Raw genomic sequence first — 56,683 nt, forward strand, 5'->3', positions numbered from 1 at the left:
GCGGACCGCTTGGGCCTCGTCCTTCTCGATCGCGATCGTCGCGGCGCCCAGGCGGGCGCATTCCACGGCCACCGAACCGGACCCCGCGCCGACGTCCCAGACCAGCGTTCCGGGCCGCGGGGCGAGCTTGGACAGCGCCACCGCGCGCACCTCGGCCTTGGTGATCATGCCGTCGCGGTGCGAGAACTCGTCCTCGGACAGCGCCCAGCCGGTCGCGGGTGGAACCGGCTCGCCACCGGCCATCCAGCCGCGCTCGGGCACCTCGTCGACCTCGGCGAGGCACAGCACCACGTTCGGTTCGAACCAGGTGCGCTTGGCCGCGTCGGCCGGGTCGATGGTCACCACCGACTCGTTCGGCCCGCCCAGGTCCTCGGCAACGATCATGGTGCGCCGCCAGCCCGCGAGCCCGGAAGCGATCTGCGCAGGCCCCGCCTTCGGCGCGGTCAGCACCGCAACGGCCGGTCGCGCCCGGCAGACGTTGATCGCGGCGCTCAGGTCGCGCCCGTGCGCGCTGACCACCGAGACGTCGTCCCAGGACCGCCCGGCCCGCGCCATCAGCCGCTGCACGCTCGACGTCGCGGGCAGCACGGTGCAGCGAATGCCGCGTTCCCGCAGCGCGCGCACCGCGCCGAAGAAGCCGGGATCTCCCGAGGCGAGCACCACCCCGTGCTCGTCCCCGGACAGCGCGCCCAGCGCGTTGAGCGCGGGTTCGAGCGGGCCGAGCTCGACGCGACGGGAGCTGTCCGGCGCGTAGGCGTCGAGGTGGCGTCTGCCTCCCACGACGAGCCGCGCCTGCTCCAGCGCCTCGGCACCGCCCGGCGCCAAGGGACCTCCGTCGACCCCGATCACTGTGACTGCCACGTCACCCACCTCGCCTCGGTGGCCGCGACCACGTGTTCGCCCTCGAAATCGACCATCGCGACCCGAACACGCAGCCTGCGGCCGCATTCCTCGCTGAACCGCTCCAATACTGCGGCCACCAGCTCGCACAGCCGGTGCGCACACGCCGAGAACACGCCACTGCGTTGCCACACCTCGTAGGCGCGCCGCGCGGTGGCGGCCTGCTCGACCTCGGCGACGTCGTCGGCGTTGCCGCCGAATTCGGCGGTGAGCCTGCCGAGCAGCTCGGTGTCCACCTTCGACCTGGTGTAGTGCGTCATCACCACGCCGGACGCGAGCTTGGTCAGCTTGCCGATCATGCCCACGAAGACCATCTCGTCGAGCCCGTGGTCGACGGCCTGGCGCACTGCGGCACCGGTGAAGTCACCGACCTCGATGAAGGCCACCTCGGGCTCGTCGGGCAACAGCCGCATCGCGACCCGCTCGGTGCGGCCGCCGGTGGACAGCACGGCCACGCTCCCCCGCTGCGCCGACAGCACTGAGACCGCCTGCTCCACGCTGGAGCGCCAAGAGGCCGTGGAGAACGGGCGCACGATGCCGGTGGTGCCGAGCACGGAGATGCCACCGAAGATGCCCAGCCTGCGGTTGGTGGTCTTGCGGGCCATCTTCTCGCCGCCGGGCACGGTGATCGTCACGTCCGCGCCCCGGTCGCCGAGGACCTCGCGCACCGCCGCGGTGATCATCTGACGGGGCACCGGGTTGATCGCCGGTCCGCCCACTTCCAGGCCGAGGCCCGGTTTGGTGACGCGACCGACGCCCTCGCCGCCGTGCAGCACGACCTCCCCGTCCTCGCGCGGGGCGATGCTGACGGTCATCCGGGCGCCGTGCGTGACGTCCGGATCGTCGCCCGCGTCCTTGACCACCACCGCCGTGGGCGGCTCGGCGCTACCGGAGTCCACCGGGAACCGCCGGTCCTTGCCGTCCGGGAACCCGATGTCCACCGTGGCCGGCAGTTCGCCGGTGAGCATCAGCTCCGCGGCCGCCCTCGCGGCGGCAGCCGAGCAGGCGCCGGTGGTGAAGCCGGTGCGCAGCGCCTTGGGCCGGACCTTCGCGGTGCGCGGAAGGTCCGGCTCGCGCAGCGGCGGATCAGTCGGACTGCTCATCCGGCTTCGCCGCGGACTTGCGGTCGGTGGTGCTCTTGCTCTTGGCCGTCGAGGCCGACTTCGCCGGGGCCTTGCGCTTGTTCGACGACGACTTCGCGGACGTCGACGACTTGCGCTGGGCACTGGTCTTCGACCGATTCGGCGCGGGCTTCGTTGCCGCGGTCGAGGATTCGTCGCCCTGTCCGGAATCCGATTGCGCCGCCTCAGCGGGGGCCTCGGCAGGGATCTCGGCCGGGGTCTCGGTGCGCTCCGCCTCCGGGCTCGCCGGTTCCGCGGCGGTCTGCACCGCTTCGACGCACTGCTCGCCGAAGAGCTCGGTCTGCGACTCGTCCTGCTCAATCGGAATGGTGCGGCTGGCCCCGAAACGCGCCGCGCCGCGGGCGGTTTCCTGCCAGTCGCGCACGGCCCACCAGGCGGCGTCGGACTCCTTGGGCTTGCGGGGCTCGCCCTCCTCGGAGTCGGACTTCTCCGCGCTCTGCGCCTTTTCCGCGCGCTCCGCGCGCAGCGCACGACGGGCCGTCTTGTCCGCCTTGCGGAAGGTGTGGAAGTGACCCGCGTGGTACAGGTGCGAACGAGTGCCGCCCGCGGTGAGGGCCTTGCCGATGATGAACAGCGTGTGGCGCCACAGCTTGTGCTTCTTCACGTCGGCTTCGAGATCGCCGAGCGTGGTGCGCACCATCAGCTCGTCCGGCCAGGTCACCTTGTAGGACACCAGCACCGGGGTGTCGTCCTCGTACCCACCGGCGCGCAGCTCCTCGACCAGCTGGCCGGTCCGCGCGGCGGAGAGGAACAACGCCATCGTGGTGCCGTGCTTGGCGAACTCGCGCACCTTCTCGCCGTCGGGCATCGGCGTCTTGCCGCCCTCCAGGCGGGTCAGCACCAACGACTGCGCGACCTCGGGCACGGTCAGCTCGCGACCGACCGCGGCCGCGGCGGCCGAGAAGGCGGCCACCCCGGGCACGATCTCGACCTCGACGTTGAGCTTGACGCAGGAGTCGTACTGCTCCTGCACCGCGCCCCACAGCGACGGGTCACCGGAATGCACCCGCGCGACGTTGAGCTTGTCCCGCTCGGCGCGGCGATAGATCTCCAGTGCCTGCTCGTGGGTGAGCCGGGAGGAGTCGACGAGCTCGGCGTCCGCGCGCGCGTGCTCGGTCACGCATTCCGGCGTGACCAGACTCGCGGCCCAGACCACGATGTCGGCTTCGGCGATTCGCTTGGCACCGCGGACCGTGATCAGGTCGGCTGCGCCGGGTCCGGCGCCGATGAACGAGATCCGGCCAGTCACCATTGCTCTCCTCTTCCGCCTCGTGGTGGCAGCACTACCACTGTCGACAAATACGGGGCATCATCCACATCGGACACTTCAGCAAGCGGTAGTACCCGCGCGTCCGGCGTGCCCAGGTGCTCGGCGTAGACCGAGCGTTCGAGCGCTCCGCAGTCGCTGATCGCGTCACGCAGCTCGCCCAGGCGTCGTCCGCCTTTGTAGGCAACGACCGTACCGTGCGTGCGCAATGCTTCCCGAAGCGCGTTCACGTCGCGCAACAACGGGATTACCGTGAGTGGCTCGGAGCCCTCGGTGAGCGCGATCCCCGCCTGCTGCGCGGTGGCCTGCATCGCGGTGATGCCGGGCACCGTGGCCAGCTCGACCTCCGGCAACAGCTCCGCGACGGTGGCCGCGAGGTAGCTGAACGTCGAGTAGACCGCGGGGTCGCCGAGAGTGGCGAAGGCCACCGTGCCGCCCTGGTCACGAAGCCTGTTCGCGACCTCCTCGGCAGCGGTGTCCCAGTGCCTCTTGCGCCGCTCCTGCGAGCCGTCGACCGGATCGGCCAGGGCGAACACGAGCCGACGCACCCTGCTGTCGGCACCGAGGTGTTCGCGCACGATCGCTTCGGCGCGGCCTTGCTCGTCCGGCGCCAGCACCGGAACGTAAACGGTGTCGGCCGAACGGATCTCGCGCAGGGCCGCCAGGGTCAGCATTTCCGGGTCGCCGGGGCCGACTCCGACTCCGACCAGTCTCATCGCAGGCACCTCGCTACGAATCGGGCCACCGCGGCGGGATTCCCGGCCGGGTGGGTGTGCAGGTAGGAGGCGTGCACGCCGCCGTGCAGGAAGCCCTCGCGATGCACGCCGTGCGCGTCGCGCCAGAACCACGCCGGAACATCGCCGTGCGCGGGTTCGGTTGCGGTGCGGTGGAATTCGTGTCCGCTGACGCGCGTTCCCTCGGCGAAGAGCGGTGATTCACCAGCCGCCACGGCATCGCGATAGCCGAGCTTCAGCCGTGGAGCCATCGACGCGCGGGCGGGGAGCACGCCGCACATCGGATGATCGTCGAGTTCGCGTCCGAGGTAGAGCAGCCCACCGCACTCGGCGTGCACCGGCGCTCCCGTCTCGGCGAAGGTCTTGATCTCCCGGCGCAGCGCGGTGTTCGCGGACAGCGGTTCGGCGTGCTGCTCCGGGAACCCGCCGGGCAGCACCAGCCCCGAAGTCCCCTCCGGCAGGCGTTCGTCGCGCAGCGGGTCGACCAGCGCCACCCGCGCGCCCGCGGCCTCCAGCAGCTCGGCGTGCTCCGCGTAGCCGAAGCTGAACGCCGGACCACCGGCGACCGCGACCACCGGTGCGCGCGCCGCCTCGGCTTGGGGTTCGACCTCCTCGGCCGGATCCCAGGCCGGCCCGGGCAACTGCCCGGCCGTGCGGGCGAGACCGGCCAGCGCGTTGAGGTCCACCGAGGACTCGACGACGTCGGTCATCGACTCGACCGCCCGGACGGCTTCGGCGCCGTGCTCGACGGCCGTGACCAGGCCCAGGTGCCGGGACGGGACCTCCAGGTCCGCGGTGCGCGGGATCGCCCCCAGCACGGGCAGGCCCACGTCGTCGGCGGCGGCGCGCAGCACCTGTTCGTGACGGTCCGAGCCGACGCGATTGAGGAGCACGCCCGCCAGCCGGATCTGCGGGCGGTAGGCGCGGAAGCCGTGCAGCAGCGCGGCGAGGCTGTGGCTCTGCCCCTTGGCGTCGACGACCAGCACCACCGGTGCGTCCAGCAGCTGCGCGACGTGCGCGGTGGAACCCAAGGCGATCTCCTCGCCCCCGCCGATGCGGCCGTCGAACAGCCCCATCACGCCCTCCACCACGGACAGGTCCGCCTCGGCAGCCCCGTGGTGGAACAGCGGCGCGACGCGATCGGGCCCGACCAGCACCGGATCGAGGTTGCGCGCGATCCGGTCCGCGGCGAGCCGGTGGTATCCGGGGTCGATGTAGTCCGGACCGACCTTGAACGGCGCCACCCGATCACCGCGGCGGCGCAGCGCACCGAGCAGACCGGTGGCCGCGGTGGTCTTGCCCTGTCCCGAACCGGGGGCCGCGAGGACGACCCGGGCGGGCGAGGTCACCACTCGATGCCCTTCTGGCCCTTCTGCCCGGCATCCATCGGGTGCTTGACCTTGGAGGTCTCCATCACCAGGTCGGCGGCGTCGATGAGCGCCTGCGGCGCGTACCGGCCGGTGATCAGCACGTGCTGGTGGCCGGTGCGGTTGCGCAGCGTCTCCACGACGTCCTCGACGTCGACCCAGCCCCAGTGCAGCGGGTAGGTGAACTCGTCGAGGACGTACAGGCCGTGGCGCTCGTCGCGCAGCCGGCGCGCGATCTCCTGCCAGCCCTCGAGCGCGGCGGCTGCGTGGTCTTCATCGGTCCCCTTCTTGCGGGTCCACGACCAGCCCTCGCCCATCTTGTGCCACTCGACCGGACCGCCCTCGCCGGTCTCCTCGTGCAGCCTGCCGAGGGCGCGGAACGCGGACTCCTCGCCGACGCGCCACTTGGCGGACTTGACGAACTGGAACACCCCGATCGGCCAGCCCTGGTTCCAACCGCGCAGCGCGAGGCCGAAGGCGGCGGTCGACTTGCCCTTCATCTCACCGGTGTGCACCACCACCAGTGGCCGGTTGCGCCGCTGGCGCGTCGTCAGACCGTCGTCGGGCACGTTCGAAGGTTGTCCCTGAGGCATGACAAGACCCTAACCAAGACCAACTTCACCATCCGGGCCCGCACCGGCGCGGAGTGGCAATGCTCGCTATTACGACTGTTGACTTTCGGCGCCCCCTCCGGTCGTCACCAGGAGGTGGTCAACTTCACCGCCCCGAAAGTCGTTCGAGAGGCGAACATTATGAGCGTCGCGAACGAGGGAGCCGCCCATGCCGACCAGGCCACCGGCCGTGCTGTCCACAGCCGCGTTCATCAGCAGTTTCGACCGCTTCGCGGTCACCCCGATGCTGGTGCTGATCGCGGTGAGCATGCACGTCCCGCTCGCCTCGGCGGTGACCGTGGCCAGCGGCTACTTCCTGGCCTACGGATTGTCCCAACCCGTGTGGGGCGTGCTGTCGGACCGGTTCGGCCGAATCCCGGTGATGCGCACCGCGCTGGCGGCCGCCGCCGCGACCGGGCTGATCTCCACGTTCGCACCGCACATCGCGGTGCTGCTGCTCGCCCGGGTGCTGGCGGGCGCGTTCATGGGCGCGGTGGTGCCGACGACCCTGACCTACCTCGGCGACACGGTCTCCGCGCAGCACCGACAGAGCGCGCTGTCGGATCTGATGGCCGCGCAAGCGGTCGGCACGGCCGCTGCCACCGCGATCGCCGGAGTGCTGGCGCACTGGCTGGACTGGCGCGTCGTGTTCGCGCTGCCCGCGATCTTCGCCGCAGTCTGCGCCGTGCTGCTGGGCGGCCTGCCGGAGCCGGACCGCGCCGAGGTCAGCGGCATCCGCGCGCACCTCGGTTCGGTGCTGACCAACCGCTGGGCGCTGCTGGTGTTCGCGCTGGTCTTCGTGGAGGGCGCGGTGCTGCTCGGCGTCCTGACGTTCCTGGCCTCGGCGCTGGTCGACGAGGGCCTGGACGTGGCCGTGGCCGGTCTGGCCACCGGCGCCTACGGCATCGGCGTGCTGGTGTTCTCCCGCCTGGTCAAGGCGATCAACTCGACGCTGGCCGTCTGGTGGCTGATCGCCATCGGCGGCACGGCGATGGCCGCCGGTTACGCGGTCGTCGCGGTGGAGACCAACGTCCTCACGGTGATCACCACCGCGCTGCTGCTGGGCGGTGGCTGGTCGTTCATGCACTCATCGCTGCAGGCGTGGGCGACCTCGGTGGCCCCGGAGGCCCGCGGAACCGCGGTGGCGCTGTTCGCCAGCGCGCTGTTCCTCGGCAGCGCCGTGGCCTCCGCCGCGGCGGGCCCGCTGGCCGACCACGGCCGCTACGCGGAGCTGTTCACCATCGCGGGAGCCACCGCGATCCCCCTGGTCATCACGGCCACCTACGCCCGCCGCCGATACCGGAGGACGATGGCCCCGGCCTGACGACCACCGAGGGCGAGCGGCGGTGCCGCTTCCCCGGCGACCGGTACCGCCCGCGGCTGCTGAGCGGCTACGTGGCGAGGACGGTCAGGACGCCGGGCAGGTAGTTGCATCAGGAGTGGTGCTCGCCACCCGCACCGCCGAGCAGGACGACCCGAGAACGACAAGAAAGAGCCCCGCGCTCAACCGGCCTGGGGGTCGCTGGGAGCGCGGGGCACTTTAGAGGTCCACCCCTGGGGGTCAGGTGGACGTGCGCCACCGTACCAATCCGACCGACGCGTGAGTACTCGTCAGGTTGAATCTCGTAATCGAACCGAGATCAAGCGGCCAAACCGCTGTCGCCGCTGGCGGCGCGGACCACGCCGGCCACGTGCTCGGCGGACAGCTCCTCCAGCCGCAGGCAGGGACCGCCGAGCGCGGCCGCCACCCGCGGCGCGAGGCCGAGCTTGACCGGCCCGCTCTCGCAGTCCACGACCACCGAGGCGGCGCCGACACCGGCGAGCGTGCCCGCTGCGCGCAACGCGTCGTCGACGGCCTGCTGCGAGCGCTTGGTCCCGGTTTGACCGGTTTGCGCTGGCACCGTGGCCTTTCCATCGGTGAGCAGCACCACCAGCGCGCGGCGCTGCGGATCGCGGGTGCGCTCGGTCTGCACGACCTTGCGGGCGCGCAGCAGACCGTCGGCCAGCGGCGTCCGGCCACCAGTGCGCATCCGTCGCAACCGCGCGGCCGCGACGTCCACCGAGGACGTCGGCGGCAACGTCAGCTCCGCCGCGTCGCCGCGGAAGGTGATCACGCCGACCTTGTCGCGCCGCTGGTAGGCGTCCCGCAGCAACGACATCACGGCACCGCTGACCGCCGACATGCGCTCCTTGGCGGCCATCGAACCCGAGGCGTCCACCGCGAACAGCACGAGGTTGCCCTCGCGTCCTTCCCGGACCGCCTTGCGCACGTCCTCGGAGCGCAGCACCAGTCCCGGACCGGAGCGGCCGCGGGCCACCTGGTGCGGCGCGGCGGCCGCCAGCGTCGCGGTCAGGTGCATCCCGTGCCCGTCCGCAGTGGACGCGCGCGTGGTCTTGCCGGTGCGCGAGCGCGCGCGGGATCGGCGCCCGGGGGCTCCCTCTCCCACTCCGGGCACCTCCAGCAGGCGCGCCTGGAACGACGGCGCGGGTGCGGCGGGGGCCTTGTCGGACTGCCCGGACCCGCCGGAGGGCTCCTCATCTGAGTCCGGCTGCGCCGCGCCGCCCGAGGGCCCGTCGGTGGGCTCGTCATGCGGCTGACCACCACCGGGACCGCCGTCGGGCCCACCATCCGGATCGTCGTCGGGGTCGTTGTCCGGGTCCGGGTCGTTGTCCGGTCCGGACTCGGATTCGGCCTGCTCGGCGGCGTCCTGCATGGCCTGCTGCAGCTGGTCCTCGGCCATGCCCGGTTCGTCGAAGGGGTCGCGGCGGCGCCGGTGCGGCAGAGCCAGCCGGGCGCCGGCCTCCACGTCCTCCTCGGTGACGGCCTCGGCGCCGCGCCAGGCGGCGTGCGCGATCGCGGTGCGCGCCAGCACCAGGTCCGCGCGCATCCCGTCGACGTCGAACGACGCGCACAGCGCGGAGATCCGACGCACCTCGGAGGCGGGCAGCACGACCGACTCGACGCGCTCGCGAGCCGCGACGATCCGCTTGGCGAGCTCGGCGTCGGCGTCCGCGTACTGGGCGGCGAACCCGGCCGGATCGGCCTCGAAGGCCAGCCTGCGGCGCACCACCTCGGTGCGGGTCTCGACCTCGCGGGAGGCGGCCACCTGCACGGTCAGGCCGAACCGGTCGAGCAGCTGCGGACGCAGCTCGCCCTCCTCCGGGTTCATCGTCCCGACCAGCAGGAACGACGCGGCGTGCGAAACGGAGACGCCGTCGCGCTCGATGTGCGCGCGCCCCATCGCGGCGGCGTCGAGCAGCAGGTCGACCAGGTGGTCGTGCAGCAGGTTGGCCTCGTCGACGTAGAGCACGCCGCGGTGCGCCCCGGCCAGCAAGCCAGGCTGGAACGCCTTCACGCCCTCGGTCAGCGCGCGTTCGAGGTCCAGCGAGCCGATCAACCGGTCCTCGGTGGCGCCCACCGGCAGCTCGACCAGCTGCGCGGGGCGCTGCGTGGCGGTCTGTCCGTGCGGGGCGTCCGGGCAGTCCGGGTCGGGTTCACGCGGGTCGCAGCCGAAGCGGCAGCCGTCGACGACGTCCAGCGCGGGCAGCAGCGAAGCGAGCGCGCGCACGACGGTCGACTTGGCGGTGCCCTTCTCGCCGCGCACGAGAACACCGCCGATGCGCGGGTGCACCGCGTTGAGCAGCAACGCCAGCTGCAGGTCGTCTTGGCCGACCACGGCGGAGAAGGGGAAGCGAGGGGCAGACATGTGTTCCTTCCTCGGGGTGCGGACGCCCCGGCGGCGGGAACAAGGGGCCGCAGTGTCCTGACTCCCGGATCGCCGCGGCGCACTCCGGCCTTCCCAGGTCATCCCCGGTGGCTCGTCGTGGAGTGCCGCTTCCCGGTCACAGTGGCGCCGACCGTGCCGGACTCCCACCGGCTTCCTGGCACGCCCCTTGCATTCGGATCAACGCATATCGTTCCAGACGCGGATCACGTCCCCAACCTCCAGGGACGTGAGATCACCGACTCATTCGGCCGGGGCAGGAGTCCTCGGGGGCACGCCGTCAGCGCGCGACGGCGTGGGCGCGGCGGGGTTCGCGGCGCATGCCGATGTGCGGGATGCCGTCCTCGAGGTACTCCTCGCCTTCCTCGACGAACCCGAAGGAGGCGTAGAAGTCCTTGGCGTAGGTCTGGGCGGAGAGCGTGGCCGGGAAGTTCTGCACCTCGGCGACCGCGGCGCGCATCAGCTTGCGACCGAGTCCCATGCGGCGCGCGCTCTTGGCGGTGCAGACCCGGCCGATGCGGTAGGCGCCGTCCGGGTCCTCCAGCAGGCGCAGGTAGCCGAGGACGTAGCCGTCGGCGCTGTCGATCCAGAAGTGCCGGGTCGAGTCCTCGAGATCGCGCCCGTCCAACTCGGAATAGGCGCACTCCTGCTCGACCACGAAGACGTCCACGCGGAGGCGCAACATGCGGTAGAAGTCCGCGGCATCGAGGTCCGCGGTGTAGGCGCGGTGGACGGCGGCTGCGAGCGGCTGGAGGGTCACCCTTACCTGGATATCACAGCCGCTGCGCTAGGTCGGCATTAGCGGGCGGCCGGAGTTGTCTGCGCCACTACACCCGTTCGGTGCGGCGCGGCCGCTGTCATGGCAGGTCGTTGGCCAGCGGCACGTAGTTGGCCAGCCTGGTGTAGACGCCCGGCGTACCGGGTCGGCCGCATCCGGTCCCGTAGGACACCACGCCGATGAGCTTGCCGTCGGCCACGATGGGACCGCCGGAGTCGCCCGCGCAGGCGTCCTTGCCGCCCTCGGGATAACCGGCGCAGAACATGCTGCGCTCGTCGTAGTTGGCGTAGGCGGACTTGCAGGAGTCGTCGGCGTTGATCGGCACGTCCACCGAGCGCAGCGTGTCCGAGGACGGACCGTTCTCGCTGGTGCGACCCCAGCCGTAGACCCGGGCCGTGGTGCCCGGCGCGTAGGCCTCGGTGTCACCGGGTTCGACCATCGGCAGCGGCCGCTGCGGCATCGGCTCGGACAGGCTCAGCACGGCGAGGTCGTCCCCGCTGGTGATGTCGCGGTACTCGGGGTGCACCCACACGTCCTGCACCGATCCGACCGTGCCCTGCGTGGAGCGGAGGTCGGTGCGTCCGGCGACGACCTGGATGTCCTCCGCCGAGCGCTGCGCACCGGTGAGCGGGTCGACGGCGCAGTGCGCGGCGGTGACCACCTCACCGGCGGAGACCAGGGTTCCGCCGCAGAAGTGGTTGCCGTAGGTGTCGGTCAGCGCCACCGCCCATGGCGCGGCATCGGTGCTGGAGGAGGTACCGCCGAGGACGCGGGGCTGGGCCTGCTCGGACGGTTCCGCGTTGGCCAGCGGGTTGGTGCTCGCCAGTGCGGTGACCGCTCCGGCCACGGCCATTCGCCGCAGCGAGCGGGCCGCCTTGCTGCCTCCGGTGTGCCGCCCCACATCGACCTCCAGTCATCGCCGATCTTGCCGAGCGCACACCGTAGTCACCCGCACACCGAAACATCACGAGGCGCAACTCACAGCCTGTCAGGAAATCTTTTCGTTAAAATCGACTTCCGAACGAAATTTTTCCGACCTGGCCGCGCGACGCGGCCGCTCATCCGCCCCGCATCGACGCGGGCCCGATCTGCGTAGATCGCGTGATCCGCAGATCTCCACCAGCCGGATGAAGATCTTCACCCGCTCTAGCGACGCGTTGACGCGCGTCGCAGCGAAGGAGGAAACCGCTGTGCTCCTGGACCCGACCACGTTGCCCGCCTTCCTGGTGGCGAGTGCGGTCGTCATCGTCACGCCGGGAGTCGACGCGTTCCTCCTGCTGCGCACCTCGTTGAACGCGGGGCGCCGAGCGGGGCTGCTGGCGCTGGTCGGCATCCACAGCGCGAGCGCGTTGCAGGTCACCGCGGTGATCTGCGGGCTCGGCGCGCTGCTGTCGAGCACCCCGCAGGTGATGGAGGTGCTCAAGTGGATCGGCGCCGGGTACCTGATCTACCTGGCCGGGATGATCCTGCGCGGGTTGTGGCTGACCAGGAAGGAATCCGGAACGCTCAACACGCCGCCCGCGGACTCCGCGAACCCGTTCGTGCGCGGGCTGCTGAGCAACCTGACGAACCCGAAGATGCTGCTGTTCAGCCTCGCGTTCCTGCCGCAGTTCGTCGGCATCGCGACGAACCCGACGCTGCAGCTGGTCTTCCTGGGCATCGTGTTCCTGGCGCTGGCCGCGGTCTGGGAGGTCACCATCGTGCTGACCGCCGCCAAGATCGCCGACCGGCTACAGCACCCCCGAGTCGCGCAGTCGCTGGACGCGCTCAGCGCGACGGCGTTCCTGACCATCTCCGTGGGACTGCTCGCGAGCTAGCAGCGTCAGCAGGGCCAGCCCGGCCAGCACCAGCAGCACGGTCGGCGCGGACACCACCCCCGATAGCAGGCTGATCACGAACGGCGTGAAGAAGCCCAGGTAGGCGAGCACCCACATCACCGCGGTCAGCCCGGCCAGCTCGGCCGGACCGGCGATGCGGCCGACCATGGTCAAGCAGTAGGTCGAGGTGAAGCCGTAGGAGACGCCGAGCAGGAACGCGGCGAGCAGTCCCACCCACGGCGAGACCAGCCAACCGGCGACCGCCGCGAGCGCCATCCCGGCGGCGCAGCTCGTCATCCCGATCACCGCCGTGACGCGCGCCCCCCGCCGAGCGAGCCGCCGGGCCAGCGGCTGCACCAGCGCGCCCAGTCCGGGCGCGAACAACGTGACCACGCCCGCGTAGATCACCTGGAATCCCGGGGCGTGCGCGGTGACCAGGCCGGGCAGCACGGCGAACGCCACCGGCGGGGTGGCGAACACCCACGGCGCCACCGGCGCGACGGCGCGCCGGAACCTCGGATCCCGGATAGCGCGCCCGCGCTGCGCGGGTCCCTCCGGGCGCACCCGAGTCTCCGGGCAGCACAGCGCCGGTGGCAGCGTCACCGCGCACAGCAGCAGGTGCGGCAGATAGGCGCTGACCAGTGGTACCGGGCCCAACGTCGCGATCAGCGCGGAGACGAAGGCGCTGATGCTGAACCCGGCCGCCAGCAGCGCCCCGGCCCGGCGCGCACCGGCCCCGTCCTCGCTCGCGGCGCCGAACGGCGGATGCGAGAGCTCGCGCACCCAGGCGGCACCCGCGGCCAGCACAGCACCCGTGCTCAGCCCCACCAGCACCCGGCCGACGGCCAGCCAGGGCACCTGGTGCGCGCCGAGCATCAGCGCCGCGGTCGCCACCGCGTTGAGCACGATCGCCCAGCACACCACGGGCTTGCGACCCCGGCGGTCGGCGAGCGGCCCGCCGAACAGCAGGCCCGGCACCAGACCGACGACGTAGACCGCCAGCAGGCCGGTCGTCACCGACGCGCTCAACCCGAGCTCGCGCTGGTACGCGCCGAGCAGCGGCGAGAACTGATTCGCGCCCCACCCGGCGGCGGCCATCAACAGCGCAGCGGGAACCCAGATCTTTCGCACAGCTCAGGTTCTACTGCTCGCGGCGGTACGCGCGGCAGGCCTCGTTCGGATTTCCCGAACGCGGGAGGTGATCTCCACCTCGCCGTGATCGTTTCACCGCGCGCTGCCGGATGGAGCACATCTCTTTCGCTGGCCACGGGGCCTGCGCGGTCGTACGTTGCGGGCATGGACCTGCGGCGATTGGAGACGCTGCTCGCGGTGGCCGACGAGGAGCACTTCGGACGCGCCGCCGAACGGACGTTCCTGTCCAAGGCGACGGTCACCGAGCACATCAAGCACCTGGAGCGCGAGCTCGGGGTGACCCTGCTGGAGCGCGCCCCGGTGCGGCTCACCCCGGCAGGCCACCGGCTCGTCCGGCACGCGCGGTCGCTGCTGACCGCGGCCGAGGCCGCCCGTGCCGACGTCACCGACGCCGTCCGCGCCGCCCCCGGGACGCTGCGCGTCGGAGTGATGGGGCACGGTTCGGCCGAACTCACCCCGGCAGCCGTGCAGGCGTTCCGCAGGGCGCATCCCGAGATCGATCTCCGGCTCGTCGCGCTGGACTTCACCGAGCACGTCTCCGCGCTGCTCGAGCACCGCGTCGACATCGCCTTCGTGCGACCGGCACCGCACGACGAGCGGGTCGAGGTCGATGTGCTGACCACCGAGCGCCGCATCGTCGTGGTGCCCGCCCGCTGGGAAGTCGCCGACGCCCCGCAGCTGCACCTGGCCGATGTACTCGACCTGCCGTTCATCCGGCTTCCCGAACACACCCCGCGCCCGTTCACCGACTACCTGTACTTCACCGCGGCGCGAGACGGAGAGGCGCCGCGCTGCAGCGAGGACGCCGCCGTCAGCCCGCAGCAGGTGCTGGCCACCGCGGCGGCCGGACGAGGCGCCGGTTCCGCCCTGGAGTCGTTCCAGCGCTTCTACCCGTGGCCCGGAACCCGGTGCGTCCCGGTGGCCGACGCGCCGTGGGAGCACAGCGTGCTGGCCAGCCGCGCGCACGAGCGCGACCCTGCGGTGCGGGCCTTCCGCGCACTCGCCACCGGGATCGCCCGGGAACTCGGCCCCGGCCTGCGGTTGACGCCCGCCTGATCAGGCCCGGTCGTTCAGCTCGGCCAGGACCTCGGGTTCGTAGCTGGACACCCGCGTGTAGATGCCCGGGCTGCCCGGCCGGGCGCATCCGTTGCCGGTGGAGACGATGCCGATCAGCTTGCCGTCGGCGACGAGTGGTCCACCGGAGTCGCCCTGGCAGCTGTCCACACCGCCCAGCGGGTAACCGGCGCAGACCATCGCCGCCGGGTCGTACTGCCCGTAGGCCGCGCTGCAGTCCGCGTCCGAGGTCAGCGGAACGCTCGCCCGCTGCAACGTGTCCGAGGACGTGCCGCCTTCGGAGGTCGTTCCCCAGCCGAAGACCTCGGCGCGGCGCCCTGGCTGGTAGGCCGCCGTGTCGGCGGCGGTGGCCAGTGGCAGGGCTGGTTGTGGCAGCTCCCGGTCCAAGGTCAGCACGGCGACGTCGTCGCCCTGGATCGCGGACTCGTAGTCGGGATGCACCCACACGTCGCGCACACCCGCGACGGTGCCCTCGCCGGAGGTCTTGTCCTCCCGCCCGGCGACCACTCGCAGCTCCGTCGGCTGCATGCCCTCCGCGCAGTGCGCGGCGGTGACGATCTTGTCGGCCGCGCCGATCGTGCCCCCGCAGAACTGGTTGCCCTGCGCGTCGCTCAGGTACACCACCCACGGGTGCTGCTCGATCTGAGCGGGTTCTCCCCCGACGATGGGCGGCGCTGCGGCGGTGGCCGCTCCCCGCTCCACCGCGTTCGCCCCGGTCGCGAACATCGTCCCGGTCAACGCGACCGCGGCGAGAACGCCGGCCGCCGTCCGAATGCGACCCCTCGTGTGCGCCATGCTCAGCTCCTCACCCGAACCCGGCGATGCGTCGTTCGACGATCGCCGCCGCTCGTTCAAAGTGTCCTTGAATAGGAGGAACCAAACCCGCCGCCAGATACACCGCTTGCGGCAGTACAACACGATCGAGTGGAGATTTCGGCGGCTCACCACCTGATCGATCGACCCGATGAGTCCACTGAGGACAATCCGGGGTCGGCCGCTCGGCCGACCCCGGAGCTCGGTCACTCCTCGAGTTCGCCTTCCAGCTCCAGGTACACCGAACGCAGGTCGTCGAGCACCTGCTCGTCCGGCTCCGCCCACAGACCGCGATCAGCGGCCTCGATCAGCCGCTCGGTCATGCCGCGCAGCGCCCACGGGTTGGAGTTCCGCAGGAACTGCTGGACCTCGTCGTCGAAGACGTAGGACTCCGCGAGCTTGGTGTACATCCAGTCGTCGACCACACCCGCGGTGGCATCGAATCCGAACAGGTAGTCCACAGTGGCCGCGAGCTCGAAGGCCCCCTTGTAGCCGTGCCGCTGCATGGCCGAGATCCACTTCGGGTTGACCACGCGGGCGCGGAACACCCGCTTGGTCTCCTCGCCGAGGCTGCGGGTCTTGACCGCGTGCGGCACCGCGGAATCGCCCACGTAGGCCGCCGGGTCCTTCCCGGACAGCGAGCGCACCATGGCGACCATGCCGCCGTGGTACTGGAAGTAGTCGTCCGAGTCGGCGATGTCGTGCTCGCGGGTGTCGACGTTCTTGGCCGCCACCTGGATGCGCTTGAACGCCGTCTCCATGTCCCCGCGCGCCTCGCGGCCGTCCAGACCGCGGCCGTAGGCGAAACCGCCCCACGTCGCGTAGACCTCGGCCAGGTCGTCGTCGGTGCGCCAGTTCCGGGCGTCGATCAGCGGCAGCAGCCCCGCGCCGTAGGCACCGGGCTTGGAACCGAAGATGCGGGTCGACGCGCGCCTGCCGTCGCCGTGTTCGCCCAGGTCAGCGCGGTAGTGCGCGGCGACGTAGTTGTCCTCGTCCGGCTCGTCGAGCTTGGCCACGGTCTGCACCGCGTCGTCGATGAGCGTGACCACGTGCGGGAAGGCGTCGCGGAAGAACCCGGAGATGCGCACCACCACGTCGATGCGCGGACGCTCCAGCTCAGCCACCGGCACGACCTCGAAACCCGTGACGCGGCGCGAGGCGTCGTCCCAGGTCGGACGGCAACCCAGCAGCCAGAGGATCTCGCCGAGATCGTCGCCCTGCGTGCGCATCGCCGAGGTGCCCCACACCGTCAGGCCGACCGAGGTCGGGTACTCCCCGGTGTCGGCGACGTGGCGGGTGATCAGCGAGTCGGCCAGCGACGCACCGACGTCGAAGGCGTTGCGCGAGGGGATCGCCTTGGGATCCACCGAGTAGAAGTTGCGTCCCGTCGGCAGCACCGAGATCAGCCCGCGGGTCGGCGAACCGGACGGTCCGGCCGGGATGAACCCGCCGTCGAGCGCGTGCACGACGTGCGTGACCTCGTCGGTGGTGCGCGCCAGCCGGGGCACCACCTCCTCGCAGGCAAACCGCAGCACCTTGACCACCGAATCGACGCCCGTGCCCAGGACGTTCGTCACCACCGACTCGGCCCGGTCGAGGGCCCAGCCGGTCTCGGCAGCGGACTCGATGAGCTTGCGGGCCAGCTTCTCCACCAGGTCCACCGCGTCGGAGGCCGAGGCCGAGGGGCCGTCGACCAGCTCGGTCAGCGACGCCGGAACGTCGGCGCGGGCGCCCGGTTCGGCCAGCAGCGCCTGCTCGTCGAGACCGAAGTGCTCGGACAGCGCCGAGCGCAGCCCGGGCAGCGCGCCGATGGTGCCGCCGAAGACCTGCCGCGCCCGCAGGATCGCCAGCACATCGTTGACCAGCTCTTCCTCGCGCGGGGCGCGGCCGAGGATGTGCAGGCCGTCGCGGATCTGCACGTCCTTGATCTCGCAGAGGTAGCCGTCGATGTGCATCACGAAGTCATCGAACGAGTCCTCGTCGGGCTGGTCGTCCTGCTGCAGGTCGTGGTGCAGTTCGGCGGAGGTGACCAGTTCCCAGATCTGGTTGCGCAGCGCCGGCTTCTTCTCCGGGTCCATGTCGGAGACCAGCGCGTACTCGTCGAGCAGCTGCTCGAGCTTGGCGATCTCGCCGTAGGAGTCGGCGCGATCCATCGGCGGGATCATGTGGTCCACGACCACCGAGTGCCCGCGCCGCTTGGCCTGGGTGCCCTCGCCGGGGTCGTTGACGATGAACGGGTAGATCAGCGGCAGATCGCCGAGCACCGCGTCGGGGGCGCAGTCGGCGGCCAGACCGAGGCCCTTGCCCGGCAGCCACTCCAGGGTGCCGTGCTTGCCCAGGTGGATGACCGCGTGCGCGCCGAAGTCCTCGGCCAGCCAGCGGTAGGCCGCGAGGTACTGGTGCGACGGCGGCAGGTCCGGGTCGTGGTAGATCGCGATCGGGTTCTCGCCGAACCCGCGCGGCGGCTGGATGAGCAGCACGACGTTGCCGAAGCGCAGTGCCGCGACGTAGATCGAGCCCTCGTCGTCGACGTAGAGGCTGCCGGGTGGCGGTCCCCAGTGCTCGGTCATCGAGGAGCGCAGCTCCTCGGGCAGGGCGTCGAACCACTCGCGGTAGCGGGTGGCGGGAACGCGGATGGCCGCGTCGGCCATCTGGTCCTCGGTCAACCACTCGACGTCGTGACCGCCTGCGGCGATGAGCCGGTGGATCAGCGTGTCGCCGTCGAGGCCGGAGACGTCCAGGCCGCCGAGGTCGTAGCCCGCTTCGGTCAGCGCGTCGAGCAGGACCACCGCCGAGGCCGGGGTGTCCAGGCCGACCGCGTTGCCGACGCGGGAGTGCTTGGTCGGGTACGACGAGAGCACCACGCCGAGGCGCTTCTGCCCGTTGTCGACGTGCCGCAGCCTCGCCAGCGAAACCGCCGTGCCCGCGACGCGGGCAGCGCGCTCCGGGTCGGCGACGTAGACCGGGATGCCGTCGGACCCCTCCTCCTTGAAGGAGAACGGCACGCTGATCAACCGGCCGTCGAACTCCGGAACCGCGACCTGCATCGCGGCGTCCATCGGCGAGACGGTGTCGCTCTCGGCCCACACCGCGCGGCTGGTGGTCAGGCACAGTCCCTGCAGCACCGGAACGTCGAGCTCGGCGAGCGCGCCGGCGTCCCAGGAGTCCTCGTCGCCGCCCGCGCTGGCATCTGCCGCCACGGCGCCACCGGCGGCGAGCACGGTGGCCACCAGTGAATCGCAGCCGGCCAGCAGCTCCCGCAGTCCCGCGGCGTCGGACAGGCTGCGCAGCGATCCGCAGAACACCGGCACCGCGTTCGCCCCGGTCGCCTCGATCTGGTCGGCGAGGGTGTCGACGAAGGCGGTGTTGCCCGCCAGGTAGTGCGCCCGGTAGAAGATGACGCCCACGGTCGGCTTCGACGGGTCGTGCGCGCGCTTGCCGTGCAGGCCGAACTCCGGTGTGGACTGCGGCGGCTCGAAGCCGGTTCCGGTGAGCAGCACCGTGTCGGACAGGAAGTTGGCCAGCTGGGTGAGGTTCGCCGGGCCGCCCTCGACGAGGTAGGTCAGCGTCTCGGTGGCCACGCCCGCGGGCACAGTGGACAGCGCCATCAGCTCGGCGTCCGGAGTGGCCTCACCACCCAGGGCGATGGTGGGCAGACCGGCGGCCAGGACCGCGTCCAGCCCTTCCTCCCAGGCGCGACGCCCGCCCAGCAGCCGGACCACCACCACGTCGACGTCGCGCAGCAGCTCGGGCACGTCCTCGGCCGCGACCCGCGACGGGTTGGCCACGCGGTAGTCGGCCTCGGCGGCGCGGGCCGCCAGCAGGTCGGTGTCCGCAGTGGACAGCAGCAGAACTCGGGTTTCGCGGGCAGGCTCGCTCACGCGGAATCCTCTCTCGGGGTGCGCGCCCCGGCGGGGTCATGGCGGTGAGGGAGTCTCCTGACTCCCGGATCGTCGCGGCGCTTCCCGCCTTCCCACCCGCCCGCGCGGGGCCGGGCCGTGGCTGGTTGGGGTCCGCTCCCCGGTCACAGTGGCGCGACCGCCCCGGATTCCCACCGGGTTCCTCCACGTCACCGCCGAATCGGCTTTCCGGATGATCCTATCGGTCCTGCGATCTCCGACCACCCGCACAGCGATTCCGGGACGAACCCCACAGCAAGGCGACAGTTTTGCCTAGAACTGCAAGACTTCGATGTCCGTTTTGTCCGGACAGTTTTAGGCAGAACTGTCACCACCACGCGCGCCGGGCGAAACCTCTCCTAGAGCTTTCGGCTGGTCAGTAGCCCGCTGTGGGGTCGATCGGGGCCAGGAGCGGTTCGCCCGCGATGTGGCGGCGGACGTTCTCCTGGACGCGCCGCGCCAGGGCGGGCAGCAGCAGCGACTGCGGGTTGGCCGTGTGCGGGGAGATGAGGGCGCGCGGGTGCGAGAACAGCGGGTGCCCGTCCGGCAGCGGCTCGGGGTCGGTGACGTCCAGGGCCGCGCCGCCGATCTCCTCCTCTTCGAGGGCCCTGACCAGGGCTTCGGTGTCGACCAGCGAACCTCGGGCGATGTTGACCAGCCAGGCGTCGGACTTCATCGCCGACAGCACGTCGGCGTCGATGAGCTTGCTCGTCCGGGTGGTCGCGGGAGCCGCCACCACCACGAAGTCGGACTCGGTCAGCACCTGGCGCATCCCGTCGGCGTCCTCGGACGGCCAGGTCCGCTCGGCGCCGTCGACCGGCTTGCCGGAGCGGTTGACCGCCAGCACCGTCACCCCGAACGGCCGCAGCATCTCGATCAGCGCCCGTCCGATGCCGCCCGCACCAATGATGCCGACGGTCGAGCCGGTCAGGCTGCGCATCCGGTCCGGCCGCTGCCAGCTTTCCGCGCGCGCCATCGCGGGCAGCTGCCGCGCCCCTGCCAGCATCAAGCCGAGGGCGTGCTCGGCGACAGTCTGCGCGTAGGTCCCCGCCGCCGAGGTGAACCGGACGCCTTCGCGCAGCACTCCGGAGGCCAGCCAGGACTCGATGCCCGCCGAGGGCAGCTGCACCCACTCCAGGTCAGGATGATCGAGCTCGGGGAAGCGGCTCGGCTCGGCGCCGAACCACACCAGGGCAGCGGCTTCCTCGGCGGGGGCGAGCTCGCCGCCCCCGGCCACCACGGCCGCTTCCAGCTCGGGCGGCGCGGCAGGACCAACGTGGACCTTCAACGACTTCTCCATCTCTGCTGCTCAGGGCCTGCTCATTCGACTACCGGCGGACGGGCGCCTAGGAGATCAACTCGGCCAGCGCGGGCAACTGCGCGTCATCGGCCAGCGCGGAACCGACCGCCACCACATCGGCACCCGCGGCCAGGAATTCCGGCGCGTTGTGCGCGGTCATCCCGCCGGTGGCCACCACGCGCAACCCCGGGAACGGGCCGCGCATCGCCTTGAACCAGGAACTGCCCAGCTCGGCGGCGGGGAACGCCTTGACCCAGCGCAGCCCGAGCCGCATCGCGCGCTGGATCTCGGTGGGCGTGGACACACCGGGCAGGTGCGGGAGCTCGAGCTCGGCGCTCAACCGCACGATCTCGGGATCCAGGCCGGGCGCGACGGTGAACGCCGCACCGGCCGACCGCACCGCGCGCAACTGCTCGGGGTCGATGACGGTGCCCGCGCCGACCGGACGCCCGCGCTCGGCACCCGCGGCCACCGCCGCCCGCAGGGACGGCTCCGCCCGCGAGCTCTCGACGGGAACCTCGATGGCGTCGATGCCCAGGTCCCAGGCTCGTTCGGCGAGTTCGACGGTCCGCTGCGGTTCGAACCCGCGCAGGATCGCCAGCACCCGACCGGTGAACAGCTCGTCGAAGTAGCCCATCACCGGCCCCCGAAGCGCAGCTCGTTCCACTGCTGCTCGTCGCAGCCGAGCCAGCGGGCCAGCGATTCGGCGTCCGGCGGGGTGGTGTGGTCCTCGGTGCTGCGCAGGCTGTGCGCGGCCAGCACGTGCCCCAGCCGCAGGCAGCGCACGTCGTCCTCGCCGCGCAGCACGCCGGACAGGAAACCGGCCGCGAAGGCGTCCCCGGCACCGACCGGTTCGACGACCTCCACCTCGGGCGCGGGCACCACGACCCGGCTCCGCCCGAGCGCGTAGGCGGCCTCGGCGCCGTCCTTGACCACCACCGTGTCCGGCCCGTCGAGCAGGTCGCGCACCTCGTCCGCATTCTTCACGCCCCACAGCACGGCCGCCTCGTCGAGACCGACGAACACGATGTCGGCGAGCTGGGCGAGCTCCCGCAGCACCGGGCCGGCCTCCTCCGCGCTCCACAACGCGGGGCGGTGGTTGACGTCGAAGGAGATGCGCGCCCCGCGCTCGCGGGTGAGCAGATGCCGGACCATCCGGTCGCAGCCCTCGGACAGCGCCGGGGTGATACCGCTGATGTGCAGCAGCTGCGGCGCGTCCAGCTCGCCGCCGGGCAGGAAGTCCTCGTCCATCGTGGACGCCGCCGACCCGGCCCGGTAGTAGTGCACCCGCGTGCCCTCGGGGCCCGGGTCCTTGAAGTACACCGCGGTCGGCGCGTGCGGGTACACCTCGACCAGGTCCGTATCCACCCCGGCCGCGGCGATCGTGCCGAGCACGCGCTTGCCCAGCGGGTCGTCACCGAGGCGGCTGGCCCAGCGCACCCGGTGACCGAGCGCGGCCAGGTGGATGGCCACGTTGGACTCCGCGCCACCGGCGGAGAGCGTGAAGGTCGGGGCCTGCTCAAGAGGGACCGGGCTGGCCGGAGCGACCAGCGACATCGTTTCGCCCAGGCACAACACCTCGGCCGGCTGCACCAACATTGCCTCCTCGCGATCACTGCTTCGGAGGACAGGCTATCGGCACGAACGCTGCGAAATACACACCTCCGTTGCATCCTGTGCAATGCGAACCGGAACCGGCTGGAACCACGCCGTTCTCCTAGGCTGAGGCCAGTGATCGACGATCACCCCGAAAACCACAGGTAAGAAGGAGGGCTCGCATGAGTCTGGAGCGGCCGATCGATCCTGATCCGTACTCGTTCCTGCCGGCGGTACCCGAGTTCACCGTCACATCCGCGGACGTGAACGACGGCCAGGCGATGACCAAGGCCCTGGCCTACGACGGCATGGGCGCCGGCGGCGAGAACATCTCGCCGCAGCTGAGCTGGTCGGGCTTCCCGGAGAGCACCAAGAGCTTCGTGGTGACCTGCTTCGATCCGGACGCGCCGATTCCCGGCGGCTTCTGGCACTGGGTCCTGGTCGACATCCCCGCGAACGTCACCGAGCTGGCCACCGACGCGGGCAACCGCAACGGCCAGAACGTGCCCGCCGGTGCGTTCCACGTGGCCAACGACATGAGCGAGAAGGCCTTCGGCGGCGCGGCCCCGCCGCCCGGTGACCGCCCGCACCGCTACTACTTCGTGGTGCACGCGGTCGACACCGAAGAGCTCGGCGTGGACGACAGCGTCTCCCCCGCCGTGGTCAGCTTCATGCTGGCCTTCCACACCGTCGGCCGGGCGGTCATCACCCCGACCTACCAGCACTGATCCCGGTCGTGCCGATCGCGCCCGCTCCCGGTTCCGGGGCGGGCGCGACGTGTTTCGCCCGATCGGGCTGAATCACCAGCGGCCTTTCGCGCCTCTTTACTGGAGGGAGGTGCGAGATGAACCTGCTGCCGGCTTCCATCGCCGCGGTGCTGGCGACCGCGCTCGCCGCGCTGCTGTTCCCGTCCTTCGTCGCGGACGAGTACCGCAGACGCGGCGGGCTGCGCGCGGACGTGGCGCTGCGGCGCTTCGCGGTGCTGCTCTACGCGATCGCGCTGGGGTGCTACGTGCTGCTGCCCGCGCGCGCTGGGTGCTTCGCCGCGCAGCTGCGCCCGCTGGCCGGTCTGACCAGCGCAACGACCCTCACCCAGTTCGCGTGCAACATCGCGTTGTTCGTCCCGCTCGGCGTCCTGCTGCGAGGCGGCGCGCGCCGCGCGGCGGCCGCGGGGTTCGCGGTGTCGGTGCTGGTCGAGGTCACCCAGCTGACCGGGCTGTGGTTCGCCTTCCCCTGCGCCTACCGGGTCTTCGACGTCGACGACGTCATCGCCAACACGCTCGGAGCGCTGGTCGGCGGCCTCGTTCCCCGCCCGCCGGTGCCGCGCGAGCAGGACCCGGTCGGGCCGCGCTCGATCACCGCCGGGCGGCGATTGCTGGGGATGTGCTGCGACGGGCTGGTGCTGTGCTGGCTGGTCGTGATCTGCGGCGGGCTCGGACAATTCGGCTGGCTGCCGGCCGCGCTGGCGCTGCTGGTCGCGACCCTGCCGACCGGCACCACGCTCGGTCAGCAGCTGGTGCTGTTGCGCGCGCGCTCACCCACCCCGGCCACGGCGTCGCTGCGCTGGGCCTGCGGTACCGGCGGCCTGGCCGTCGCGCTCGGCTGCGGCCCGCTGGTTGGCGTCCCCGGTCCGGTGCTGGCGGCCCTGTGGTGCGGCGCGCACGCGACCGGTGTGATCTGCGACCGAGATCGACGCGGAATCACCGGGCGTCTCACCAGGTTGAAACTTGAGGACATGCGCGCACCGACGCCGGTGCGTTCCCGTGAGGCAGGATGGGATCCGTGCGGCACTTCGATCTAGTCATCATCGGCTCCGGTTCCGGCAACTCGATCCTCGACGATCGGTTCGACGGCTGGAACGTGGCCATCGTGGAAAAGGGCATCGGCCCGAACGACGCCTTCGGCGGCACCTGCCTCAACGTCGGCTGCATCCCGACGAAGATGTTCGTGCACACCGCCGACACGGCCAGCGCCCCGGGCACCGGCACCAAGCTCGGCGTGGACCTGCAGCTGGAGTCGGTGCGCTGGAGCGACATCCGGGACCGCATCTTCGGCCGGATCGACAGCATCTCCTCCGGTGGCGAGAAGTTCCGCGCCGAGGGCAAGGACAACATCACGCTCCTGCAGGGCAACGCGCACTTCACCGGCGTCAAGCAGCTCACCGTGCACACCGACGAGGGCGAGGAGACGATCACCGCCGACCGCTTCGTGGTCGCGGCCGGAGGTCGCCCGACGATCCCGGACATCCCGGGACTCGACCAGGTCCGGGTGCACACCAGCGACGACGTGATGCGCATGGCCGAGCTTCCCGAGCGGATGGTCATCCTCGGCACCGGGTTCATCGGTGCGGAGTTCGCGCACGTCTTCAGCGCGCTGGGCGTCGAGGTGACCATGATCGGCCGTTCCGGCCAGGCCCTGCGCGCCGAGGACGAAGACGTCTCCGCCCGGTTCACCGAGCTCGCCGCCGACCGCTGGGACCTGCGGCTCAACCGCGCGGTCGCGGCCGCCGAGCCGGCGGGTGACGGCGTGCGCCTGCACCTGGAAGGTCCGGACGGCGCGGAGACCATCGAGGCCGACGAGCTCCTGGTGGCCATCGGCCGCACGCCCAACAGCGACCTGCTCGACGTCGCGGCGGGCGGGCTGAAGTCGGCCGTCGGCGGCAAGATCGCCGTCGACGCCCAGCAGCGCACCTCGGTGGAGGGCGTGTGGGCGCTGGGCGACATCAGCTCGGACTACGAGCTCAAGCACGTCGCCAACCACGAGACCCGCGTGGTCCAGCACAACCTGCTCAACCCGGATTCGCCCGTCGAGTCCGACCACCTCGTGGTGCCGCACGCGGTGTTCTCCTCCCCGCAGATCGCCGCGGTCGGGCTCACCGAGCAGCAGGCGCGCGAGCGCGGAATCAACTACGTGACCAAGATCCAGGACTACGGCGCGATCGCCTACGGCTGGGCGATGGAGGACACCACGGGCTTCGCCAAACTGCTCGCCGATCCGGACACCGGGCGGATCCTGGGCGCGCACATCATCGGCCCGCAGGCCCCGACTCTGCTGCAGCCGATCATCCAGGCCATGCAGTTCGGTCTGGATGCCCGGACCATGGCGCACGGGCAGTACTGGATCCACCCGGCCATGCCGGAGCTGATCGAGAACGCGCTGCTGGGTCTACCGCTGAACTAGGGAGACTTTTCAGGAGCCCGTCCCCTCAGCGCCTAGAGCTTGCGCACCTCGAGCCGGGTTTCGACGGCGGTGCCACCGGGGCCCGGCTCGACGCGGTACGCCCCCGCCCCGTCGGTTTCCGCGAGCGCCTCGACCATCGTCGTGCCGCGGTAGAGCAGCCCCGCGCCGTCGTCGGTGGCGTAACCGGGCGGCAGCGTCTCGTCGGCGACGAGCTGCTGGAACAGCGGGCGGCGGGCCGGCTCGGAGTCGTAGTGCACGCCGTTGGAGCAGGGCAGCAGGCCCAGCCCGTCGGTGATCGGCCGCAGCTGCGGACCGAAGGAATCGGTGGTCCCACCGACGTGCCAGCAGATCGAGCCCGCCGAGACGCCGGTGAGCACCACGCCGGCCTGCCACACCTCGCGGAACACGGCGTCGAGCTCGTGCAACCGCCACATCGCCAGCAGCCCGGCGACGCTGCCGCCCCAGACCCACACCACGTCCTGCTCCAGCAGGTGCTCGCGCACGTCGGCGAGGTTGGGCATCGGGAACAGCGAGAGGTGGCTGCCCTGCCAGCCCTGCTGCACCGCGTTGGCGTGGAAGGTCGAGATCAGGGACTTGTCGTCACCGCAGGCGGTCGCCAGGAAGCACACCTTGGGCGCGCGACCGGAGATCCCGGCCAGCTCGACCGCGTGGTGCGTCAGCGCCCCGGGCTCCCACCCGAGCCGCGCGGAACGGCGAATCCCGCCGGAGGTGGCGAGGATGGTCGGCTCATCAGCAGGCATCCCCGCACCCTAGCGGTCAGGAGATCGGGTGGAGTCCGTAGTCGGTTCCCATGTCGAACGAACGCTCGGTGGCCACGGCCGTGGGCCGGATGCCAGGCGGAAAGTCCGCGCCGGTACCGGTGGGCACCCGCTCGAGCGCGACGGAGGGCGAGCCCCCGCGGGTGATCACCACGTCCTCCCCCGCTTCCACGCGATCCAGCAGCTCGGTCAACCGGTCCCGTGCCTCGTCCAGCGACAACTCAACAGCCATGCCCGCAAGCTACCCGGCGCAACGAGGTTACCGGCCGGTTCGCGCAGCCACCGGGCAGAAGAATCACCGGAACCGGTACGGATCCGGTACGCGCGGCGCGACCTCCCGGTCTGGCGCTGCGGCCCGGCTCAGAACGTGCTCCGCAGCTGCGGCAGCCCGGGTGGCGCGCCCTCGTCCAGGAGGCGGCGGAGAGCGTCGGTGTCCAGGTGCTGCGCCACCAGATCGCCGAGGAGATCGAGCTGCGCGCCGCGGACATCGGCGAACACCGTGTCGTCGGCGGCCGCGAAGCCGTCCCGGCCGGCCCTGTCGGCAGCCCAGGTCAGGAACCTGCGGCGGTACGCGTCGTTCTCGAACAACCCGTGCCAGTGCGTGCCGAGCACCGGACCGCACACCCCGCCCTCGGCTCCATCGGCCGTGCTGATCAGCGGCTCGAGATCGCCGCGTCGCACCGGGATCCCGTGGTGGATCTCGTAGCCGGTCACCGGCTCGCCGAACGCCTCGCCGCGCGGGTTCGCCAGCGTCTTGCGCGGCGCGAAGTCGATCTCCAGATCGAGCAGGCCGAGTCCCCGCACGCTGCCGGAACCGGACTCGACCTCGTCGTGGATGAACCGGGTCAGCATCTGGAAGCCGCCGCAGATCCCGGCGACCGGCAGGCCCGCGCGGGCGTGCTCGACGACCGCCTCGGCCAGCCCCGTCTCGCGCAACCACTCCAGGTCGGCCACGGTCGACTTCGAACCGGGCAGCACCACGAGGTCCGCGTCGGACAGCCGCGACGGCTCGGTCACGAACCGCACGGCGACCCCGGGTTCGGCGGCCAGGGCCTCCACATCGGTCGCGTTGGAGATGCGCGGCAACCGCGGCACTGCCACGCGCAGCCACTGACCACCGCGCGGTGGCGCCGGGCGTCCCACGACCCCATCGGCCACGTACGACAGCGAATCCTCAGCGTCGATCCACAGCTCCTCGGCCCACGGCAGCACGCCGTGCACCGATCGGCCGGTGAGCTCGCGCAGCTGTTCCAATCCGGGGCGCAGCAGGTCGGGGTCACCTCGGAACTTGTTGACCAGGAATCCGGACACCAGCGCCTGGTCGGCGGCGTCCAGCAGCGCCAGCGTGCCGAAGAGCTGCGCGAAGACCCCGCCGCGGTCGATGTCGCCGACGACCAGGACGGGAAGCCCGGCGGCTTGGGCCAGCCCCATGTTGGCGATGTCGTTGGCCCGGAGGTTGATCTCGGCGGGCGAGCCCGCCCCCTCGCAGATCACGTAGTCGTGGTCGCGGCGCAGATCCTCCAGCGCGGCCGAGACGGTCTCCAGCAGCGCGGCCTTGCGCTGCCGGTAGGACATCGCGGTCACCTCACCGGCGACCTCGCCCAGCACCACGACCTGCGATTGCCGGTCGCTGCCGGGCTTGAGCAGCACCGGGTTGAACCGCACCGACGGCTGCACCCCGCAGGCCGCGGCCTGCAACGCCTGGGCACGCCCGATCTCGCCGCCGTCGGGGGTGACGACGGAGTTGTTGGACATGTTCTGCGCCTTGAACGGCGCCACCTTCGCACCGGAGCGGGCCAACCAGCGGCAGATCCCCGCCGTCACCACGCTCTTCCCGGCATCCGATGTCGTCCCGGCGACCAACAGCGCATTCACAACACGTTCCTACCTCATGCCCCGGCTGTGCGAGACGACACACCACCGGCAGCGCGACGAGCTGCGGGCCCGGCGTCGGCTGACACCGGGCCCGCGGCTCGCGAAACGGCTGGTGAACCAGCCCTCAGGGCTGGGTGAGGATCTCGTTGCCGTCCTCGGTGATGAGGATGGTGTGCTCGAACTGGGCGGTCCAGCTCTTGTCCTTGGTGGTGACCGTCCAGCCGTCTTCCCACATCTCGTACTCGTGGGTGCCGAGGGTGATCATCGGCTCGATGGTGAAGGTCATCCCCGGCTCCAGGACGGTCTGCACCGACGGCTCGTCGTAGTGCAGGATCACCAGTCCGCTGTGGAACGAGCGGCCGATGCCGTGGCCGGTGAAGTCGCGGACCACGCCGTAGCCGAAGCGCTTGGCGTAGGCCTCGATGACGCGGCCGATGACGTTGAGCTGACGTCCCGGCTTGGCGGCCTTGATCCCGCGCATCGTGGCCTCGTGGGTGCGCTCGACCAGCAGGCGGGCCTCCTCGGAGACGTCACCGGCCAGGAACGTGGCGTTGGTGTCGCCGTGCACGCCGCCGATGTAGCCGGTGACGTCGACGTTGACGATGTCGCCGTCCTCGATCACGGTCGTGTCCGGGATGCCGTGGCAGATCACCTCGTTGAGCGAGGTGCAGCTGGACTTCTGGAACCCGCGGTAGCCCAGCGTCGACGGGTACACGCCGTTGTCCAGGAAGAACTCGTGCACCACGGCGTCGACCGAGTCGGTGGTGGCGCCCGGCTTGACCGCCTTGCCAGCCTCGACCAGCGCCTGCGCGGCCAGCTTGCAGGACACCCGCATCGCCTCGATGACCTCGGGCGGCTGCACATCGGGGTCGGTGTTGCGCGCCGGCGCCGGCTTGTCGACGTACTCGGGGCGCTCGATGTGCGCAGGAACTGGGCGGCGGGGCGTGGGCGTCCCCGGCTTCAACGGAGCTCGAACCGGCATGTCCCCACTCTAACCACGCCGCGCCGCCGTCAACTCCGCGCGGTAACCGGTGCCTTTCAGGCGGGCGAGGCCGTGGCCAACCCGGCGTCCTGCGCGGCGGCCAGCAGCGTCGGGTCGTAGGAGACGTAGGTCACCGGCTGGTCCCGGACCCCGCAGGCCGACGCCAGGTGAACGGCCTCCACCAGGGTCAGGTCGGCTTCGAGCTCGCTGGCGGTGTCCAGGACGTCCTGCCGCACCGGCAGGGATTCCAGCTTGGACACCACGATCGAGGCCAGGTCCTCGGCGGCCGGACCGACATCGCGGAAGGTGCGCAGCACGTCGACCTTGGACAGCGCGCTGGTGACCCGCTGCTGTTCCCAGTTGTTCCGGATCCACTGGCTCAGGGCCTCGCTCTCCGGCTCCGGGGCGATCATCTTGATCAGCGCGGAGGAATCGAAGTAGATCAAAACCGCTCCTGTTCACACCGGGGCAGCGGCCGGCCTCGCAAGACCTTCGGGGTGGCGCTGCGCGCACGGCTCGTCGGGGTGACCCACCGGCGTCAACGGCATCCGCGGCGGGCCGGTTGTCCACTCAAAGTCACGGGACGCGACGGCAACGCGTCCACGGGTGGGGTCGCTCCCGGGTGAACACGCCGAGAACGACCCCACTCGCAGCACAATGCCCGGTAGCCGATCACTGCGCTCGATGGGCTACAACCTAGCACCGATCTGACTCTCAGTGATCACCCGTTCACGTGAAGCAAGAGCCGGATTTCCGGGTTCTCCGCTCACGTTCCGTCAAGGAACCGCTTGGTGAGATCGACTGCAGGCGTCGACTTGCCCGCGTCGGTGATCAGCGTCGCGAACGCCAGATCGTCGCGGTAGCCGACGAACCAGCCGTGCGAATGCGTGCCGTCACCGAACTGCGCGGTTCCGGTCTTGCCGTACACCTCGCCCGATCCACCGATGTTCGTCGCGGTACCCGATTTGACGACCTCGCGCATCATCGGGCGCAGCTGATCCAGAGTGGCCTTCGAGGGCGGTTGCGGCGTGCTGTCCGCCTCGGTCCGCTCACCGTTGATCAGCGTCGGCATCGGCATCTCGCCGTTGGCCACCGATGCGGCGGCCAGCGCCATGCCGAACGGGCTGGCCGTCACGGTGCCCTGACCGATGCCGTTCTGCGCGCGCCGGTTGGTGCTGTCGCCCGTGCCGACCTTGCCGGTGATGGTGGTCGCGCCGGGCATCTTGAAGTCCACGCCGATCCCGAGCTTCTTGGCCGCCTCCGGCAGCGCGTCGGCGGGCATGTCCACCGCCAGCTGCGCGAACGTGGTGTTGCAGGAGTGCGCGAAAGCGGTGATCAGCGGGACCCGGCCGAGGTCGAACTCCTTGTCGTTCGGCAGCACGTAGTCACCCGCGAACTTCTTCTTGCCCGGGCACTCCACCGGGCTGTCGATCTTGACGTTGCCCTTCTCCAGCGCCGCGGCGCCGGTCACCATCTTGAACGTCGAACCCGGCGGGTACTGCCCGGTCAGCGCCAGGGACCCCTTCGAATCGGCGGGGTCGTTCTGCGCCACGGCCACCAGCTCACCGGTGGAGGGCTTGATGGCCACGATCATCGCGGCCTGCGGGACCGGCTCGACAGCGGCCTCGGCGGCACGCTGAACGTTGTCGCTGAGCGTCACCTGGGTGGGCTCGACCGGCTTGCCGGGCGTCTTGTGCAGCTCGCCGGTCTCGTTACCGGAGGCGTCCTGGATCGCCACCTTCCAGCCCGCGCTGGCCGAGACCTTCTTGTCGACGACCTTGCCCACTCCCGCGAGCACCTGGTCGGCGTAGCCGCGCTCGACGGACACCAGATCGGTGCGGGCGGGGAAGGTGACCCCGGGCAGATCGGAGATCTCCGAACGAACCCGGTCGAAGTCGCTCTGCCGCAGCGTGACGATCGGGAACGGCTTGCCCGCGCCCGCGTCGTCCATGATGGATTGCTGGGTGATCGACGGCTCGATGGTGCCCAGCGCGTCGGCCAGCTGGCCCGCCACTCCCGCGAGATCGCCCGCGCTCTGCGGGCTGAGCGTGACCGTGGTCAGCTTCTCCGGAGCCATCAGCTCGTTGCCCGCGCTACCGGTGACCGGGGCCGCGTCCGGCAGCACCTCGCTGTAGGACAGCGTCTGGCCCTTCTTCAGCTTCGGGTGGATCACCGATGGTGCCCAGCGCACCTTCCAGCCGCTGTCGCCCTCGGCCAGGTTGAACTCGCCCTGGTAGCGCCAGACCTTGCCTTCGCCGAAGTCCCAGGACATGTTGTACGTGGCACGCGCACCGTTGTCGGTGTCGGTCACCTTGCCCAGCGTGGCGTGGGTGACGACCGGACGCAGGTCGCCGCGCACCTTCTCGATCAGCTGCTTGGCCTGTTTCGGGCTGTCGGTCTGGCCGGAGGCCGCCTGGGCGTTGCCCGCCGCGTAGGCCTTCAGGAAGCCGTTGGCGGTGACCTCCTGCTCCGAAGGGCCGGTGTTGCATCCGGCCACCGGGACGAGCAGCAAAGCCGCCAGCCCGACCAAGATCCGCTTGGAAACCATGCCGCGAGTATGCCGAACGGGTCCGACGGTCGAAACGGCCTCCACCGAATGGATAGTCCCCGTGGACGAGAAGGTTAGAGCAGAACCGTGCTAAACACACCAACGGTGCGAAAACCGACCTTGCCGTAGGCGGTTCGCGCGGCGTCGTTGAAGTCGTTGACGTACAGGCTCGCGGTCCGGCCGAGCCCGCGCACCAGCCGATCGGCCACCGCCGCGGTGCCCGCCGTGCCCAAGCCGGTGCTGCGGCGGTCGGGATGCACCCACACGCCCTGGATCTGGCCGACGGTGCTCGACAGCGCACCGATCTCGGCCTTGAACACGACCTCGCCGTCCTCGAAGCGGGCGAACGCGCGACCGGCGGCGATGAGATCGGCCACGCGCGCCCGATAGCTCGAGAAACCACCGCCCGGGGCGGGGTCGACGCCCACCTCCTCGGTGAACATCGCGATCGCTGCCGGCAGGTAGCGCTCCAGCTCGTCCGGCCGGACTTGGCGCACGAGGGGATCCGGGGTGACCTTCGCGGGCTCCGACAGCGCCATCAACGGCTGCTCGGAGCGGATCTCGCGGGCCGGTCCCCACTGCGACTCCACCTCGCGCCACAGCTCCAGCACCTGCTCGGACGGCCCCACCAGCGAGGAGCACACCCGGCGACGGCGCAGCGCCCGGTCGGCGAAGGCGCGCATCGCGTCCGGTCCGCCGCGCAGCGGGATCAGGTTGGCCCCGGAGAAGCACATCCCGGTCAACCGGTGGCCGTGCCCCCACAGCTCGCCTCCGAGGCGCAGCGGGTGCACGCCCGCTTCCTCGACCCGCGCGGCGACCATGCAGGCGGCCACGGGAGCGGAGTCCAGCACCGAGCGAACCAGATTCGTGTCCCGTTCCTCCAGAAGCCGGGCACCAGCGAGCTTGAGCACATGCCAAGACTGCCAGAAATCGTGCAGAAACGGATCGTGCGTGGTCGTGCACCACATCCGGCAGCCGCTCGCTCACCCGTTGAGCGCAACGCGACGGCGCCCCGGCCGGTGGACCGGCCGGGGCGCCGCGCGCGTGTTCGGATCAGCCGACCGTGACCGTCGGCTCGCCCTCGACCGGGGACTCGCCCATCTCCTCGGCGATGCGCATCGCTTCCTCGATGAGGGTCTCGACGATCTGCGCCTCGGGCACGGTCTTGATGACCTCGCCCTTGACGAAGATCTGCCCCTTGCCGTTGCCGGAGGCGACACCGAGGTCGGCCTCGCGGGCCTCCCCCGGGCCGTTGACGACGCAGCCCATGACCGCGACGCGCAGCGGGACCTCCATGCCCTCCAGACCGGCGGTGACCTCGTCGGCCAGCTTGTAGACGTCGACCTGGGCGCGGCCGCAGGAGGGGCAGGAGACGATCTCCAGCTTCCGCGGGCGCAGGTTCAGCGACTCCAGGATCTGGGCGCCGACCTTGATCTCCTCGACCGGCGGCGCGGACAGCGACACGCGGATGGTGTCGCCGATGCCCTGGCGCAGCAGCGAGCCGAAGGCGACCGCGGACTTGATGGTGCCCTGGAACGCGGGACCGGCCTCGGTCACGCCCAGGTGCAGCGGGTAGTCGCACTGCTCGGCGAGCAGCTCGTAGGCCCGCACCATCACGACCGGATCGTTGTGCTTGACCGAGATCTTGACGTCGTGGAAGTCGTGCTCGGCGAACAGGCTCGCCTCCCACAGCGCCGACTCCGCCAGCGCCTCCGGGGTCGCCTTGCCGTGCTTCTCCAGCAGCCGCGGGTCCAGGGAGCCGGCGTTGACGCCGATCCGGATCGGCGTGCCGTGGTCCTTGGCCGCCTGCGCGATCTCCTTGACCTGGTCGTCGAACTTCCGGATGTTGCCGGGGTTGACCCGGACACCGGCGCAGCCCGCCTCGATCGCCTTGAAGACGTACTTCGGCTGGAAGTGGATGTCGGCGATGACGGGGATCTTCGACTTCTGCGCGATCGCGGGCAGCGCCTCCGCGTCATCGGAGGTCGGGCAGGCGACCCGGACGATGTCGCAGCCCGAGGCGGTCAGCTCGGCGATCTGCTGCAGCGTGCTGTTGATGTCCGAGGTCACGGTCGTGGTCATGCTCTGCACGGAAATGGGGTGCTCGCTCCCCACACCGACCGGTCCGACCTGCAACTGACGGGTCTTACGCCGTTCCGCGAGCACCGGGGCCGGGGCGCCGGGGATGCCCAGATCGACGGTCATCGATACCTCTCCACCTCTTCTGGTGTGCTTCGGACGGCTGGCCCGCCCGCGTTCCACGATACCGGCGCCGCTTCATCCGGCTGGACGTCGGCACGTCGGACGAGTCACGTTCGGTGATCGTCATCGTCCATTCACGCCCCATTCAGCCCAGCGCCAGGGATCGATCCCCACGCTATCGGTGATCATGTGCTCCCCGTCACGCAACTCCGAATTCGACGCCCGCGAAACACGGCCCGACAGCCTGAATTCGGTCCGCCGCAGCAGTGAAATCCGCTACCACCCGACGGGTGGAGACACGGCGGACGCCCGCAGCGGCTGGCGCGGGGCCGCTATTGCAGCGTCACCGGGTTCACGATGTCGGCCACCAGAACCAGCAACGAGAACGCGATGAACACGAGGCTGACGGCGTAGGCCAGTGGCATCAAGCGCGCCGTGTCGAACGGCCCCGGATCCGGGCGGCGAACCAGCTTGGCCAGGCCGCGACGGATGGACTCCCAGGCCGCGCCCGCCACGTGACCGCCGTCCAGCGGCAGCAGCGGCAGCATGTTGAACACGAACAACGACAGGTTCACGCCCGCGAGCAGCTGGAACATCATCACGATCCGGGTGTCCACACCGATCTGGTCGGTGGCCAGCACCTCGCCGCCGAGCCTGCTGGCGCCCACGATGCCCACCGGCGAGTCCTGGTGCCGTTCGCCACCGAGGATGGCGCTGACCAGGTCCGGGATCCGCTGCGGGAGCTGGATGACCTTCTGCACGGTCATGCCGACGAATCCGCCGATGGTCTCCACGACCCCACCGATGTCCTGCTTGACCATCACCGAGGTCGGCGCGAGGCCGAGGAAACCGACCCGGGTGGTCTCGCTGGGAGTGTCGATCTTCTGCCGCTCGGTCTGCATCAGTTCCGCGGTCAGCTCGACCCGCTGGTCGCCGCGCTCGACGACGACCGGAACGGTGCCCTTGGAGTCGCGGATCGCCAGGCGCAGGTCCTCCCACGAGGAGTAGTGCCTGCCGTTGAACTCCACGATCTTGTCGCCCGGCTTGAACCCGGCCGCCGCGGCGGGCGAGGGCTCGGCACCCGGCGGGCACTTCGTGGTGTCCGCGTCGGCGGGCAGCACGCACTTGCTGACCTCGGCGACCGTCAGCGTCGGGGTGCTGACGCCGAAGCCCATCAGGATCGCGCTGAAGATGCCGATCGCCAGGATCAGGTTCATGACCGGCCCGGCCAGCATCACGATGATCCGCTTCCACGGACTGCGCTGGTAGAACTGCCGGTGCGCGTCCTCCGGCGTGACGTCCTCGGCGGACATCTCGCGGGCGTCTTCGATCATCGCCCGGAACGGCGAGGAGGACTTGGTGCGCCCGTAGGCCTCGTCCTTCTTCGGCGGGAACATGCCGATCATGCGGATGTACCCGCCGAACGGGATGGCCTTGATCCCGTACTCGGTCTCGCCCTTCTTGCGCGACCAGATGGTGCGGCCGAAGCCCACCATGTACTCGGTGACCTTGACCCCGAACATCTTCGCGGTCGCGAGGTGACCGAGCTCATGCCACGCGATGGAGAAGAGCAGCCCGACGAAGAAGATCAGGATGCCCACGACGACCAGCATCTAGCTATTCCGCCTTCCGTCCGGCAGCCAGCTCGCGCGCCCGGGACCGTGCCCAGTCCTCGGCCGCGAAGATCTCGTCCAAGTTCGAGGGCTCCGCGCGCCACTCATCGGCGGCGGCGAGCACCTCACCCACAGTCTGCACGATTTCCGGGAAGCGGAGGTGACCGTCGACGAAGGCCGCCAGCGCCTCCTCGTTCGCCGCGTTGTAGATGGCGGGCAGGCAACCGCCTCCGGAACCCGCCGCACGCGCCAGCTCCACTGCGGGGAACGTCTCGTCGTCGACCGGCTCGAAGGTCCACTCCTGAGCCGCGTCGAACGTCAGCCGCGGCGCCACGCCCGGCACCCGTCGCGGCCACTCCATGCTCATCGCGATCGGGATCTTCATGTTCGGCGGGCTGGCCTGCGCGATCGTGGACCCGTCGGTGTAGGTGACCATGGAGTGCACGATCGACTGCGGATGCACGACGACGTCGATGCGCGGGTACTCGATGCCGAACAGCAGGTGCGCCTCGATGAGCTCGAGACCCTTGTTGACCATGGTCGCCGAATTGATGGAGACCACGTCGCCCATCGACCAGGTCGGGTGCGCCAGCGCCTGCTGCACCGTGACCTCGTCGAGCTCCGCGCGCTCGCGCCCGCGGAACGGACCACCGGAGGCCGTCAGCACCAGCCGGTCGACATCGGAGTTGTCGTTGCCGAGCAGGCACTGGGCCAGCGCCGAGTGCTCGGAGTCGACCGGGATCAGCTGACCGGGCGCGGCCTTGCCCAGCACCAGCGAACCGCCCGCGATCAGCGACTCCTTGTTGGCCAGGGCGAGCTCGGCGCCGGTCTCCAGCGCGGCGAGCGTGGGCCGCAGTCCGCGCGAGCCGTCGACACCGTTGAGCACCACGTCGGCGGGCGCGGCCTGGATGAGCTCCACCGCCGCGTCCGGGCCCGCCAGCAACCGCGGCATCCGGAACTCACCGGTTGCGTAGCCGCGCTTCTGCGCCTCGGCGTAGAGCGCGAGCTGGACGTCCTCGGTGGCGGTGCCCTTGGCCACGGCGACGATCGGCACCTCGAACTCGAGTGCCTGCGCGGCCAGCGCCCGGGGATCGCTGCCGCCCGCGGCGAGACCGGCGACCCGGAAGCGCTCCGGGTTGTCCCGGATCACCTCGAGCGCCTGAGTGCCGATCGAACCGGTCGAACCCAGAATCACGACGGTGCGCGCAACGATGTCGCTCTGTGTATCGGTGTCGGGATGCATCGCCGACATTGTCCCTGAAGCAGGTGAGGCGCTGCCGCTCGCGGTGCATAAATCACCTCGCGGCCGCACGATCGCCTCACCAGTCGCTTTACCGACGCCCCAGGGAGGCCGCCATGGGCATCATCGGTTGGATCGTTCTCGGCTTGATCGTCGGGGCACTCGCGAAGCTGATCATGCCGGGCAAGGACCCGGGCGGAATCATCGTGACCATGATCCTCGGGGTGGTCGGCGCGTTCCTCGGTGGCTTGATCGGCCAGTACGTCTTCAACATGGGCGGTCTCCAGAACTTCTGGTCTTGGAGCACCTGGGGCCTGGCGCTGCTCGGCTCGCTCATCGTGCTCGGCGTCTACCGCGTGATCGTGGGCCGCAAGGCGGTCAGCAGCGGGTAGCCGGGCTACGGATAGCCGAACAACTTCGCAGAACCGGGTGTCGCTTCGGCGGCACCCGGTTCTGCGCTGCCGACACCTGCTGAGGTGGCTCCCCGCGCCCCGGGCGGGTGTGCGAAGATGAGCACGATCGTGGGCCGATTCGGCCCGCGGACCAGGAGTTTCAGCTGTCCGGCCAGTGGCCGGTTTGGCGCAGGAGGGGAACGTGGCGAGCACCGAGCTGGAGAAGAAGCCCGGCCAGGCCATCGACCCGGCCGAGGAGCCTTCGGTCGAGTGGGGTTGGCACGGCGGTTTCCCGAAGGGAACCCAGATCGCCGGCTGGTTCTCGGTCGTCGCGATCCTGCTGATGCTGATCGGCAACCACCAGGGCATCGTCAGCGGCGGCGGGCAGTTCAAGATCGAGGACTTCTACCTCATCGGCACCGCCGCGCTGCTGGCGATCGGCCTGCTGATCGACCTGCGCATCAACAAGCGCAAGGGCTGACCGAACTTTTCGAGCCGCCCCTGGCACCCGCCGGGGGCGGCTCTTTGCTGCCCGGACTCGGGCGAGGGAACCTTCCTGTTATTCGAGGTGACAGGAAGGTTCCCTCGCCCGAACCGCCAGATGGGACGGGCGCCCGGTCGCTCAGACCTCGATGCCGGTGAGGACCGTGACGCGTTGTTCGGTGAAGTCCTCCATCGCCGCGCGGACGCCTTCGCGACCTGTGCCCGACTCCTTGAGGCCGCCGTAGGGCATCTGATCGGCGCGGAAGCTGGGCACGTCGCCGACGATGACCCCGCCCACCTCCAGTTCCGCCGACGCCCGGAAGGCCACCTGCAGGTCCTTGGTGAACACGCCTGCCTGCAGGCCGTAGCGGGAATCGTTGACCCGCTCGAAGCCCTCGTCGATCGAGTCCACCGGCGCGACGACCAGCACCGGGCCGAAGACCTCCTCGCTGGAGACCTTCGCGTCGGCGGGCACCCCCGCGAGCACGGTCGGCGCGCAGGTCGAACCTTCCCGGACACCACCGGTCAGGACCTCGGCTCCGGCGGCTACGGCCTCGCCGACCCACTGCTCGACGCGTTCGGCCGCGGTCTCGTCGATCAGCGGCCCGACCCTGGTGCCCGGATCGGCCGGGTCACCGGTTCCCTGCTCGGCCACCGCATCGAGCACGTGCCGGACCAGTTCGTCGTAGACGTCCCGGTGCGCGTAGACGCGCTGGACCGAGATGCAGGACTGACCCGCCTGGTAGGTGGCGAAGGTCGCGATTCGCTCGGCCGCCCACCGCAGGTCGGGCCAGTCGGCATCGACGATCACCGCGGCGTTGCCGCCCAGTTCGAGCGTGACGTGCTTGCGCGGCACCGAGTCGCGGATGCTCCAGCCGACCGGCCCGGAACCGGTGAACGACACGATCGGCAACCGCTCGTCGGCGACCAGCTCGGGAGCCTTGTCGTCGGTGGTCGTCAGCACCGACCAGGAGCCCGCGGGAAGATCCGTCTCGGCCAGGATCTCGCCGAGCGCCAGCGCGGAGAGCGGAGTCTTCGGTGCCGGCTTGAGCACGATCGGCACGCCGGCGGCCAGCGCCGGGGCGACCTTGTGCGCGACCAGGTTCAACGGGAAGTTGAACGGTGAGATGCCCAGCACGGGGCCGCGCGGGACCCGCCGGGTCACGGCCATCCGGCCGGTTCCGCCGGGGTCGGTGTCCAGGCGCTGCAGCTCGCCGGAGAACCGGCGGGCCTCCTCCGCGCCCCAGCGGAACGTCGCGGCGGCACGCGCGATCTCGGCCTTCGCCCAGAAGATCGGCTTGCCGTTCTCGGCGGTGATCAGCTCCGCGAGCTCATCGGCCCGCTCGCCGATGCGCGCGCTGACGTGGTCGAGCGCGGTGGCCCGCCGATGCGCCGGCAACGCGGCGAACTCGCGCGTCACCGCAGCCGCCGCGGCGACGGCGCGATCGACGTCGGCGTCGGTCGCGTAGGCGACGGTGGCGACCAACCGCCCGTCGTAGGGGTTGTGCACCTCGAACGTGTCCTTGCCGGTGATCCGTTCACCAGCGATCCAATACCCGGAAATCATCCGCGTCCTCCCGTGTGTCCGCCACGAACCTACGTCGCGAGCAGGCGCGGAAGTGCTGCCGATCCGGCCAACTCGATCTCGCGGATTGGCCAGTCCGGCAGGTCAGCGCGGATCGGCTCGCAACGCGAGCCACAGCTCGGCCCGGACACCCGGCTGGTCGAGCCTGCGGTCGAGCAGCTCCTCGACCTTGCGGATCCGGTTGCGCAGGGTGTGCCGATGCACGCCGAGGCGAACGGCAGCCGGATCCCACTGCCCGTGGTGAGCGAGCCAGGCGTCCAGCGACCGGATCAGCTCGTCGTGACCGCGCAACGGCGCGAGCGTCGACTCGGCGAAGGCCCTCGCCCGCTCGGCCGGGATGAGGTCGAGCACACCGTTTCCCGCGAGGGCGGCGAAGCGCACCGCGTCACCGGGCCCGGCGGCCTCGGCGGCGTGGCACGCCTGGCGGACTCCCTCCGCGAGGTCGGCCAGCCGGCACGGATCGGAAACGCCCGCGGCGAGACCGGATCCGGCCAGCCGGCCCACATCGGTCTCGGCCACCAGCGCCACGACCACGTCCGCGTGCTCGGCCAGGAACGTCTCGGGATGGTCGGCGGTCAACCGGGACAGCAGCTCGTCGTTGTCCGGCGCACCGGCGAGCGCCACCACCCGGAACGGCTCCACCGGCGGTTCGAGCCGCAACCGGGACAGCTCGTCGACGACGTCCTCACCGCGCAGCAGCAGCGCGAACAGCCCGTTGACCAGCCGACGACGGGCGGCTTCGAGCGATTCGCCCTGCTCGAGCGCGAGGCTCAGCAGCGAGGCGGCGGTGTTGATCAGGTGGTGATCGGCGGTGCTGAATGCCGCGCGCCGACCGACGATCAGCACGCCGCGGGCTCGGGCGCCGAGCTGCTGCACGCTGACTTCCTCGCCGTTGAACGTGAGAATCCGCGCGGAAGGTCCCTTCTTCGCGCGGATCGACTCCACTTCGGATTCGATGCCCTCCGCCGTCGCCGAGGACGGCGCGGCGTGCAGCGGCCGGCCGCCCGCGTCGAGCAGCAGCGTCCAGGCGTCGAGCAGCTTCGACACCCGGCGGATCAGGGCGTTGATCCCGTCGCGGCTGCCCGCGGCCTTGGCGAGCTCGTGCTGGGCACGGCTGGTCCTGCGCAGTTCGGCGTACTCGGCGGCCGCCAACGCGCGCGAGACCGCCTTGCTGATCGCGATGAAGGGCGTCGGCCGTGGCACCTCGAGCAGCGGGAGTCCCGCGGCCTCGGCCGCATCCACCAGCTGCGGCGGGATCTCGCGGTGACTGATCCCGACGCCGAAACCGAGCCCCGCCACCCCGGCTGCGACCAGGCGTCCCACCAGGTCCGCGCAGTCGGCTTCCCGCAGCGCGAGACCGGTGGTCAGCAGGAGTTCGCCACCTTCCAGGAAGGGCGTGGGATCCGCCAGCTCGGAGGTGTGCACCCAGGCGATCGACCGGTCCAGCTCTGCCCGTCCGGCCCGCACCACCAGCCCGAGCTCGACGTCGTCCACCAACTCCCGCAACCGCACCGAAACCTCCCATGAGCGCCGTGCGGACCAAGCTAGCCGGACGGCGGCGACCTTCACCCACCCCATCCGAACGCGGCGGTACTGGCTTCCCGGGACGCGCACCGCGGGAAGCGGCTCCTCAGCCCTGCCGGTGAGACGAGGATGGGAACCTTCCTGTCATCACCGCGACAGAAAGGTTCCCATCCGCAACTCCTTGCGCGGCGAGCCGGAGCAGCGGATGCGCGATGCGGGAACCGGAGATCAGCGATGCCGGGTTCACGGCCGCTGCGGGCCACGGACCCGGTCTCGGAACGTCAGTCCTCGTCGGCGGCGAGCTGGCCGCAAGCCGCGGCGATCTCCTGACCGCGGGTGTCGCGGACCGTGCAGGGGACGCCGGCCGCTTGAACCCGGCGCACGAACTCGCGCTCCACCGGCTTCGGCGAGGCGTCCCACTTGCTGCCCGGGGTGGGGTTGAGCGGGATGAGGTTGACGTGGGCGTACTGGCCGAGGTGCTTGTGCAGGAGCTTGCCCAGCAGGTCGGCCCGCCACGGGTGGTCGTTGATGTCGCGGATGAGCGCGTACTCGATGGACACCCGGCGACCGGTGTTGTCGGCGTAGCCGCGGGCCGCGTCGAGGACCTCGGCGACCTTCCAGCGGTTGTTGACCGGAACCAACGTGTCGCGCAGCTCGTCATCGGGCGTGTGCAGTGAAACCGCGAGAGTGACGTTGAGGTCCTCGGCGGTCATCTTCTTGATCGCGGGCACCAGCCCGACCGTGGAAACGGTGACCGAGCGCTGCGACAGCCCAAGACCTTCCGGGTCCGGGTCGGTGATGCGGTGCACCGCATTGATCACCCGGCGGTAGTTGGCCAGCGGCTCGCCCATGCCCATGAACACGACGTTGGACAGCCGGCCCGGTCCTCCCGGGACCTCGCCGTCGCGCATCATCCGGGCCGCCGAGCGGACCTGGTCGACGATCTCGGCGGTGGACAGGTTGCGCTGCAGCCCGCCCTGGCCGGTGGCGCAGAACGGGCAGGCCATGCCGCAACCGGCCTGGCTGGAGATGCACACCGTGGCCCGCTCGGGGTAGCGCATCAGCACGCTCTCCAGCAGCGTGCCGTCGTGGGCCTTCCACAGCGTCTTGCGCGTGGTTCCCTCATCGGTGTCGAGGTTGCGCACCGTGGTCAGCAGCGGCGGCAGCAACTCCTCGCCGAGCTTTTCGCGGCTGGCCGCGGGCAGGTCGGTCATGGACTCGACCTCGGCGTTGAGGCGGCCAAAGTAGTGGTGCGCGAGCTGCTTGGCCCGGAACGGCTTCTCCCCCAGCTCGGCGACGGCGGCCTTGCGTTCCTCGACCGAGAGGTCGGCGAGATGACGTGGCGGCATACCACGACGTGGGGCGTCGAAGACGAGCGGAAGAGATTTCGTAGACATAGCGCTGCCCAGTGTCCCACGAGCGGAAACGATCGTGTCGGGCAGACCCGTTGGCGCGCGCCACACCCCGAGGTAAGGTTTTCGCCGTGGCGAAAACTCGTTCTGCGCTACACCGAAACCTGGGCGCGGTGCTGGCGCTGGCGCTGGTGCTCACCGGCGGTTGCGGGACCGGGCTGGGCAAGCCCGCCGACGACCGCAAGCACGTGGTCACCACGTTCACCGTCATCGCCGACATGGCCCGCAACATCGCAGGCGACGCCCTGGTCGTCGAGTCGATCACCAAGCCCGGCGTGGAGATCCACGAGTACGAGCCGACGCCCAGCGACATGCTCACCGCGGCCAAGGCCGATCTGGTGCTGGACAACGGCCTCGGCCTGGAGCGCTGGTTCGAGCGGTTCGTGCAGCGCAGCGAGGCCGAACACGTGACCCTGACCGAGGGAATCGATCCGATCCCGATCCGCAACGGGTCCTATCGCGGGGAGGCCAACCCGCATGCCTGGATGTCACCGCGCACGGCCGCGACCTACGTCACCAACATCCGCGACGCGCTCATCCGGCTCGCCCCGGAGCACGCCGAGACCTTCCGCGCCAACGCCGAGGCCTACCTCGGCGAGCTCGCCGCCATCGACCGGTACCTGCGCGACGCGCTCACCGACCTCCCGTCATCGCAAAGGGCCTTGGTGACCTGCGAAGGAGCCTTCTCCTACCTGGCGCGCGACGCGGGTTTGCGGGAGGCGTACCTGTGGCCGGTCAACAGCGCGTCCGAAGGAACGCCGCAGCAGATCAAGGCCACCACCTCGTTCGTGCGCCGCAACGGCGTGCCGACGCTGTTCTGCGAATCCACGGTCAGCGACCGGGCCCAGCGGCAGGTCGCCCGGGAAACGGGTGCCCGACTCGGCGCGAAGCTCTACGTCGACTCGCTGTCCGGCCCGGACGGCCCCGTGCCCACCTACCTCGACCTGCTGCGGCACGACGCGCGGGCGATCGTCGACGGACTGCGCGGGGAGGCCGCATGAGCGCCGTCGCCGCGCACCGGCTCACCGTCCGCTACGGCGAGACCGTGGCGCTCGACGACGTGTCGGTGGACATCGCGGAAGGTCGCATCTGCGGGCTGCTCGGCATGAACGGGTCGGGCAAGTCGACGCTGTTCAAGTCGCTGATGGGGCTCATCCGCCCCGACGCGGGCGAGGTCCGGGTGCTCGACGGCACGCAGCGGCGGGCCCGGCGGGCCGGGTTGATCGCCTACGTGCCGCAATCCGAAGCGGTCGACGCGAACTTCCCCGTCACGGTGGCCGACGTGGTGATGATGGGCCGGTACGGACACCTCTCCCTCACCAGGCGCCCGCGCCGGGCCGACCGGGAGTCGGTGCGGGCCGCCTTGCACCGGGTGGGACTGACCGAACTGGCGGGCAACCCGATCGGCGAGCTGTCCGGGGGACAGCGAAAGCGGACGTTCGTCGCGCGCGGGATCGCGCAGGACGCTCGGCTGCTGCTGCTCGACGAGCCGTTCGCGGGCGTGGATCGCACCTCGGAGGCGATGATCACCGACCTGCTGCTGCAGCTGCGCGACGAGGGGCGGACCGTGGTGATCTCCACCCACGACCTGGCCGGTGTCCCCGAGCTGTGCGACGAGGCGGTCCTGCTGCAGCAGCGCGTCATCGCCCACGGCCCGGTCGAGCGGGCCCTGGCACCGGAGATGCTGGCGCGCGCGTTCGGGATGCCGGAGGTGCCGTGATCCACGAGTGGTTGCTCGAGCCGCTGCAGTTCGGGTTCATGCAGCGCGCCCTGCTGGTCAGCCTCGTCGCGGGCGTGGTGTGCGCGGTGCTGTCCTGCTGGGTGACGCTGATCGGCTGGTCGCTGCTCGGCGACGCGGTCTCGCACGCGGTGCTACCGGGCGTGGTGCTGGCCTACGTGCTCGATCTCCCCTTCTCGATCGGGGCCTTCCTGTTCGGCGGGCTCGCGGTCGCGCTGATCGCCGGGGTGCGCAGCACCACCCGGCTCAAGGGGGACACGGCGATCGGGGTGGTGTTCACCGGCATGTTCGCGCTGGGGCTGGTGCTGGTCTCGCGCATCCCGAGCCAGGTCGATCTCAACCACATCTTGTTCGGCAACGTCCTGGGGGTTACCGACGGCGACATCGCCCAGGTGGTCGCGATCGGAGCGGCCGTGCTGATCGCGGCGCTGGTCAAACGGCGAGACCTCACGCTCTACGCGTTCGACCCGACGCACGCGCACGCGATCGGGATCTCCCCGCGGCGGATGGGAGCGCTGCTGCTGGTGATGCTGGCGCTGACCGTGGTCGTGGCGTTGCAGGCCGTCGGCGTCATCCTCGTCACCGCGATGCTGATCACTCCGGGCGCCACCGCCTTCCTGCTGACCAGGCGCTTCGGGCCGATGCTGGTGACCGCGGCCGGGTTGTCGGTGCTGTGCGCGGTGCTGGGCACCTACCTGAGCTTCCACATCGACACCTCGACCGGCGGCATGATCGTGTGCTGCCAGACCGCCGTGTTCGCGCTGGTCTACCTCGGGGCGCCGAAGCAGGGGATCATCCCTCGTGCGCTGCGCAGACGGGCGATGGTCGGTGACCGTACGACTGTGCGGACCGGCCCGCCCGTAACCTGAGGGCATGCCGACCGATGCCGAGCGCCCGTCGTCGTCGGTGGAGGACTACCTCCGCGCGATTCACGGGCTCAGCGAACGGGGCGAGCCCGTCACGAACGCGACCCTGACCCAGCGGCTCGGCCTCAGCCCGTCCTCGGTGTCCGGAATGATCAACAAGCTGGCGCAGCTCGGCCTGGTCACGCACGTCCGCTACCGCAGCGTCGAACTCACCCCGCAGGGCAGGCGGTTGGCCTACGACGTGCTGCGCAGGCACCGGCTGATCGAGCTGTTCCTGGTCGAGATCCTCGACTACAGCTGGGACGAGGTGCACACCGAAGCCGACTCGCTCGAGCACGCGGTCTCCGACGAGCTCATCGAGCACATCTCGGCCAAGCTGGGCCACCCCGCGGTGGATCCGCACGGGGATCCGATCCCCACCGCGGACGGGCAGGTGTCGATGCCCAAGACCAAGCTGCTCGATCAGATCGAGCCCGGAACCGTCGGCATCATCGCGCGGGTGTGGGACACCGACTCGGACCTGCTGCGCTACCTCACCGAGCACGGCATGACGCTGGGTTCGCGCATCGAGATCGTCGAGCGCAAGCCCTTCGGCGGGCCGCTGGTGGTGCGCGTCGGCGAACCCCCGGAGGCCGAGACGCACTTCGTCGGCGACGAGATCGCCGCCGCGTTGTCCATCAGCGTGCAGACCTAGGTTCGCCCGCGCACCGCGAACCGACGGTCCGGGATTGCACGATCGGTGCGCGCTCCTCGACCTGTTCCAGCTCTTCGCCGTAGATCTGCTCGGTGACCAACCTGCTGTGCAGCTCGTCGGTGCGGTGCGCGCCGAGCACGGCCAGCAGCAGGTCGAACCGGCTGTCGGTGAGCGCCACCGCGACCCAGCCGAAACCCGCCAGCCCGCTGAAGACCAGCAACGCCACCAGCCACGTGCTCGCGCCCTGCGCCAAGCACATGATCGACGTCGCCAGCACCAGCCCCGAGGAGAACGCGATGCCGCGAGCGATGCCGACCTGCTTGATCATCGAGCGGAACGCGGGGTACTGGCGGCACAACTGCTCGGTGAGCTCCCGGCGTTCGCGCCGGTCCAGCTGAGCAAGCCGCGACAGACCCGCGGTGACCGGCTGCGCCGCTCGCTTGGCCATCGCTGCTCCCGACCCCCTGAGGACACTGCCTGCGCCCTCCGGTGCGACCTGAGCACACTCCGGACGGCGACTACCAGCCGATCACGTGGCAGGTCACCTATCAAGGCGTCATTCGGGGGCGTTGGCGATGACAAATGGCGGACGAGCGCGATGCTTCGCCGCATGTGGTGAACGACCTGATCGGCCGGGCGAGTTCAGTCGTCGGCGCCTACCGTCACCTGTAGATGACCACGTCGCAGAGGAGCAGTTGCGATGGCCAACGCAGTGGGCGCGCCCGGCTGGATCGACCTGGCGACCTCCGAGCTGGAGGAAACGCGCGAGTTCTACACCGGATTGTTCGGCTGGCGCTGGCTGCAGCGCCCCGACTACAACATCGCGATGATCGACAAGACCCCGGTGGCCGGACTGCTGCCTCCGGAGAGCGACTTCATCCCGACCGCGTGGACGCTCTACCTGGAGTGCGGTGCCGTTCGGCAGTCCTGCGAGAAGGTTCGGGCGCTGGGCGGCAAGGTGATCGTGCCGCCCACCGAGACGCCCGCCGACGAGATGTTCCTGGTCGCCGAGGATCCCACCGGCGCCATCATCGGCCTGTGGGAAGCGCCGACGTACGGCAAGTTCGGCCGCGACCACGCGGGAATGCTGTGCTGGGCCGAGCTGCACACCAGCGACGGCTCGGCGGCCGACCCGTTCTACGCCGAGCTGTTCGGCTACCGGCAGGAGCAGATGGGTCAGCCGGGAGGCGACTTCGACTACACGGCCTGGTACGCCGGTGAGCAACCCACCGTGGGCCGCTACGAGACCAGCCTCTCGCTGCCGGAGAACGTCGGCGCTCACTGGCTGCTCTACTTCCAGGTCAACCCGGACCAGGACACCGACGCGGCGGTCAACCGGGTCCAGGAGCTCGGCGGCAAGCTCGTGCGCGAGCCCTCCGACTCCCCGCACGGGCGGCTCGCGGTGGTCCAGGACGTCGTGGGCGCCAGCTTCGTCGTCATCGACACCTCCGCCCGCACGGGCGAGTGAGAGCTCCGTTCCATCCCGCGCGCCGTGATCGCCCGGGAGGGAACGAGGCCCTTCCGGGCCGCCTGATCAGGACAGCACCAGCGGATCCAGCCTGGCGATGTGCTCGGGGTCGACGATCACGTCGATGGCGGTGATGCGCCCCTGCTCGACGGCCATCGCGAAGACCGCGTGCGGCTTCTTCTTGGGCGCCCAGGCCGCTCCGATGGTGTCCCCGACCAGGGCCGGGCGAAAACCAGCCACTCCCGAGCGACCGCGGAACATCTCGGCGATGGCGCGCGCCCCGCGGGATTCCGGGACGAGCGGGACCACGCCGGGCTTCTTGATGCGCCGGGTCAGCGACACGGCCGCCTCGTCGGCGCGCAGCACCACGTCCGGGTCCAGCACCGCCAGCAGGGTCTCGAAATCGCCGTCGCGGGCAGCGCCGAGGAATGCCTCGACGACCTCGCGCTGCGCGGCCGGGTCCTGCTCGGCGACGTCGGTCCGGCGAACCCGGCGGCGAGCCCGGCTGGCGAGCTGGCGGGTCGCCGCCGAGCCCTTGCCGACGATCGGTGCTATCTCGTCGAAAGGGACGCCGAAGACGTCGTGCAGCACGAACGCCAGCCGCTCGGGCGGGTCGAGGGTCTCGAGCACGACGAACAGCGCCATGCCGACCGTGTCGGCCAGTTCCGCCTCGGACTCGGGCGCAGGCTCGTCGCCGCGGGCCTGCTCCGGCAGGTCCGCCACGGTCCGCTCCGGACGGGCCTTCCGGGCGCGCAGCAGATCCAGGCAGACCCGGCCGACGATGGTGGTCAGCCAGCCGCCGAAGTTGTCCACCCCGTCGGTGCCCGCCCGATCCACCCGCAGCCACGCCTCCTGCACGGCCTCCTCGGCCTCACCGTGCGAACCCAGCATCCGGTAGGCGACCGCGTTCAACCGCGCGCGGTGCTCCTCGAAACGTCGCGCGAGCACATCGCTGTCCCGCATCCCAGCCTCCTCGGGTCGTCGCCTTCTTGACGGCCCGGCGACCTGGAATGTGACACGAATTCGCCGCGAGCGCTCGCGACCGGGAGTTCAGGACATCAGCAGGCCGGTGGGCTTCTCCCTGGTCCGGAGGCGGTAACCGACCGGCAGGGTCCTGCCCGGAGTCTCGCGGGCCGCGCGCGCCGCGATCTCGGCGGAGAACTCGATGCGCAGCACCTGTTCGAGCGTTTCCCGGTCGTGGAAGCGCCAGAGCGTGGGGATGGAGATGCTGTGGAAGTGCTGCCGGGTGAAGAAGGACTCGATCCGCTCCGGATCGATCTGCGGCGCGTCCGCACGCATCCAGTTCCCGTAGGGCGGGCAGGCCGTGTCGAGATCGACGATGGCCAGCGTCCCGCCCGGACGCAGGACGCGCTCGGCCTCGGCCAGGCCCCGCTCGCAGCCCGGCCCGAAGAAGTACGCGGTGCGCGCGTGCACGAGATCGACGCTGCCGTCGGTCACCGGCAACCGCTGCGCGGGCGCCACCCGGACGTCCACCCCGGCGGTGCCCGCCATGCGTTCGCGGGCGCGTTCGGCCAGCGGCTGGTGCGGTTCGACGCCGATCACCGAACGCGCGCGGGAAGCGAACATCGGCAGGTGGAAGCCGTCGCCGCAACCGATGTCCAGCACGTCCAGCCCGGACCAGTCCCGGTGCTCGCGCAACGCGCGCCAGATGGCACCGCCGGAGTCCTGAGCGCGGTTCTCGGCCTCGTAGACGTCCGGCCAGTGCCAGATGTTCGGACTCGGCGTCACCTCCGGCACCTGCGACTTCCGCCAAGTGCGCATGGATTACCGCCTCGAGCTCAGGCCGGCGCGCGGCCGCTACTGCCGACGACCCGCACGATCACGCCGGTACCAACCAGAACAGCATCATCCAGGACAGCGGCGCCGACGGGAGCAGCGAATCCATCCGGTCCATCAGACCGCCGTGCCCGGGCAGCAGGTTGCCCATGTCCTTGATGCCGAGGTCGCGCTTGATCACCGACTCCATCAGGTCGCCGACCGTCGCGCTGCACACCAGGGCGGCACCGAACAGGGCGCCGTGCCACCACTGCCCGTCGAGCAGCAGCCAGACCGACAGGGAGCCCGCGAGGACCCCGGAGAGCATCGACCCGCCGAAGCCCTCCCAGGACTTCTTCGGGCTGATCACCGGTGCCATCGGGTGCTTGCCGAACAGCACGCCCGCGGCATAACCACCGGTGTCCGAGGCGACCACGCAGATCAGGAAGCACAGCACGCGGAACGCGCCGTCCTCGGGACGCACCAGCATCGCGGCGAACGCGGTGAACAGCGGCACGTACGCCGCGGTGAACACCGAGGCCGTCACGTCCTGCAGGTAGCCCTCGACGCCGTAGCGGAACCGCCAGGCCAGGCAGGCCAGCACGGTGATCGCGAACGCGATCAAGATCCCGGGCAGGCCGAACGGCCAGGACAACCAGATCATCGCCTGGCCGCCGACCAGGGCGGGCAGCACCGCCACCCGGGTCTCCGAGCCGCGCTTGACCGCACTGGCCAGCTCGATCGTCGAGACGGCCGCGGCAGCCGCGGCGATGCCGATGAACAGGTGCCGCACCATCAGCAACGAGAGAATGATCGCCGCGCCGAGCACCACCCCGACGCCGATGGCGGCACGGAGATCGCGACCGGCCCGGGACGGACGCGAGGAAGGGTCCGGATTGCTCGATGGCATTCCGGACTCGTCCTCGCACTGGCCGGGCGTCACCACTCAGACCTCGAGAAGTTCTGCTTCCTTGTGCTTGACCAGCTCGTCGACCTGGGCGACGTAGCGGTGCGTGAGGTTCTCCAGCTCCTTCTCACCGCGGGTGCCCTCGTCCTCGCCGGCCTCGCCTTCCTTGACGACGCGGTCGATCTCTTCCTTGACCTTGCGACGGATGCCGCGGATGGTCACACGGCCCTCCTCGCCCTTGGCCTTGGCGAGCTTGACCATCTCCTTGCGGCGCTCCTCGGTCATCTGCGGGATCGACACGCGGATCAGCTTGCCGTCGTTCGACGGGTTCACGCCGAGGTCCGAGTCGCGGATGGCCTTCTCCATCGCCTGGAGCTGGCTGGCGTCGTAGGGCTTGACGACGATCATCCGCGCTTCGGGCGCGGTGACGCTGGCAAGCTGGTTCAGCGGAGTCGGCGAACCGTAGTAGTCGACGACGATGCCCGAGAACATCGAGGGGTTCGCGCGACCGGTGCGGACCGTGGCCAGGTCGTCCTTGGCCACCGCCACAGCCTTTTGCATCTTCTCCTCGCCTTCGAGAAGTGCTTCGTCGATCACGGCTGCTCCTTAAGTCTGCCGACCGGTGGATGTTGCAAGTGTCGCGTGCCGCGTTGCGCGCCCCCAGGGCGGCCCCGCGACCAGATCAGGATCCAGCACTCTCAGCGCAGGTCGTCCACTGGGGTGCTGACCAGCGTGCCGATCTTCTCACCGCCGACCGCGCGGGCGATGTTGCCTTCCTCCAGGAGGTTGAACACCAGGATCGGCATCAGGTTGTCCATGCACAGGCTGAACGCGGTCGCGTCGGCGACCTTCAGCCCGCGCTCGAGCACCTGGCGATGGGTGATGTGCTCGAAGAACTGGGCTTCGGGGTTGACCTTGGGGTCGTCGGAGTACACGCCGTCGACCGCCTTGGCCATCAGCACGACCTCGCAGCCGATCTCCAGCGCCCGCTGCGCGGCGGTGGTGTCGGTGGAGAAGAACGGCATACCGGTGCCCGCGCCGAAGATGACCACGCGGCCCTTCTCCATGTGCCGCGCGGCGCGCCGCGGGATGTAGGCCTCCGCGACCTTGCTCATGGTGATGGCGGTCATCACCCGGGTGTCGATGTCGTGCTCGCGCTCCAGGAAGTCCTGCAAAGCCAGGCAGTTCATCACCGTGCCCAGCATCGCCATGTAGTCACCGCGCGCGCGGTCCATCCCGCGCTGCTGCAGCTCGGCGCCGCGGAAGAAGTTCCCACCACCGATGACGATGGCGACCTCGACCCCGTCGGCGACGATCTCGGCGATCTGCCGGGCCACCGCACCGACCACGTCCGGGTCAATTCCGACGCGGCCCCCACCGAACATCTCGCCGCCGAGCTTGAGCAGAACGCGACCGTAACCACGTTTCGCCTGCACGTCGTCGGTCACTTGAATCCTCCCGCGAGATCGAGGTGGGTTGGTTGTCCTTGCAGAGTGTGCGGGTGTTGCCGCCAGGGCGCGCCTCGTGAGCGCACCCGGCACGTGTGCCCCGAAGGGCACCGCTCTTGCAAAAGCGCCCCGCCCTTCCAACGAAGGCGGGGCGCCACGTCGGCTGCACGGCAGCCGGGCCGACCTGGTCGTTCACGGCCGGGTGCGGCCCGGCGTACCGGTGGAACCGCGACCGATCAGGACTGGCCGACCTCGAACCGGACGAAGCGGGTGACGGTCACACCGGCCTCGTCCAGCAGGGCCTTGACGGTCTTCTTGTTGTCGGTCACCGACGGCTGGTCCAGCAGGCAGTTCTCCTTGAAGAAGCCGTTGAGCCGACCCTCGATGATCTTGGGCAGCGCCTGCTCCGGCTTGCCCTCCTCCTTGGCGGTCTCCTCCGCGATGCGGCGCTCGTTGGCCTGCACGTCCTCCGGGACCTCGTCCCGGGAGAGGTACTTCGGCTTGAGCGCGGCGATCTGCATGGCGGTACCGCGAGCGGCCTCGGCGTCATCGCCGGTGTACTGCACGAGCACACCCACGGCCGGGGGCAGGCCGGCGGCGCGGCGGTGCAGGTAGGTGGCGACCTGGCCGTCGAGGTTCTCGACCCGGCGCAGCTCCAGCTTCTCACCGATCTTGGCGGAGAGTTCGTGGATCGCGTCGGAGACCGTCTTGCCGTCCAGCTCGGCGGCCAGCCCGGAGTCCAGGTCGGTGGCGCCCGCTGCCTTGACCGCGGAGACGACCTTGTTGGCCAGGCCGACGAACTCGTCGTTCTTGGCCACGAAGTCGGTCTCGCTGTTGAGCTCGATCAGCACACCACCGTCGGCGGCGACCAGGCCCTCGGCGGTGGAGCGCTCGGCGCGCTTGCCCACGTCCTTTGCGCCCTTGATGCGCAGGCTCTCGACGGCCTTGTCGAAGTCGCCGTCGTTCTGCTCCAGAGCCTTCTTGCAGTCCATCATGCCGGCGCCGGTCAGCTCGCGAAGACGCTTGACGTCGGCCGCACTGAAGTTAGCCATCGTGCGTAGTCCGTCCCTGTTGATACGGAGTTGGAAGATCTTTTGGAAGCTTCCCGCAGCGTGCGGCGTGATGCGGATTCGCCGCACGCGCGTGTGCGGGTCACGTTGCCAGTGTGCCTGGCCAGCGGCCCTGCCGCGCCGCGCGCCTGCCGGGTTCCGGCAGGCGCGCGGTGGGGCGGATCAGGACTGCGCGGGCTGCTCGCCGCCTTCGGCGGCCTGGCCGGAACCGGCCAGCAGCTCCTTCTCCCACTCGGCCAGCGGCTCTTCGCCGCCCGCCGGCTTCTCCTCGCCCTCGGCCTGGGCGCCGTTGTTGCGGCCGCTGCGGGCCATCAGGCCCTCGGCGACACCGTCGGCGACCACGCGGGTCAGCAGGGCGGCGGAGCGGATCGCGTCGTCGTTACCCGGGATCGGGTAGTCGACCTCGTCCGGGTCGCAGTTGGTGTCCAGGATGGCCACCACCGGGATGCCCAGCTTGCGGGCCTCGCCGACCGCGATGTGCTCCTTCTTGGTGTCCACGATCCACACGGCGCTCGGCACCTTGGACATGTCGCGGATACCGCCGAGAGTCTTCTCGAGCTTGTCCTTCTCGCGGGTCAGCATCAAGATCTCCTTCTTGGTGCGACCCTCGAAGCCACCGGTCTGCTCCATGGTCTCGAGTTCCTTGAGACGCTGCAGACGACGGTGAACCGTCTGGAAGTTGGTGAGCATGCCGCCCAGCCAGCGCTGGTTGACGTAGGGCATGCCGACCCGCAGGGCCTGCTCGGCGATCGCTTCCTGCGCCTGCTTCTTGGTGCCGACGAACAGGATCGTCCCGCCGTGCGCGACGGTCTGCTTGACGAAGTCGAACGCTCCGTCAATGTAGGACAGCGTCTGCTGCAGGTCGATGATGTAGATGCCGTTGCGCTCGGTGAAGATGTAGCGCTTCATCTTCGGGTTCCAGCGCCGGGTCTGGTGCCCGAAGTGCACGCCGCTGTCGAGCAGCTGCTTCATGGTGACGACGGCCATAGCCTCGCGTTCACCTCTTGAGTCGGGCGCGCCCGCAGGCGCGCGATTCGGTTGCCGCGACGAGCCGGGTGACCCGCCGCCCTGGTGCCCGCTTCGGCCATCCCCCACCCGTCCCTTCCGGGACGGGACCGCGAGGGCGCCGAAACCCCGCCGACCAGCAACTCCCGGGAAGACGATCCCGGAAGTCGTGCCATCCAGCGATCGACCCGAGGGCGATCGCCGCGCAGGGTTGCGCGCGGGCACGCGAAGTCGGTCCGTGCGGACACGAAACCGCGTGAACAGTGTACTGGACGCGCAAGTGCTCACTGAATCGTGCACCCGGAGTTATCCACAGCGATCCCGTTTGTCCAGAGATCTCGGCCTTCCCCTGTTCAGCGGATCGACACCCGGGCCATCTTGGCCGCCATGCGCTTGCTGATCTCCGCCCTGCTGTGCCTCGTCCTCGTCCCCGCGTTCGGCCTGGCCACAGCCGCTCGCGGCGCGGTCGACGCCCCGGCGCCGGGCGCGGCGCCCGACGAGCTCGGCTGGCCGCTGAGCCCGCCCCCGAAACCGGTGCGGCCGTTCGAGGCACCGGAACACCCGTTCGGTCCCGGGCACCGCGGGGTGGACCTGACGGGGGCGAGCGGGCAACCGGTGCTGGCCGCCGCCGACGGCGTGGTGATCCACGCGGGCGGGCTGGCCGATCGCGAGCTGGTATCGATCCAGCACGACGCGGGACTGCGCACCAGCTACGAGCCGGTGCACCCGATCGTCGAGACCGGTGAGCACGTCACCCGAGGGCAGCCGATCGGTCGGCTCCAGCCCGGCCACTGCCCCGCGACCTGCCTGCACTGGGGCGTGCGGGCCGGGGAGGACTACCTCGACCCGCTCGGCCTGCTCGCCCACGGCCGGGTGCGGCTGCTGCCCTGGTAACCCCGGCTGTCCCGGCGGGCCCCGCCGAGGGCGCCGCCCAGTTCTGCGTCGCCCAGTTCTGCGTCGTCCAGTTCGGCGTCGCCTAGTTCTGCTCGGTGAGCTTGGTGCGCAGTCGCAGCACGGCGCGGGTGTGCAACTGGCAGACCCGGGACTCGGTGACCCCCAGCACCTTGCCGATCTCGGCGAGGGTGAGGTTCTCGAAGTAGTAGAGGGTGACCACTATCCTGTCGCGCTCGCTGAGCCGTTCCACGGCCTCGGCCAGCTGGCGACGACTGTCACGGTCGACCAGCGCCGCCACCGGGTCCTCGGCGCGGTCGTCCGGGATCGTCTCGGCCAGCGAGGCCTGCGCGCTCCCGGCGCCGAACAGGTCGTCGAGAGCGACGACGCTGGTCATCTGCATCTGCGCGAACAGCTCGCGGAGCTCCTCGATGGACAGTTCCAGCTCATCGGCCAGCTCCGCGTCGGTCGCGGTGCGCTGCAGCTTGGCCTCCAGGCGCTCGATCGCCCGCTCCACGTCGCGGGCGCGGCTGCGCACCGACCGCGGCACCCAGTCCTGGGCGCGCAGGTCGTCGAGGATCGCACCGCGGATGCGCTGCATGGCGTAGGTCTCGAACTTCAGCCCGCGCTCGGGTTCGAACTTCTCGATCGCGTCGACCAGCCCGAAGATGCCGGACTGGATGAGGTCGGAGACCTCGACGTGCGAAGGCAGACCGGTGCCCACCCGGCCTGCGACGTACTTGACCAGCGGCGCGTAGTGCAGCACGAGGCGGTCGCGCAGCTCCTGGTCACGTCGCTGCCCGAAGGCCTGCCAGAGCGCGACGATGCCGGCCTCGACCTCGTCACCGTTGCGCTGCCCGCCGTCGTCGATCGATTCCGGGGCGTCGGCCAGGCCCAGTCCAGCACGCGCGCCGTGGTGGTAGCCGTTGGCCGAGCCGTGGTCGCGGGCGTTCACCGGCACCGCGTTCGCGTTCGCGGTCACCGTGTCTGCGCCGCCCCCGGCATGTTCAGGAACGGGGGTGGGTTCGGTCATGGATCGCCTTCAGCCGTTCAACGGTCACGTGAGTGTAAAGCTGGGTCGTTGCGAGCGTAGCGTGACCAAGCAACTCCTGAACGCTACGGAGGTCCGCGCCACCTTCCAACAACTGGGTCGCAGCCGAATGGCGCAATCCGTGCGGACCCAGGTCCGGAGCGCCATCGACCGCTCCCACCGCGTCGTGCACAGTTCGTCGCACCGCCCGCGGATTGAGCCGTCCACCCCGGACTCCCAGGAACAACGCGGCATTCGCCGGTTCGCGAACGAGTTTCGGCCGACCGGCCGAGAGCCACCTGCCCAATGCCTCGTCGGCGGGCGCCCCGTACGGCACGGCGCGCTCCTTGTCGCCTTTACCGATCACGCGCAGCACCCGGCGCTCGCGGTCGACATCGTCGACGTCGAGTCCACACAGCTCAGCGACGCGAACACCAGTGGCGTACAACACTTCCACCATCGCGTGATCACGCAGCGCTACCGGATCGCCCTGCTCCGCCCCGGAACCGGAGGCGCGCATCGCATCGTCCGCCTGGTCGGCGCGCAGCACCGCGGGCAGCGCACGGCGCTGGGACGGCACGGACAACCGCGGCCCGGGATCGCCGGGCAGCAGGCCCGCGCGGAACGCCCAGCCGGTGAAGGCTCGGGCCGAGGCCGTCCGCCGGGCCAAGGTCGAACGGCTCGCACCGGCCGCGTGCTGGGTCGAGAGCCATTCGCGCAGCACGGAAACATCCAGGGCGCGAACGCCCGCATCACCGGCCAATCCGGACAGATGGGAGAGCAACGACACGACGTCCGCGAGATAGCCGCGCACGGTGTGCGCGGATAACCCCCGCTCGGCGGTCAGATGTCGTTCGAAGTCGTCGACGGCGGCGCCGAGCTCGCTGGGCAGCCCGGCCCGCACCTGCTTCAGGTCGGGCCGGCGCCCTCGGGCGGGACGTCCACCGGTCATGCCTCGACGCTGGTCGTTGAGGCTCCGCCGGTCAAGCATCGCCACGCAAAACTCAGTGTTCCGGACCTCACGTTGCGCATCCGAACGACTACCGTTCCAGCACACGCGACCGCCGGAGTTCTTGGCGAGAAATGACACGTCGAGCCACCGCCACGACCTGCCGGCCTCGACCCAAAGAGGTGTGCGGGTTTCGAGTTCGCGTGGTGCCGCGGGTGGCGGACGCGCTGAGTCCCGCACCACCTGCGGCTACCACGGCACACCGAAACGCCCCTCCGCTCGACTCGTCATCGGATCACCGACCACCCCGCTTCCCCGCGCTCCGCGAAACCGCCCATTTCCAACTCCGGCAGCAGGGCTCGAACCCTGCCGAGGGGCAGGCCGCAGTCGGCGGCCAGTTCCGCGTCGCTGGCACCGTTGAGGCCCGACAGGGAGTCGTGCAGGCGCTGCGCGTCCGCGGGCAACCGGTCGGTCGGACGAGCCCGGCCGACGATCCCCTCGGCGGGCTGGACGCCCAGCGGATTGAGCTCCTCGAGGATCTCCTCGGTCCGCGTCACGAGCACCGCCTGGCCGGAACGGATCATGGTGTGGCAGCCCACCGAGTTCTGCGCCGTGACCGCTCCGGGTACGGCCAGCACCGGACGACCGAGCGCATCGGCCGTGTTGGCGGTGTTGGCGGCACCGCTGCGCGCCCCGGCCTCCACCACCACCGTCGCCTGACCCATCGCCGCGATCAGGCGATTGCGCACCAGGAAGCGGTGCTTGCGGGGCTCCGTGCCCGGCGGGTACTCGCTGACCACGGCGCCCTGCGCCGCGATGGCCTGCAGCAGTCGCGAGTGCCCTGCCGGGTA

At 70.5% G+C, this 56,683-nt stretch carries 53 protein-coding genes and 2 riboswitches (2 of these 55 only partly in view); of the genes, 14 read left to right on the forward strand and 39 right to left on the reverse strand.

Annotated features, from left to right (window positions below; genetic code table 11):
• The 6 genes in view from cbiE to cobO are tightly spaced (each overlapping or abutting the next) and all read right to left on the reverse strand, a layout consistent with a single transcriptional unit that may run on beyond the window.
• Positions 1–861 carry the 5' portion of a precorrin-6y C5,15-methyltransferase (decarboxylating) subunit CbiE gene (cbiE, locus tag ABD289_RS19240; protein WP_344134538.1) on the reverse strand. It extends 339 nt beyond the left edge of the window, so the window shows 861 of its 1,200 coding nt (coding positions 1–861); its start codon is at positions 859–861; its stop codon lies beyond the left edge, outside the window.
• A complete protein-coding gene (locus tag ABD289_RS19245) occupies positions 846–2,003 on the reverse strand; it encodes a cobalt-precorrin-5B (C(1))-methyltransferase (protein ID WP_344134541.1) in 1,158 nt (385 codons plus the stop codon). Before ABD289_RS19245 ends, cbiE begins: the two co-directional genes overlap by 16 nt.
• The gene (gene cobM, locus ABD289_RS19250) at positions 1,987–3,294 is read right to left on the reverse strand and encodes a precorrin-4 C(11)-methyltransferase (protein ID WP_344134544.1); all 1,308 of its coding nucleotides are present in this window, start codon (positions 3,292–3,294) and stop codon (positions 1,987–1,989) included. Before cobM ends, ABD289_RS19245 begins: the two co-directional genes overlap by 17 nt.
• Positions 3,288–4,025 carry a precorrin-2 C(20)-methyltransferase gene (cobI, locus tag ABD289_RS19255; RefSeq protein WP_344134547.1) on the reverse strand — a complete coding sequence of 246 codons (738 nt, stop codon included), beginning with the start codon at positions 4,023–4,025 and terminating at the stop codon, positions 3,288–3,290. The genes cobM and cobI overlap by 7 nt, the downstream gene beginning before the upstream one ends.
• Positions 4,022–5,392: a cobyrinic acid a,c-diamide synthase CobB gene (locus ABD289_RS19260; protein WP_344134550.1), complete on the reverse strand. Its 1,371-nt coding sequence runs from the start codon at positions 5,390–5,392 to the stop codon at positions 4,022–4,024. The genes cobI and ABD289_RS19260 overlap by 4 nt, the downstream gene beginning before the upstream one ends.
• The gene (gene cobO, locus ABD289_RS19265; RefSeq protein WP_344134553.1) at positions 5,389–6,003 is read right to left on the reverse strand and encodes a cob(I)yrinic acid a,c-diamide adenosyltransferase; all 615 of its coding nucleotides are present in this window, start codon (positions 6,001–6,003) and stop codon (positions 5,389–5,391) included. The genes ABD289_RS19260 and cobO overlap by 4 nt, the downstream gene beginning before the upstream one ends.
• 187 nt (positions 6,004–6,190) lie before the next feature.
• Between cobO and ABD289_RS19270 the strand changes: the two genes are divergently transcribed.
• Entirely contained in the window at positions 6,191–7,345 is a 1,155-nt protein-coding gene (locus ABD289_RS19270; RefSeq protein ID WP_344134556.1) for an MFS transporter, read from the forward strand.
• A gap of 316 nt (positions 7,346–7,661) precedes the next feature.
• On the opposite strand, the gene ABD289_RS19275 is transcribed toward ABD289_RS19270, so the two are convergent.
• The 3 genes from ABD289_RS19275 to ABD289_RS19285 form a co-directional block, all read right to left on the reverse strand.
• Positions 7,662–9,728 carry a putative cobaltochelatase gene (locus ABD289_RS19275; RefSeq protein WP_344134559.1) on the reverse strand — a complete coding sequence of 689 codons (2,067 nt, stop codon included), beginning with the start codon at positions 9,726–9,728 and terminating at the stop codon, positions 7,662–7,664.
• Positions 9,729–9,778: 50 nt separating this feature from the next.
• Positions 9,779–9,906, reverse strand: a riboswitch (cobalamin riboswitch).
• Between the two features lie 120 nt (positions 9,907–10,026).
• Entirely contained in the window at positions 10,027–10,506 is a 480-nt protein-coding gene (locus ABD289_RS19280; RefSeq protein ID WP_344134562.1) for a GNAT family N-acetyltransferase, read from the reverse strand.
• A gap of 97 nt (positions 10,507–10,603) precedes the next feature.
• Positions 10,604–11,425, reverse strand: a complete 822-nt coding sequence (locus ABD289_RS19285) for a S1 family peptidase (protein ID WP_344134565.1) — start codon at positions 11,423–11,425, stop codon at positions 10,604–10,606.
• A 289-nt stretch (positions 11,426–11,714) separates the two neighbouring features.
• On the opposite strand from ABD289_RS19285, the gene ABD289_RS19290 reads away from it, so the two are divergent.
• Positions 11,715–12,341, forward strand: coding sequence for a LysE family translocator (locus ABD289_RS19290; protein WP_344134568.1), 627 nt, complete (start codon positions 11,715–11,717; stop codon positions 12,339–12,341).
• Here the strand turns inward: ABD289_RS19290 and ABD289_RS19295 are convergent.
• Positions 12,255–13,472 carry an MFS transporter gene (locus ABD289_RS19295; RefSeq protein WP_344134571.1) on the reverse strand — a complete coding sequence of 406 codons (1,218 nt, stop codon included), beginning with the start codon at positions 13,470–13,472 and terminating at the stop codon, positions 12,255–12,257. The two genes, ABD289_RS19290 and ABD289_RS19295, sit on opposite strands and share 87 nt — an antisense overlap.
• 165 nt (positions 13,473–13,637) lie before the next feature.
• Between ABD289_RS19295 and ABD289_RS19300 the strand changes: the two genes are divergently transcribed.
• Entirely contained in the window at positions 13,638–14,549 is a 912-nt protein-coding gene (locus ABD289_RS19300; RefSeq protein WP_344134574.1) for a LysR family transcriptional regulator, read from the forward strand.
• Here ABD289_RS19300 and ABD289_RS19305 read toward each other — a convergent pair whose 3' ends face one another.
• From ABD289_RS19305 to ABD289_RS19325, 5 genes are all read right to left on the reverse strand, one after another.
• A complete protein-coding gene (locus ABD289_RS19305; protein WP_344134577.1) occupies positions 14,550–15,362 on the reverse strand; it encodes a S1 family peptidase in 813 nt (270 codons plus the stop codon).
• Between the two features lie 224 nt (positions 15,363–15,586).
• On the reverse strand, positions 15,587–19,261 hold the full coding sequence (cobN, locus tag ABD289_RS19310; RefSeq protein WP_344134580.1) for a cobaltochelatase subunit CobN: 3,675 nt from the start codon (positions 19,259–19,261) through the stop codon (positions 15,587–15,589).
• A 30-nt stretch (positions 19,262–19,291) separates the two neighbouring features.
• Positions 19,292–19,498, reverse strand: a riboswitch (cobalamin riboswitch).
• Positions 19,499–19,655: 157 nt separating this feature from the next.
• Positions 19,656–20,579, reverse strand: a complete 924-nt coding sequence (locus tag ABD289_RS19315) for a D-isomer specific 2-hydroxyacid dehydrogenase family protein (protein ID WP_344134583.1) — start codon at positions 20,577–20,579, stop codon at positions 19,656–19,658.
• A 46-nt stretch (positions 20,580–20,625) separates the two neighbouring features.
• Positions 20,626–21,246, reverse strand: coding sequence for a bifunctional 4-hydroxy-2-oxoglutarate aldolase/2-dehydro-3-deoxy-phosphogluconate aldolase (locus ABD289_RS19320; RefSeq protein WP_344134586.1), 621 nt, complete (start codon positions 21,244–21,246; stop codon positions 20,626–20,628).
• Positions 21,216–22,178, reverse strand: coding sequence for a sugar kinase (locus tag ABD289_RS19325; RefSeq protein ID WP_344134589.1), 963 nt, complete (start codon positions 22,176–22,178; stop codon positions 21,216–21,218). The genes ABD289_RS19320 and ABD289_RS19325 overlap by 31 nt, the downstream gene beginning before the upstream one ends.
• Positions 22,179–22,357: 179 nt before the next feature.
• Here ABD289_RS19325 and ABD289_RS19330 point away from each other — a divergent pair, with 179 nt between their 5' ends.
• The 3 genes from ABD289_RS19330 (at position 22,358) to ABD289_RS19340 (ending at position 25,355) form a co-directional block, all read left to right on the forward strand.
• Positions 22,358–22,903 carry a YbhB/YbcL family Raf kinase inhibitor-like protein gene (locus ABD289_RS19330; protein WP_344134592.1) on the forward strand — a complete coding sequence of 182 codons (546 nt, stop codon included), beginning with the start codon at positions 22,358–22,360 and terminating at the stop codon, positions 22,901–22,903.
• A 116-nt stretch (positions 22,904–23,019) separates the two neighbouring features.
• Positions 23,020–23,976, forward strand: a complete 957-nt coding sequence (locus ABD289_RS19335; protein ID WP_344134595.1) for a VanZ family protein — start codon at positions 23,020–23,022, stop codon at positions 23,974–23,976.
• Entirely contained in the window at positions 23,958–25,355 is a 1,398-nt protein-coding gene (locus ABD289_RS19340; RefSeq protein WP_344134598.1) for a mycothione reductase, read from the forward strand. Before ABD289_RS19335 ends, ABD289_RS19340 begins: the two co-directional genes overlap by 19 nt.
• A 32-nt stretch (positions 25,356–25,387) precedes the next feature.
• On the opposite strand, the gene ABD289_RS19345 is transcribed toward ABD289_RS19340, so the two are convergent.
• From ABD289_RS19345 to dxr, 10 genes are all read right to left on the reverse strand, one after another.
• Positions 25,388–26,116: a Type 1 glutamine amidotransferase-like domain-containing protein gene (locus ABD289_RS19345; RefSeq protein ID WP_344134601.1), complete on the reverse strand. Its 729-nt coding sequence runs from the start codon at positions 26,114–26,116 to the stop codon at positions 25,388–25,390.
• Between the two features lie 16 nt (positions 26,117–26,132).
• Positions 26,133–26,366, reverse strand: coding sequence for a type II toxin-antitoxin system Phd/YefM family antitoxin (locus tag ABD289_RS19350; RefSeq protein ID WP_344134605.1), 234 nt, complete (start codon positions 26,364–26,366; stop codon positions 26,133–26,135).
• A gap of 128 nt (positions 26,367–26,494) precedes the next feature.
• Positions 26,495–28,009: a cobyric acid synthase gene (locus tag ABD289_RS19355; protein WP_344134608.1), complete on the reverse strand. Its 1,515-nt coding sequence runs from the start codon at positions 28,007–28,009 to the stop codon at positions 26,495–26,497.
• Positions 28,010–28,133: 124 nt separating this feature from the next.
• Complete coding sequence (gene map / locus ABD289_RS19360) at positions 28,134–28,991, reverse strand: type I methionyl aminopeptidase (RefSeq protein ID WP_344134611.1); 858 nt, start codon at positions 28,989–28,991, stop codon at positions 28,134–28,136.
• Positions 28,992–29,047: 56 nt separating this feature from the next.
• A complete protein-coding gene (locus ABD289_RS19365; protein ID WP_344134614.1) occupies positions 29,048–29,437 on the reverse strand; it encodes a type II toxin-antitoxin system VapC family toxin in 390 nt (129 codons plus the stop codon).
• 320 nt (positions 29,438–29,757) lie between these two features.
• A complete protein-coding gene (locus ABD289_RS19370) occupies positions 29,758–31,539 on the reverse strand; it encodes a penicillin-binding transpeptidase domain-containing protein (protein WP_344134617.1) in 1,782 nt (593 codons plus the stop codon).
• A gap of 74 nt (positions 31,540–31,613) precedes the next feature.
• Positions 31,614–32,450 carry a GNAT family N-acetyltransferase gene (locus ABD289_RS19375; protein ID WP_344134620.1) on the reverse strand — a complete coding sequence of 279 codons (837 nt, stop codon included), beginning with the start codon at positions 32,448–32,450 and terminating at the stop codon, positions 31,614–31,616.
• A gap of 142 nt (positions 32,451–32,592) precedes the next feature.
• A complete protein-coding gene (gene ispG / locus ABD289_RS19380) occupies positions 32,593–33,744 on the reverse strand; it encodes a flavodoxin-dependent (E)-4-hydroxy-3-methylbut-2-enyl-diphosphate synthase (RefSeq protein WP_344134623.1) in 1,152 nt (383 codons plus the stop codon).
• A gap of 329 nt (positions 33,745–34,073) precedes the next feature.
• A complete protein-coding gene (locus tag ABD289_RS19385; protein WP_344134626.1) occupies positions 34,074–35,354 on the reverse strand; it encodes a M50 family metallopeptidase in 1,281 nt (426 codons plus the stop codon).
• A gap of 4 nt (positions 35,355–35,358) precedes the next feature.
• The gene (gene dxr, locus ABD289_RS19390) at positions 35,359–36,606 is read right to left on the reverse strand and encodes a 1-deoxy-D-xylulose-5-phosphate reductoisomerase (protein WP_425564738.1); all 1,248 of its coding nucleotides are present in this window, start codon (positions 36,604–36,606) and stop codon (positions 35,359–35,361) included.
• 104 nt (positions 36,607–36,710) lie between these two features.
• Between dxr and ABD289_RS19395 the strand changes: the two genes are divergently transcribed.
• Both ABD289_RS19395 and ABD289_RS19400 read left to right on the forward strand, forming a co-directional pair.
• A complete protein-coding gene (locus tag ABD289_RS19395) occupies positions 36,711–36,986 on the forward strand; it encodes a GlsB/YeaQ/YmgE family stress response membrane protein (RefSeq protein ID WP_344134632.1) in 276 nt (91 codons plus the stop codon).
• Between the two features lie 202 nt (positions 36,987–37,188).
• Positions 37,189–37,467, forward strand: a complete 279-nt coding sequence (locus ABD289_RS19400) for a DUF2631 domain-containing protein (protein ID WP_344134635.1) — start codon at positions 37,189–37,191, stop codon at positions 37,465–37,467.
• A 141-nt stretch (positions 37,468–37,608) separates the two neighbouring features.
• Here the strand turns inward: ABD289_RS19400 and ABD289_RS19405 are convergent, their stop codons facing one another.
• From ABD289_RS19405 to rlmN, 3 genes are all read right to left on the reverse strand, one after another.
• Entirely contained in the window at positions 37,609–39,036 is a 1,428-nt protein-coding gene (locus ABD289_RS19405) for an aldehyde dehydrogenase family protein (RefSeq protein ID WP_344134638.1), read from the reverse strand.
• A gap of 102 nt (positions 39,037–39,138) precedes the next feature.
• Positions 39,139–40,566 carry a PucR family transcriptional regulator gene (locus ABD289_RS19410; protein ID WP_344134640.1) on the reverse strand — a complete coding sequence of 476 codons (1,428 nt, stop codon included), beginning with the start codon at positions 40,564–40,566 and terminating at the stop codon, positions 39,139–39,141.
• 293 nt (positions 40,567–40,859) lie between these two features.
• Positions 40,860–41,975 (reverse strand): dual-specificity RNA methyltransferase RlmN, encoded by a 1,116-nt coding sequence (gene rlmN, locus ABD289_RS19415; protein ID WP_344134642.1) that lies wholly within the window; start codon positions 41,973–41,975, stop codon positions 40,860–40,862.
• 86 nt (positions 41,976–42,061) lie between these two features.
• On the opposite strand from rlmN, the gene ABD289_RS19420 reads away from it, so the two are divergent.
• Genes ABD289_RS19420 through ABD289_RS19435 form a run of 4 tightly spaced genes read left to right on the forward strand, consistent with a single transcriptional unit; the run spans position 42,062 to position 45,288 of the window.
• Positions 42,062–42,991: a metal ABC transporter substrate-binding protein gene (locus tag ABD289_RS19420; protein WP_344134644.1), complete on the forward strand. Its 930-nt coding sequence runs from the start codon at positions 42,062–42,064 to the stop codon at positions 42,989–42,991.
• Positions 42,988–43,710: a metal ABC transporter ATP-binding protein gene (locus tag ABD289_RS19425; protein ID WP_344134646.1), complete on the forward strand. Its 723-nt coding sequence runs from the start codon at positions 42,988–42,990 to the stop codon at positions 43,708–43,710. The genes ABD289_RS19420 and ABD289_RS19425 overlap by 4 nt, the downstream gene beginning before the upstream one ends.
• 38 nt (positions 43,711–43,748) lie before the next feature.
• Positions 43,749–44,597: a metal ABC transporter permease gene (locus tag ABD289_RS19430; RefSeq protein WP_344135058.1), complete on the forward strand. Its 849-nt coding sequence runs from the start codon at positions 43,749–43,751 to the stop codon at positions 44,595–44,597.
• A gap of 4 nt (positions 44,598–44,601) precedes the next feature.
• On the forward strand, positions 44,602–45,288 hold the full coding sequence (locus ABD289_RS19435; protein WP_344134648.1) for a metal-dependent transcriptional regulator: 687 nt from the start codon (positions 44,602–44,604) through the stop codon (positions 45,286–45,288).
• Here ABD289_RS19435 and ABD289_RS19440 read toward each other — a convergent pair.
• Positions 45,272–45,736: a hypothetical protein gene (locus tag ABD289_RS19440; RefSeq protein WP_344134650.1), complete on the reverse strand. Its 465-nt coding sequence runs from the start codon at positions 45,734–45,736 to the stop codon at positions 45,272–45,274. The two genes, ABD289_RS19435 and ABD289_RS19440, sit on opposite strands and share 17 nt — an antisense overlap.
• 252 nt (positions 45,737–45,988) lie before the next feature.
• On the opposite strand from ABD289_RS19440, the gene ABD289_RS19445 reads away from it, so the two are divergent.
• The gene (locus ABD289_RS19445; RefSeq protein ID WP_344134652.1) at positions 45,989–46,756 is read left to right on the forward strand and encodes a VOC family protein; all 768 of its coding nucleotides are present in this window, start codon (positions 45,989–45,991) and stop codon (positions 46,754–46,756) included.
• A gap of 66 nt (positions 46,757–46,822) precedes the next feature.
• On the opposite strand, the gene ABD289_RS19450 is transcribed toward ABD289_RS19445, so the two are convergent.
• The 7 genes from ABD289_RS19450 to rpsB form a co-directional block, all read right to left on the reverse strand.
• Positions 46,823–47,719, reverse strand: a complete 897-nt coding sequence (locus tag ABD289_RS19450; protein ID WP_344134654.1) for a sigma-70 family RNA polymerase sigma factor — start codon at positions 47,717–47,719, stop codon at positions 46,823–46,825.
• Between the two features lie 87 nt (positions 47,720–47,806).
• Positions 47,807–48,538, reverse strand: coding sequence for a class I SAM-dependent methyltransferase (locus ABD289_RS19455; protein WP_344134657.1), 732 nt, complete (start codon positions 48,536–48,538; stop codon positions 47,807–47,809).
• Positions 48,539–48,596: 58 nt separating this feature from the next.
• Positions 48,597–49,442, reverse strand: a complete 846-nt coding sequence (locus ABD289_RS19460) for a phosphatidate cytidylyltransferase (RefSeq protein WP_344135061.1) — start codon at positions 49,440–49,442, stop codon at positions 48,597–48,599.
• 36 nt (positions 49,443–49,478) lie between these two features.
• On the reverse strand, positions 49,479–50,036 hold the full coding sequence (frr, locus tag ABD289_RS19465) for a ribosome recycling factor (RefSeq protein WP_344134660.1): 558 nt from the start codon (positions 50,034–50,036) through the stop codon (positions 49,479–49,481).
• Between the two features lie 101 nt (positions 50,037–50,137).
• Complete coding sequence (pyrH, locus tag ABD289_RS19470; RefSeq protein ID WP_425564748.1) at positions 50,138–50,824, reverse strand: UMP kinase; 687 nt, start codon at positions 50,822–50,824, stop codon at positions 50,138–50,140.
• A 299-nt stretch (positions 50,825–51,123) separates the two neighbouring features.
• On the reverse strand, positions 51,124–51,939 hold the full coding sequence (gene tsf, locus ABD289_RS19475) for a translation elongation factor Ts (RefSeq protein ID WP_344134666.1): 816 nt from the start codon (positions 51,937–51,939) through the stop codon (positions 51,124–51,126).
• A 180-nt stretch (positions 51,940–52,119) separates the two neighbouring features.
• Positions 52,120–52,944 carry a 30S ribosomal protein S2 gene (gene rpsB, locus ABD289_RS19480; protein WP_344134669.1) on the reverse strand — a complete coding sequence of 275 codons (825 nt, stop codon included), beginning with the start codon at positions 52,942–52,944 and terminating at the stop codon, positions 52,120–52,122.
• Positions 52,945–53,349: 405 nt separating this feature from the next.
• On the opposite strand from rpsB, the gene ABD289_RS19485 reads away from it, so the two are divergent.
• Complete coding sequence (locus ABD289_RS19485) at positions 53,350–53,856, forward strand: M23 family metallopeptidase (protein WP_344134672.1); 507 nt, start codon at positions 53,350–53,352, stop codon at positions 53,854–53,856.
• An 82-nt stretch (positions 53,857–53,938) separates the two neighbouring features.
• Here ABD289_RS19485 and whiG read toward each other — a convergent pair whose 3' ends face one another.
• The 3 genes from whiG to dprA all read right to left on the reverse strand — a co-directional run.
• A complete protein-coding gene (gene whiG / locus ABD289_RS19490; protein ID WP_344134675.1) occupies positions 53,939–54,886 on the reverse strand; it encodes an RNA polymerase sigma factor WhiG in 948 nt (315 codons plus the stop codon).
• Entirely contained in the window at positions 54,861–55,835 is a 975-nt protein-coding gene (locus ABD289_RS19495; protein ID WP_344134678.1) for a tyrosine recombinase XerC, read from the reverse strand. The genes whiG and ABD289_RS19495 overlap by 26 nt, the downstream gene beginning before the upstream one ends.
• Positions 55,836–56,119: 284 nt before the next feature.
• Positions 56,120–56,683 carry the end of a DNA-processing protein DprA gene (gene dprA / locus ABD289_RS19500; RefSeq protein WP_344134681.1) on the reverse strand. The gene runs 594 nt beyond the window's last position, so 564 of the gene's 1,158 nt are visible here — the last part of the coding sequence; its start codon lies beyond the right edge, outside the window; it ends in the stop codon at positions 56,120–56,122.

It is taken from the genome of Saccharopolyspora halophila (genome assembly GCF_039531955.1).
Classification (GTDB): Bacteria; Actinomycetota; Actinomycetes; order Mycobacteriales; family Pseudonocardiaceae; genus Saccharopolyspora; species Saccharopolyspora halophila.

Bases quoted from the DNA above. Each gene is read 5' to 3' on its own strand.
- ABD289_RS19245 (WP_344134541.1), bottom strand. From the start codon at position 2,003: ATGAGCAGTCCGACTGATCCGCCGCTGCGCGAGCCGGACCTTCCGCGC.
- cobM (WP_344134544.1), bottom strand. From the start codon at position 3,294: ATGGTGACTGGCCGGATCTCGTTCATCGGCGCCGGACCCGGCGCAGCC.
- cobI (WP_344134547.1), bottom strand. From the start codon at position 4,025: ATGAGACTGGTCGGAGTCGGAGTCGGCCCCGGCGACCCGGAAATGCTG.
- cobO (WP_344134553.1), bottom strand. From the start codon at position 6,003: ATGCCTCAGGGACAACCTTCGAACGTGCCCGACGACGGTCTGACGACG.
- ABD289_RS19270 (WP_344134556.1), top strand. From the start codon at position 6,191: ATGCCGACCAGGCCACCGGCCGTGCTGTCCACAGCCGCGTTCATCAGC.
- ABD289_RS19275 (WP_344134559.1), bottom strand. From the start codon at position 9,728: ATGTCTGCCCCTCGCTTCCCCTTCTCCGCCGTGGTCGGCCAAGACGAC.
- ABD289_RS19300 (WP_344134574.1), top strand. From the start codon at position 13,638: ATGGACCTGCGGCGATTGGAGACGCTGCTCGCGGTGGCCGACGAGGAG.
- ABD289_RS19305 (WP_344134577.1), bottom strand. From the start codon at position 15,362: ATGGCGCACACGAGGGGTCGCATTCGGACGGCGGCCGGCGTTCTCGCC.
- ABD289_RS19315 (WP_344134583.1), bottom strand. From the start codon at position 20,579: ATGGAGAAGTCGTTGAAGGTCCACGTTGGTCCTGCCGCGCCGCCCGAG.
- ABD289_RS19325 (WP_344134589.1), bottom strand. From the start codon at position 22,178: ATGTTGGTGCAGCCGGCCGAGGTGTTGTGCCTGGGCGAAACGATGTCG.
- ABD289_RS19330 (WP_344134592.1), top strand. From the start codon at position 22,358: ATGAGTCTGGAGCGGCCGATCGATCCTGATCCGTACTCGTTCCTGCCG.
- ABD289_RS19335 (WP_344134595.1), top strand. From the start codon at position 23,020: ATGAACCTGCTGCCGGCTTCCATCGCCGCGGTGCTGGCGACCGCGCTC.
- ABD289_RS19345 (WP_344134601.1), bottom strand. From the start codon at position 26,116: ATGCCTGCTGATGAGCCGACCATCCTCGCCACCTCCGGCGGGATTCGC.
- ABD289_RS19350 (WP_344134605.1), bottom strand. From the start codon at position 26,366: ATGGCTGTTGAGTTGTCGCTGGACGAGGCACGGGACCGGTTGACCGAG.
- map (WP_344134611.1), bottom strand. From the start codon at position 28,991: ATGCCGGTTCGAGCTCCGTTGAAGCCGGGGACGCCCACGCCCCGCCGC.
- ABD289_RS19370 (WP_344134617.1), bottom strand. From the start codon at position 31,539: ATGGTTTCCAAGCGGATCTTGGTCGGGCTGGCGGCTTTGCTGCTCGTC.
- ispG (WP_344134623.1), bottom strand. From the start codon at position 33,744: ATGACCGTCGATCTGGGCATCCCCGGCGCCCCGGCCCCGGTGCTCGCG.
- ABD289_RS19385 (WP_344134626.1), bottom strand. From the start codon at position 35,354: ATGCTGGTCGTCGTGGGCATCCTGATCTTCTTCGTCGGGCTGCTCTTC.
- dxr (WP_425564738.1), bottom strand. From the start codon at position 36,606: ATGTCGGCGATGCATCCCGACACCGATACACAGAGCGACATCGTTGCG.
- ABD289_RS19395 (WP_344134632.1), top strand. From the start codon at position 36,711: ATGGGCATCATCGGTTGGATCGTTCTCGGCTTGATCGTCGGGGCACTC.
- ABD289_RS19405 (WP_344134638.1), bottom strand. From the start codon at position 39,036: ATGATTTCCGGGTATTGGATCGCTGGTGAACGGATCACCGGCAAGGAC.
- rlmN (WP_344134642.1), bottom strand. From the start codon at position 41,975: ATGTCTACGAAATCTCTTCCGCTCGTCTTCGACGCCCCACGTCGTGGT.
- ABD289_RS19425 (WP_344134646.1), top strand. From the start codon at position 42,988: ATGAGCGCCGTCGCCGCGCACCGGCTCACCGTCCGCTACGGCGAGACC.
- ABD289_RS19430 (WP_344135058.1), top strand. From the start codon at position 43,749: ATGCAGCGCGCCCTGCTGGTCAGCCTCGTCGCGGGCGTGGTGTGCGCG.
- ABD289_RS19435 (WP_344134648.1), top strand. From the start codon at position 44,602: ATGCCGACCGATGCCGAGCGCCCGTCGTCGTCGGTGGAGGACTACCTC.
- ABD289_RS19440 (WP_344134650.1), bottom strand. From the start codon at position 45,736: ATGGCCAAGCGAGCGGCGCAGCCGGTCACCGCGGGTCTGTCGCGGCTT.
- ABD289_RS19445 (WP_344134652.1), top strand. From the start codon at position 45,989: ATGGCCAACGCAGTGGGCGCGCCCGGCTGGATCGACCTGGCGACCTCC.
- ABD289_RS19450 (WP_344134654.1), bottom strand. From the start codon at position 47,719: ATGCGGGACAGCGATGTGCTCGCGCGACGTTTCGAGGAGCACCGCGCG.
- ABD289_RS19455 (WP_344134657.1), bottom strand. From the start codon at position 48,538: ATGCGCACTTGGCGGAAGTCGCAGGTGCCGGAGGTGACGCCGAGTCCG.
- ABD289_RS19460 (WP_344135061.1), bottom strand. From the start codon at position 49,442: ATGCCATCGAGCAATCCGGACCCTTCCTCGCGTCCGTCCCGGGCCGGT.
- pyrH (WP_425564748.1), bottom strand. From the start codon at position 50,824: ATGTTCGGTGGGGGCCGCGTCGGAATTGACCCGGACGTGGTCGGTGCG.
- tsf (WP_344134666.1), bottom strand. From the start codon at position 51,939: ATGGCTAACTTCAGTGCGGCCGACGTCAAGCGTCTTCGCGAGCTGACC.
- rpsB (WP_344134669.1), bottom strand. From the start codon at position 52,944: ATGGCCGTCGTCACCATGAAGCAGCTGCTCGACAGCGGCGTGCACTTC.
- ABD289_RS19485 (WP_344134672.1), top strand. From the start codon at position 53,350: ATGCGCTTGCTGATCTCCGCCCTGCTGTGCCTCGTCCTCGTCCCCGCG.
- whiG (WP_344134675.1), bottom strand. From the start codon at position 54,886: ATGACCGAACCCACCCCCGTTCCTGAACATGCCGGGGGCGGCGCAGAC.
- ABD289_RS19495 (WP_344134678.1), bottom strand. From the start codon at position 55,835: ATGACCGGTGGACGTCCCGCCCGAGGGCGCCGGCCCGACCTGAAGCAG.